Raw genomic sequence first — 55,581 nt, forward strand, 5'->3', positions numbered from 1 at the left:
ATTACGGTAGCCTGCGACCCCGTTCATAACCTCTAACATATGTTCTGCATAAGGTTGCCAGTCGGTGGCCATGTGGAAAACGCCGCCGGTCTTCAGCTTGCGCAGCACCAGTTCGACAAACGGCGTTTGCACGATGCGGCGCTTGTTGTGGCGCGCCTTGTGCCACGGATCGGGGAAGAACAGCTGCACCATATCCAGCGAGCCGTCCGGGATCATGTTTTCCAGCACCTCAACCGCATCGTGGCACATCACGCGCAGGTTGCTCAGCTTCGCCTCGTGGGCGTCGGCCAGGCAGGCGCCCACGCCCGGCGAGTGCACCTCAATCCCTAAAAAGTTCTGCTGCGGGTTGTTGCCCGCCATGGTCACCAGCGAGGCGCCCATGCCAAAACCGATCTCCAGTACCGTCGGCGCTTCACGCCCGAACAGCGCGGCGAGATCGACAGCTTCAGCCTGATACTCCACGCCCATCACCGGCCAATAGTTCTCCAGCGCGTGCTGCTGGCCTTTGGTCAGCCGCCCCTGGCGGCGGACAAAACTGCGGATACGGCGCATCGCGCGGCCGTTCTCATCAAATTCCGGGGAGATGACGTCATTAATCATAGTGCTTTCTGTCTGTTTGGCTGCCAATTAGGGAAACGCGCATTATGCAAAGATACATTGGTTTAGCAAGTGTTCATCTTCTGTACCCGCCGTGCGACGTCGGAAAGTTCCGGTTTACAGCACCATGACTCTATGCTGCAATCTCGCTTCATTTTCTGCCGGATAACGACTCTGCTCATGATGCAAGCACAACAATTCGCACAGGTGGTGCTTGACTGGTACCAGCGCTACGGCCGCAAAACCCTGCCGTGGCAGCTGGAGAAAACCGCCTATCAAGTATGGCTCTCCGAGGTGATGTTGCAACAGACCCAGGTTGCCACCGTCATCCCTTACTTTCAGCGCTTTATGGCCCGTTTTCCCAACGTGCGCGCGCTGGCGGAGGCCCCGCTGGACGAAGTGCTGCATCTGTGGACCGGCCTGGGCTATTACGCCCGCGCCCGTAACCTGCACAAGGCGGCGCAGACCATTGTCGCACAGCACGGCGGCGAGTTCCCGACAACCTTCGCAGAAATCGCCGATTTACCGGGCGTCGGCCGCTCAACCGCCGGCGCGGTGCTGTCGTTGGCGCTGGGCCAACACTACCCGATCCTCGACGGCAACGTGAAGCGCGTGCTGGCCCGCTGCTACGCGGTGGAGGGCTGGCCGGGCAAGAAAGAGGTCGAAAACCGGCTGTGGAAAATCAGCGAAGAGGTCACCCCGGCGCAGGGCGTCGGCCAGTTCAACCAGGCGATGATGGATCTGGGCGCCATGGTCTGCACCCGCTCCAAGCCCAAGTGTGAACTCTGCCCGCTCAACGTCGGCTGCCTGTCTTACGCTAATCACAGCTGGGCCAATTATCCCGGCAAGAAACCCAAGCAGACCCTGCCGGAAAAAACCGCCTACTTCTTATTGCTGCAGCACGGCGACCGCGTGTGGCTGGAACAGCGCCCGGCGGTAGGCCTGTGGGGCGGCCTGTTCTGCTTCCCGCAGTTCAGCGCGCGTGTGGATTTGGAACTCTGGCTGCAGCAGCGCGGTCTGAAAGGCAAGCGCCTGGAGCAGTTGACCGCGTTTCGCCACACGTTCAGTCATTTCCACCTCGATATCGTGCCGATGTGGCTGTCGCTCGACGCGGCGGGTGGTGGCATGGATGAGGGCGCAGGTCTCTGGTATAACTTAGCGCAGCCGCCGTCGGTCGGGCTGGCAGCGCCGGTGGATCGCCTGTTGCAACAGCTGGCGAAACAGCCCCCGATCCAACAAAACTTATATGGCGATAGCGCCATCGATGAGGAATTAGCATGAGCCGCACCATTTTTTGTACTTTCCTGCAGCGCGACGCCGAAGGGCAGGATTTCCAGCTCTATCCCGGTGAAGTCGGCAAGCGCATCTACAACGAGATCTCCAAGGAAGCCTGGGGCGAGTGGATGAAGAAGCAAACCATGCTGATCAACGAGAAGAAGCTGAACATGATGAACGTGGATGACCGCAAACTGCTGGAAGAGGAGATGATCAAGTTCCTGTTCGAAGGGCACGACGTACACATCGAAGGCTATACGCCACCGAGCGAATAACGCTGTTGGGGCCAGGCGCTGGCCCACTTTAATACTCTTATAATTCTTCCTGACGGCTTTAAGATGAAGAAAATTTTAGCTTTGCTCGTAATAGCGCCTTTGCTGATCTCCTGTTCCGGCAAAAAAAGTGAAGAAATCAGCGAAGCCTGGATCAAAGATACCAACGGCTTCGACATTCTGATGGGCCAATTCGCCCACAACATCGAAAACATCTGGGGTCTGAACGAAGTTCTGATCGCCGGGCCGAAAGACTACGTCAAATACACCGACCAATACCAAACCCGCAGCCACATCAACTTCGACACCGGTTCCATTACCGTCGAAACCATCGCCACCACCGATCCGGCCGCGCACCTGCGCCAGGCGATCATCAGCACGCTGCTGATGGGTGACGATCCGGGTTCCATCGATCTCTATTCCGACGCCAACGATATCCAGATCAGTAAAGAGCCGTTCCTGTACGGCCAGGTGCTGGACAACAAAGGCGCGCCGATCCGCTGGGAATGGCGCGCGGCGCACTTCGCCGATTACCTGCTGCAGACCAAGCTGCAAAAACGCACCTCCGGCCTGCACGTGATCTACTCGGTCACCATCCAGCTGGTGCCGAACCACCTGGACAAGCGTGCGCATAAATACCTGCCGATGGTGCGCAAAGCGTCGGAAAAATACGGCGTGGACGAGTCGCTGATCCTGGCGATCATGCAGACCGAATCGAGCTTCAACCCGTATGCGGTGAGCGGTTCGGACGCGCTGGGCCTGATGCAGGTGGTGCAACACACCGCCGGTAAAGACGTGTTCCAGATGCGCGGCAAATGGGGCACCCCGAGCCGCAGCTACCTGTTCGATCCGGAGAACAATATCGACACCGGCACCGCCTATCTGGCGATCCTGCAGAACAACTACCTGGGCGGCATTCAGAACCCGACCTCGCGCCGCTATGCGGTGATCACCGCCTACAACGGCGGCGCAGGCAGCGTGCTGCGGGTGTTCTCCAGCGACAGAACGCGTGCGGTGGGCATCATCAACGGCATGCAGCCGGGCGACGTGTATCAGACGCTGACCACCAAGCACCCAGCCGCCGAGTCGCGCCGCTATCTGGTGAAAGTGAACACCGCGCAGAAGAGCTACCGCAGAAAGTAGCGCGTTCCGCGTGGATAAATGAGAAGGGCCGGTGCGAACCGGCCCTTTTTCTATGGCTTGATCATATAGCCGAAGATGCGCTTCCAGCCGTGATCTTTTTTCTCGATGTAGACCCCTTGCAGCTCCGGCGAGAAGCCCGGCAGGCGGTTGATGCCCTCTTCCAGCGCCAGGAAGTAGCGCTGCACCGCACCGCCCCACACTTCGCCCGGCACCACGCACAGCACGCCCGGCGGGTACGGCAAGGCCCCTTCCGCCGCGATGCGCCCTTCCGCCTGGCCGATCGGCACCAGCTCGACGTTATCGCGAATAAACTCCACGTTGGCGTCCTGCGGGTTCATCACCACCGGCGGGAAATGATCCTGGCGGAACATCTCCTTTTGCAGCTGTTTGACGTCGAAGCTGACGTACAGATCGTGCATCTCCTGGCACAGCCGGCGAATGCTGTAGCCGCGGTAGCGCTGCTCGTTCTTGCGGTACACCGTCGGCAGCACCACGCTCAGCGGCGCGTCCTCTTCAACATAGCGCTCGAACTGCGCCAGCATCTCCACCAGTTGCTCCATCTTGGCCGGGTTTTCCGCCGGGGTCAGCAGGAACAGGATCGAGTTGAGATCGCACTTCTCCGGCACGATGCCGTTCTCGCGCAGGAAGTTGGCCAGAATGGTGGCCGGCACGCCGAACTCGGTGTATTGGCCGGTCGCGGCGTCGATGCCCGGCGTGGTCAGCAGCAGCTTGCACGGGTCCACCAAATACTGCTCCTGGGCATAGCCTTCGAAGCCGTGCCACGTTTCCCCCGGCACGAAGGTGAAGAAGCGCGCGTCGTTGGCGATAAGATCAGTATCGTGATCCTGCCAGTCTTTGCCCGCCACCTGCTGCGGAATAAACGGCTTCAGCTGCGTACAGCGCTTGAGCAGCTGTTTACGGGTCTCGATGCCCAGCTTGACGCAGTCCATCCACATGCGGCGCCCAGCGGGGCCGGCGTGCATCTTGGCGTTGACGTCCAGCGCGGCGAACAGCGGATAGAACGGGCTGGTCGACGCATGCAGCATGAACGCGTTGTTCAGGTGCTTGTGGTTGCAGTGGCGCTTTTGCCCTTTGATATGGTCGTCTTTCTTGTGGATCTGCGAGGTCTGCGAGAACCCCGCCTGCTGTTTATGTACCGACTGGGTGACGAAAATGCCCGGATCGTGCTCGTCCAGCTCCAACAGCAGCGGCGAACACTCTTTCAGCATCGGAATAAAACCTTCGTAGCCCACCCAGGCGGAGTCGAACAGGATGTAGTCGCACAGATGGCCGATGGTGTCGATCACCTGGCGAGCGTTGTAAATCGTGCCGTCGTAGGTGCCGAGCTGAATAATCGCCAGCCGGAACGGCCGCGCCGCCGCAGCTTTCTCCGGTGCCACTTCGCGGATCTGCTCACGCAGGTAGCGTTCGTCGAAGCAGTGCGCATCGATGCCGCCGATAAAGCCGAACGGGTTGCGGGCGGTTTCCAGATAGACCGGCGTGGCGCCGGCCTGGATCAGCGCCCCGTGGTGGTTGGATTTGTGGTTGTTGCGATCGAACAGCACCAGATCGCCGCGGGTCAGCAGCGCGTTGGTCACCACCTTGTTGGCCGCCGAGGTGCCGTTGAGTACAAAGTAGGTTTTATCGGCGTTGAACACCCGCGCCGCGTGCTTTTGCGCATCCTTGGCCGACCCTTCGTGGATCAGCAGATCGCCCAGCTTGACGTCAGCGTTGCACATATCGGAACGGAACAGGGTCTCACCGTAGAAATCGAAGAACTGCCGGCCGGCCGGGTGTTTGCGGAAGAACTCGCCGCCCTGATGCCCCGGGCAGGCGAAGGTCGAATTTTCCATCTCGACGTAGGTCTTCAGCGTTTTGAAGAACGGCGGCAGCAGCGCCTGCTCATAGGCGTCGGCGGCGGCCTCCAGCTGCGCCATGTAGAACGGCTTGCTGGCACCGGCCAGCAGCGCGAAAACCCCACTGACGAACGGCAGATAGTCCGGCGAGAGATGCTCGTCCCCTTCCACCGCCACGAAGGTCGGAATGTCGAACCCCGTCGCCTGCAAGCGCGCCAGAATACCGGCGTTCACGTCGGCGACCGACACCACCACCGCCGCCACATCGGTGTAGTCCGTCTGCTCTACGCGCACGATTTGGCGCAGCGTCTCAATGGTGGCGACCAGGCTGGCGCTGGTCGCGATTTTCAATTCTTTCATCATGCTGACTCTCAAACGGTGAAGGATGAGGGTGTGCCACCGGCACGGTAATGAGATAACGCGGTTATCCCGGTAAAAGCGATACCCGGGCACGGCAGCATAAGCGGCGTGCGTGACCGGCTCATGATCGGCGATCATCAGGCGGCTATCGGGGGAACTGGTCTTGGCAGCGTCCGACAGGCATCAGTAAAATCAGGGCCGCAGCGCTGGCTTTACGCATGCCTAACAGCGAGCATCAGGCGGCCTTACCGCATGGCCGGCAGGCGTATTCGGGCGGATGACGTGCGAAGGAAACAACGGCGGAACGGTGGCGGCGTCAGATGTCTGGTGCGCAACAGCGCTTGAGCAACAAAACCAGTCATGCCAATAACCCTCTGGCTTATAAGAAGCGGGAACACCGTCAGGGAACGGAGAGTGCTAAAATTTGCGCAATGATTGCATGATTCGTTACGGGGTTCAAGCAAGAATCGCCTTGGTTGAACGCGCATCGATTTAACCATAACGCATTGTTATTTAATTAAAAAACCATAGAAACCCATCTATAAAATGGTATAAATACACGTTTTATATGCATATTTATTGAGTGGCGTTCCCCTCCCATTCCCCACTCCGCCGGGCTTGCTGCCTGAAAATAGAGCAACCGATCGGCTTTGTGACAGAAAGCGATTGACGCCACCCGGCCAATACGGTTTAATGCGCCCCGTTGCCCGGATAGCTCAGTCGGTAGAGCAGGGGATTGAAAATCCCCGTGTCCTTGGTTCGATTCCGAGTCCGGGCACCACTTTCACTTCTATGTACGTCTCCCAAACTCCACAAAACTCAAGTATAATCACCGCCATACATCACTTTCTGACATTTCGAACTCCACTGACCTCAACCCGGCTCTCTCTAAATCAAGTTGCATCTGGGGGCTTTTCAGGGGGCTCATTGTGTTCAATGAAAATTGAGGCCCCCATATGGCACTGACAGCCCGGCAGGTCGAGACCGCTAAGTCTAAAGAGAAGGACTATAAACTTTCCGACGAACGTGGCCTTTTTCTCCTGGTGACCACCACTGGGAAACGCTACTGGCGCATGAAATACCGTATCGCCGGTAAAGAGAAAAAGCTTTCTATCGGTGTTTACCCAGAGATATCCCTGGCTGATGCGCGTGTAAAACGCGATGGGGCCAGAAAGGTGATTGCTGATGGCGGCGACCCCAGCGAGAAAAAGCAGCTCGAAAAACTCGCCAAAAAGATATCCGTCGTAAATACCTTCAGAGCGCTCGCTATGGAGTGGCATAAGCATAAGAGCATCTCATGGTCGGAAAGCTACGCTGAGAGCGTTCTGGAAGCACTGGAGAAGGATATTTTCCCTCATGTGGGCAAACGCCCTGTCGCAGAGATCCTGCCTCTGGAGATGCTGGAGGTTTTACGCCTGATTGAAAAGCGTGGTTCGCTGGAGAAACTCCGTAAGGTCAGGCAGTACTGCAATCAGATCTTCCGTTATACCATCGCCACAGGACGTGCAACGATTAACCCGGCGGCGGAACTCACCGGTACGCTGAGCGCGCCAAAGACTGAGCACTTCCCTCACCTTCAGACTTCTGAATTACCGGCGTTCCTCGCCAGTCTGGCTGGTTACCATGGCAGTTGCATTACGCGTATGGCAACCAGTCTGCTGCTATTAACGGGAGTGCGTACGATTGAACTTCGTGCTGCAGAGTGGCAAGAGTTTGATCTGGAGAATGCGTTATGGACGATCCCCGAAAGCCGTATGAAGAAACGCCGTAAGCATCTGGTACCTTTGTCAGACCAGGTTCTGGCGATCCTGCAGGAGCTCCACACTTATACCGGTCAGTATCAACTGGTATTTCCAGGGCGCTGCAACATCAACAAACCGATGAGTGAAGCCAGTATTAACATGGTGATCAAACGAATCGGCTACGATGGTAAAGCTACCGGACACGGCTTTCGCCACACCATGAGTACCATTTTGCATGAACAGGGATTTAACACTGCGTGGATAGAAATGCAGTTAGCCCATGTGGATAAAAACAGTATTCGCGGTACATACAACCACGCCCAGTATCTGGAGAATCGCCGCGAAATGATGCAATGGTACGCTGACTACATTGATAGACTGGAAGGTAAAAATACCGCAGCATAAAAGCTCAGCCCATAAAGGGCTGAGCTTTAGCGTGTTATTTTTTTTAGTAATTAGCGCACACTCTTCCTTATGTAATCGCCACCGAATAATTTTTCCATTTTATCCTTAATACTTTTCAAACGTTTATCAATATAGGTACTATGAGCGGCTTTTAAACCAGACAATCTCATCAACGCCTGCGTAGTTAAGAATTGTTCTTTATTACTATCACAGACATATATTAGAAACTCCATATTGGATTCTTTTAAAAACGCGCTAACTTCCTCATTATATTTCACTATCAACTGTGCATATTCATCCTTCAGACCAAGTCGCTTAACTTGTTTTTTAAGTTTCGGTGTTTTTATATCAGCTAAATCATCAGGCCTGACCGTGGCGAATGAGTTGTAAAATTTCCTGAGATCTGTCACGTTATCTAAAAGACGTTTTAAATCCATTGATGGAGAGATGGTACTAACTTTTCCCAGTTTACTTTTAACCCAGCTCTCTTGGGTGAATGATTCTCCATTTTCATCTTCAACTGTTTTGAATTTTTGCACATCAATAAATACATCCCAGTTATTTGTTCTCTGAGCATCATAGAGAAAACTCAAAACCTCATTGGGGAAGGTATTATAAATTTCGCTTACTTTACCTTCAACCTCTTTGGCTGTTTTTTCAAGGTCCACAATATAACTCGCCGTTTCCAGTTTTTTTTCGAGTAATAATGACATTTTCTCAAACGCTTCTTTCCGGTCAAGTTCATCATTAACACGATTCTTTTCCCGGATGAAGTCATCATGGGCTGAAAAATAGTTTACCGCACAATCACAACCAATCAGTGCTTCAACGCCTTCCTGAGAAACACCCAGCCAACCATTATTGTGTTTCTGATAGCAAATACCTTTATTTGTACGTACCTGACAAATATGCCGTTCCTTAAAAGAATATTTACCAATGAGTTTATGAAAATTATCAGGGCTGATCTCATAATTTTGATCAAAAGCAGGACGTTTACAAATATCATCGTAGCTTAAAAAACGCTCAGAGCATGTGGTCATTAGTTCTCCTGTCCTGGATTAAACTCTGACACTGGGGTCGCATACAATACTGGTTAAATACACACCTAGATGGCGATAAAAACAACACTACGTCGGGTAACTCAATGAAGAGTACAGGAGATAGGCAGGGTAAGTGCTAAAAGTCGGGTGATAACCCGACAAATGCGGATACGGGCACCACGTTGGCTGCGGCAAGAATAGAAGCATAAACTGACGGCTGGTAATGAATCGTTTTGTTATCGGATTCGGTGACCGCCTGAGCGCTCACCTCCAATACGGCGGCAACTACACAAAATGACTGACAGGCTCACAACAGATGATTAGCCGCCGCCGAACGGCTCATAATCTTCATTTTCGTTCAGATGCTTATTCGGAAATGTTGTCGGAAACAACATTATGGGTATGAGTAAGCATTCCCCTGACGCTTTCCTCTTTAACATTCGCGAACCAAATAGCGTAAGACTCACTGACATTTTCATGCCCTGTTCTGCTCGTAGGCGAAAATGTGGAACAAAGAGCTACTGGCACTGCGGATTCCCTTCAACATTGGCATGATCATGATAACGAGTGACGACTTGGGCAGTTATGCTAAAAGAAGTGTCGAAGGAGAAACTCCTGACAGGTAAAATTTTTACACAGCGCATGGAGCGTAACAATCTGACACTCCGACCCCGTATCAAACGGCTGGCTCGCATAACGATTTGCTTCTCATGATCCATCAAGGTTTACGAAAAAATCATCAACTCCGTTATCTAAAAATATATGTTGTAATAATGGGAATCATTACTATAATCATCTACAACAATTAATTGACAATCAGGCCTTAATGGTCATATTGTTTCACTGTTCATTGATAATTATAACAATTTGCACCACAAACTTTATCATGCGATTACCGCACCTCGAGATAACATCACATCAGCTACAGCCGTTGAAGGATAAAAAAACCATCACACATATCTATAAAATTACACGCCCGAATAATTAAAAAAACCAAGCTAAATGACTCATGTTTTATTTAAAAAAACATCAATTTATAACGCAAGATATAACCACCAGTGCTCAATTAAGTAATTTTATGGAGGAAATCGGCACTGAAACAACACATGTTGGAGATCTATTAATCACAACCCATTCATGGGGTTCAACCAGCATGCAAGAAACATGCTCTGAATCAATAAGGTTATGGCAATACAATATATCAGAAATAGGAATATCCAATAATAGTTGAACTCGCCCATAATATTCATCGTTATCATTGAAAGAATTTAAAACATCCATTTCAATTGAAACGCTGTTAATTCCACTCATCTCAGCTGATTTTTTAAGGGAAATAATTTTGTCTGCGTACTCTCCTTGCAACTTTCTACCCAATAAAACGGAGTTACCCCCTATGCCATTAAGGTGATACTGAGTATGCTCATATATTTCCTGCACTTCCTGGAATATCTCATTAAGATCACAGTCATTTAAAGAGTTATATATTTCAAGTGATTCTCTCTCGTAGTGTCGAAAACGATCAAATATTCGCTCATGGGAGAGTACAGTTGGGCTAAACACTCGTCTTAAAAATAAAGTAAGTAAAACATAACCAATATGCTTCCTACCATTAAACCCACTAAAATGGCATCTTACCTCTCCCTTTAAGCGTCCCGTACCAATACAACGAGCTAATAATTTATTCGTCACATTATATTTTTTATTGGTATATAAACTCCCACACACAATAACCTCCACAATAACATTATAGACAGTCACTATTGAAAATACTTTCACAAATAGAGGTGCTTATCCTGAGCGAGAAGCTTAACGGCAATACACGCGACATAGCGCCAGTCCGTTGTCCCCTCTTAAAAAATCGATAATTTAATAAAAATAGATCATAAGATAACCTTAATGAGTACATCTCCAATATTAAGCAAGGATGATATTTGAAAAAACAACATCATGCCAACCCCATATAAAAAAGGATACAAGTCAATATCATTACCATTTTATTAATGATAAACTTAGTATTCAAATATTATTGAACTCATATCCTGAATTATATCTAGGGTACCATGGAAGCATTGGGCACATCATAAATGTGTGCTGCAAAGTGCGATTGCAAGCGATGGTCCAGCAAAGCCTGAAATATATCCGCACAGCACTCATCACTGGCAATGATTTTACCTTGAGCGTCAAATTGCAGATTTAATCTAAATCGTAGCGCATTAGCTCTCAAGCTATCCATGAATTCTGGCACCTTGTAATACCCCTTTTCTTTAATAGCAGATGCTCTTCTCAGTTGCATCGCATTATTACCAACGTATCGTTTCAACGGCTCTGCATCGGTAAGCAACTGACTGAATTCCGGTTCATCCATTAATACGTTAAAATTATCAATATGCGCTGTCTTGTAACTCAAAACTGATTCAAATACTTTTTTATTCTTAATGTAAACATTATCCTCAAGAATGAAAAAGTCAAAATCCTTTGCAATGTTAAATCGTGGGGACCTATCAATTTTCAACTTATTATTTTTGAAAACAACTGACTTCAACCCAGCCTGCTTTTTGGTCGCCCAGGATGAATCCGTTTTCTTCACACAGTGTAATACTGTATCACCGGAGACTAATTTTACAGAATAGAAATCACAATTAGATAACTCTTTGATCTCTTTTACCTTTTTCGCTGGTATTTGATTTGCAGATATTGTTGTAACATCTACAGCCGAAGTTTCTCCGGTTCCAATAAGCATAAGACTGCCTTCGTTGTTCTGCGCCAGCAACGAATAATCTATGATTTCTGTATAGTTACCTCTTTCTGTTTGAATAAATCCTAATAATTCTGTTTTAAGCTCAGGATCTACTGGGATCCATTTCCCTGTAAACGACGCCTGCCCTTTCAGGGATTTTTTCCTGAATACCCATACCGATAACTCGGCCGTTTGAAGATCAAAACCCTGTAAATTCTCAAGCATCATCATTCTCTCCACAAATGACTATAACAGATTGTATTGTTTCGTACTCATAATCTGAATTTGGATTAACATCTGTGTTAGCTAATACAACTCCAGAAAAGATATCATTGCTCCCAGGAAAACGATAAGATATTTCATACATCTTCCAGTTAAAAACAATAAGCATGGGGTTTAATATTATTTGACCTGACTTATATGAGAGCCAGAAGAGCCACAACAGGAATACAACAAACCCTAAAAATTTATTTGTCTCCATATAACTTATACTCATAAATGAAACAATATAAGGAAGCACATAATTCATTAAATCTGATGGGGTATATTTTGATTCAATTACTTTTATTTTTTGCCCATCCGGTTTAGCAAGATTCAAAGCAAACCATGAAAAAACAAAGCAGGCTAAACAAACAAGAAACAAACTCACTGACAGGAATGGTTTTTGGAGCGGAAGATGACATGTTCCTGAGGTCAAAAAATTAAAACAGATATTCCCCTTGAGTTTTTTATTGTCCAGATCCTGCATTAGCAGAATCATACTTAATGGCAAATATGATCCTAAGAAGATTGCAAGAGCAAAGAATAGTCTTGGTGTCACACTCCCCCCTTGTTTTTTCTTATGTTCTTAATCAAACGACCTCGCGCTTTTTCCACTGCTTTTTTGGTCCTGTCCGGAAACAGTACTACCTGCTGCTCAGCCACACTTAGATGCATATTCTTTTCCAGAAGAGTCCATTCTTCATCGCTCCAGGGACGGAAACCAGCTTCACTACAGCGGGACTTCTTCAGCCCCAGCCTTCTCGCCATTATTTTAACTGACATTGCATTTCTTTCTGGCAGATGAGCAGTTACCGACATTCCCATCCGGGGATAGTCCGCTTTAAGTATATCGAGTTCCTCCTCACGCCAGAAACGTCCACTTTTTACCCCCAGCGCCTCCGCCATAGAAAAGATCGCACTAATACTTCTCCCTGGAAGTAATTGTGTCAGAGACCTGGCCTCCATGCCCCGGGCATAGTGGTCACGGATAATATCCATTTCATTTTCACTCCACGGCGCATTTTTCTTTTTTCGACACCCGAGCTTATCAGCCATCAACCCTACTGCACCTGGAGTCCGCCCCAGCCCGTCAGCAATTTCAACAACTGACATGGAAGAATAATTATTTTCCAGAAAGGTTAAATCCCTGATTGTCCATCGAACACGATTATTACGATAACGAACTGAATTAACCATAATTTTTAGCACCATTTCTATTCTGATGCATTCTCTTGTATTACAGCATAGCGCGCTGTCAATTGTTTCAGATGCATCTCCAGTTGAGCCCGGGCAGCAGGTAAAGGTTCTCTCTCAGGATTTTGTAACAATACCCGCATTTGCTCTTCAGCCGGTACCGATTTGTTAAAAGACTGCATGGTGGAAAATACCACAGATTTCAGCTCGCTGACCGTCATGTATTTACCCTTCTGTTCATCCAGCCCGTTCAGCCTGTCACTCAGTTGCTTCAGCTTCATCATCCCCTGATGCCAACCATTCAGCTGTTCTGTTGGTAATGCAGCAGCATTAAGTTGTTGTTGCCACTTTTGTGCCAGAGGTTTAGCCTGTTTCGGCCACAGCTCTTGAGCCTGTTCTGTGAGTTTTCGGCTGTAAGCAAAATTCCAGTCAGGCGGCAACTTATCCAGTCGGGCAAGCTGCTGCTGTGTCTGTGCGATAAGGTCCTGAGGTAACGGAGTTTGCTGACGTAATATCCCCAGCTGTTCGGACGTGAGAGGTGCAGGGAACGGAGCCAGTGAAGCTGCAAGCTGAGTCTGCAGAGGATCTGGACGGTGAAGAAAATGCCAGCTCCACACTGAGACTATGCTTATCACCAGCATGGTAAACATCCCGGCGACGAAGGACTTCCACTTTTTAACCGGAGCAGGCATTGTAGACAGTACTTCTACATTCGGCTGCGGTTCCGGTTGCGCAACGAAAACCCACTTCACTGCACTCTCTGGCGTATCTTCATCCGGTCCACCAGCAAAGTCTCTCGTGGATGCTGTCGCAGCATTCATCATGGTGGCAGGCAATACGATACCCGACTGAATGTTCGGCCCGGTGCTGGTTGTGTTATCACTATTTTCCAGCCGGACAGCACTGTTGTGCATCAGGGTACGCAACGTATCGAGCTGACTGAGATGTTTTAGCTCCAGGCGCTGCAGCACCTCTCCCAGACCGGTAAGCAGCTGCTCCGCACGGTACAACTGGCTAAGGTCACTGTAATTCAGCGAGAGCGAACGCATCCGTTGCTGCAGGCGCTGACTAAGACTGCTGAGGATTTCCATGCGGGCATGGACTGGCTGAGGCCACAGTGCCCCCCACTGATGACTTATCAGTGCCTCGAGTATCGTCAGCCCTTCATTGAGCCCGAATAAACCGGCCAGCTGCGTACGGGCCAGCGTATACCAGGCTGCCGTTTGCAGTTCCACGCCGTTCTGCTCAAACAGTGAGAGACAGAGTTTTTCGACATACTGCCAGTTAACATCCGGACGCGCCGGATGGGTCAGCTTGTTCAGTTCGTCGCGCAGGGCAGCATAGTCCGGCAGCGCCCTGGGGTCACCACCGGTTTTGATTTTTCGTGGGTTAATGTCATTCATGACCAGTCGTCCATTTGGCGTATCAGGAGCTATTGGAGATTATCGTTTAGCAGCTTCGTTTTCTGCATCTTCAGGGAGACAGGTACTGCAATACCCGCAGCTATGGCAGAAGCGCTAAAATCAGACCAAAAAATGTACTTTCATCAAAACACTGCCCAGGGCGGGATAATGTACCAGGAGGAGTAAAGGTCCAGTTGTTCGCGGTACCTGACCGCATGAATAAACGCCCCAGTGAAGTCACATTCTCTACATTATGAAAAGTCGCCTCCACACACCCGGTCACGCCCTGGCCGTACAAAAATACCGGCATAAATTTTACGGCCCGGTCGTCGATACGCAGGACGATACCGGCAATCTCAAAAGCCCCGCTCTCCACCAGCAGATCCGTAACGGATACCGCGAACTCCTCCACATTCAGTCCGGTATCCACCAGCCACGCGTCCATCTGCTCCTGAAGCTGCGTTATTCGCAGGCGAAATTCGGCGATATCGGCCTGAGTCTTGCTGGCAAACGAGACCGGGGCAGACTGTCTGGTCTGCAGTTTTTTGAGGAACTGTGATTTTACTGACATGGTGTTCTCTGGCCTTACAGACGGGTAGTCGTATCGAGATACTGCTGTTGCTTAAGATGTCGCAGGAGAACCCGTCCCTCCGGCATAAACTCGGTGCCGTAACGCACCAGACCAATGCCCTTCAACTCAGCGTCAATGGCATAACGCAGCTCGCCGGGAACGTTCTGCTCCAGCAGAACGACCGCTATTTTTTTCAGACGGGGTTCATATTTCAGCAGCACCTCAGACAGGGTCCCCATCAGCTCATGGGCGGTACCCGGCATACCCTGCAGGATTTTAGTCATATCCGGCAGACCATAATCAGGCAGGTGCGCCAGTGTGCCGGCGCGGCAGTTGAGAATACGCTGCATGTTATCGAGCACGGAGAGGATGACCTGGTTCTGCTCACTGACCTGCGACAGCGGAAGACCGCCAGTAAAATGGCCGGTGAGCATTTCATACAGTGAGGGTGTGTTGTGTCCCTGGGGCATCAGTCATCCTTAAGAGGTTGCAGCGTCAGATGGTTATTGCCCGCTTCCAGAATGCGCGGCTTATCCGGATCCAGGTCGTCTCGTTGAATAACCAGCCTCCAGGTGTTGTTGACCATATCCGGATGACGGAACAACCCCACCACAGCCACAAACTGAGCGTCTTCTTCCATCGGCATGTTCAGGTTTGCATCACCGCCGGGCTTCACCACCACGTCACGACTGGCCAGCAGGTCGGCTTTCAGCACGGTGTCACCATCTTTCAGCAACTGCTGATAGACCGTTTTGTCAAAGGTCTTACGGTCCTTGAGCTGGTAGACACGGACCACAACGGATTCGGATAACGAGTTGCTTTCACGCGCATCCGTGTTCAGTGCTTCACGGGCCGTAAAGTCCAGATGCAGCACCTTTATTTTCTTGTGAAAAATGGCGGTGTAGGCCGATTTGGTGCCATCGGAGATGCCCTGCGTGACGCCACAACCGGTCAGGCTTAATGCCAGCAGGCAGCATGCAGATTTAATCAAACTTGTACGTAACACGTCTGTTTCCTTGTTGTGGTGTGGCGGGCTCCAGCCCCGTGTAATAACCCAGCTCTGTGGTAAAGGTCTGCGGAATATCCTCCGCCAGCTCTCCTTCTTCTTCCGCGCCCAGCACGCCATTCATGCCAAGCCAGAAAGGTCCTTCGCCGAGCGGCGGAACGGCCAGCAGGCGAGTACTGGTTGTCAGAGTGATTTTTGCCTTAAAACGCCAGCCCAGGTAGACGCGCAACATCACCAGAAAATCCTGGTACAGCAGGCCGTCCGGCTTCCAGCCCTGCGATTCCTTTTCATCGTCAGTGGCCAGCGCAATCAGCAACTGGCTGTTGGCGTCCATCGCCTCATCGCCAAGCGGCGTAATGCCGTCCAGCAGAAAATCTTCATCGCCGTAAAAGCCCAGCGGCTGGCTGATTTCCACCGGCCGCAGGCAGTATGGACTCACCTGCACCGTGGTATCCGGGGCCAGCAGGCTGACCAGTGCCTGCATGCCCTGCTGGGTTTTCCCGGGCTGTTGCAGCACACCGAGCAGCGCCAGAAATCGCGAGACGGGCGTGGCGATATTCTTAGCCGTTCCGGGAATGCCCAGCCCCACCAGGCCCAGCAGCGACTGAGATATGCTGTCCGTTCCGCCGGGCTCGAAGCTTGCCGGGTAAGAGTATTTACGCCAGATGCGATAAAACTGCGTCAGGATGCGGTGGCTGAAGATATCCAGAAAGCCCTGAAGCGCCTCGTGCCCTTCGCGACGCTGGGTGATGTCATCCAGGTAGGCCGTTGGTAAGGGGGAATCGACACCGTACATCCCCATAAAGGTCGTGCGGATGAGCGGCGGTTTGCTGTCATCCTCTTCGTTATATTCGACAGTCTTCAACTCGCTGGCCGGAAACCCCATCCCCGGATGCGGGGCAAAGCGTACCGGGTCATCGGCGGGATGGCTGGTTGAGCCCATCAGCGGCCTGCCCGGATTCTGCTTCTCCAGCAGCTGGCAGAAACGGTAAAAGTTAATCCGATTAAGGTCAACCTCCAGTCGTGGGGTCAGCCGGGAATGCGGCGATTGTGCTTCTCTTCCCATTCCAGGTGCTCTCCGGTCGGTTGCAGGATAATAATCAGGCGGTTAAACAGATAGATATCGGTGTACAAGGCGAAGAAGCGGCTCAGCATCTCACCAAACAGGCAGATGTCGCCGCGGCCGGCAAAGCCGTGGCTGTCGAGCATCACTTCAATCTGTACGCCGCGCACCAGGTAGCCCTGTTCAAAGCGTTCAATTTCACTGTGCTTCACGTCGAGGATGGCCTCAAGGCGACGGCGGTTCATCTCACTGTCTGTCCACTCGTACAGCGCCAGGGTACCGCGCAGCACGTCGGCATTATCCATCATCGACAGAAACCCGCTGCCAAGGTGGCTCAGCACGCGCCAGTGGAAACGATCCTGCGCCGGGGGATAACAGGGCAGCGTCGGCGCACACAGGTTACGCACGGCGATGCTGGCCGAGGTGGTTTTCATTACCGTATCAAGTACCGTGCTCTGCAGAGCACGGCGCGGCAGCTGCCCGTTGGTGCCGGTCAGCGTCAGCGACAGGCTTTCATCTTCTGGGACGGTGTGATTATCAAAGGCTTCACCGCCAAGGATAAGCCAGGTGTTATGCAGCCCGGACGGACCGCACCGCACGCGGGTGTGGTAGTAATATTCCGGCGCTGCGTGGCGCATCATTCCGCCCTTGTGGCGGAAGCTCGAAAACGGCACGTAGGTATGCCGGCTCGATGACATCACCGAGTCCACGGCGTAAATCTCGGTATGACCATCCTGTACGCGCATCGGCCGCAGCATGTATTCGGTTTGCAGGGACGTGAGCGTCAGCGGATCAGATTCCAGCGGGAACAGGTTAATCACCGGCACGCAGTTCAGGCGCAGATGCTTTTCGGTAAAGCTGAAGTCATGCTCCCAGCGCTGCGCCAGCACCACGCCGATTTCAAACCAGGGAAGCTCTGCCGGAAAGGCCACGGTTTCCAAGCCACGCAGGCCGGTGAACATGAACTTCTCGCGGAAAGTAAAGTACTCCAACAACAGCTGGTAGCCGCTGAAACTGCTGTTGCTCTTCGGCCAAAGGGTATCGTCTTCGCCAAATCCCAGCGCGGTGAAATACCCGTCGAGCGGCCTGCTGTCCATATCGCCGGGCATCCGCAGCCATATCCGGGCCACATTCAGGGTGAACGCTTCGTGCATGGCGCAGGCCAGCGGCGCATCGGCATTGAAGTAGAACGGGATATGGCTAAGATCGATACGGCTCCAGTCCGCCAATTCGCCGCAGTTAAAGCGCAGCGTGACAACCGAGCGGCCCTCCGCATCGGTTGCCAGACGCACACGTTCAAGTGACAGCGGCTGAAGGGTCATCTCCTGGGTGGTGGTGTACCGGCAGCGCGTACCCTTCTCACCGATCGGCCGCGAATTCACCTCGAAGCCTTTGGCGATGCGCATCGGTTCTTTCATTTCGCGCCAGTCGGGGGTGAACTCCACCACCGACATCGACGGAATGGTGCGCAGATAGTGCGGCCACAGCAGGCTGACCAGACCTTCGGTCAGCTCCGGCAGGTCGTCGTCGAGTTTCTCACGCAGGCGTCCCATCAGGAAGGCAAAGCCCTCGAACAGGCGCTCCACATACGGATCGCGTGCGCCCGCTTTATCGAGGTTGAGCATTGCCGCCTGCTCGGGGTGAGCGCGGGCAAACTCTTCGCCGGCTTCCAGCAGGTAGCGCATTTCGGCGTCGTAATAACGCAGGGTTAAATCGTCCATAGTGATTATGTTCTTTTCGTCCGAAGTATCAGCCGCACAGTACCGCGGCTCGGGCTGGATCCAGTGCAATCAAGCCGGCAAGCAATAGCTCCATCTCAGGCTGCAGGCGCGTTTTATCAGCTTCATTGCGCCCTGCCTTGCCCCGCAACAGTTTTAACCTGCGGGCTTTGACTTCAAATATCAGCTCTGGCGTCCACTGCTCGAGCGTGAGAGCCCGGGCACTGCCGTCGAGCTCTCCCAACAGATGCAACGCCATTTCATTTTTACCGTACTGCTCGCTGACTCTGGCCATCAACAACCGCATCAGCCACCGATCGCGGGCAGAGGTGTAACCCGGCTGAACCTGCAGCCAGCTGAGCGCAACCTCGATGCCTTCGCCGTCTGCTTTAGCCATCACTTCAGGCTCCAGCGCCAGCACATCACCATCGCCGCTCGCAGTGGCCGCCATCACAGGCTCATTTTCCCATCCCGGCGGATCATCCAGTACGGTTTCATTAACCCAGCTCAGCGTCACGTCGTCGGCGAATGGTGTGCCGTCGCTAAATGCCAGCGCTTCCAGCCCGGGAAGGCGGGCCAGCAGCCCTTTCAGGTCACGACAGACGATGTCGGCGCGCACGCTGTCCGAGTCCAGTTTTACCAGTGCCTGCCAGGTGTACCACTGCACATCCAGCCACAGGTGGTTGACTCCCTGGGCCAGCAGAGTATCCGTATGCTCCAACAGTTCTAACCAGCTTTTCTGCAGAAACAAGCGTTTGAGATGTGCTTTATTGTCAGGCTTAGGCGGAGCCAGGCGAGTGCGCCCGGCCGCATCCAGCGGCGGAAGCTCCGTCAGCGTATCCCAGCGGACGCTTTTCAACAGATGATGGCCTGCCAGCCAACCACCGGGCTGATCACGCAGATATTTCGCCAATACCTTGGCCTGATCGAGCAGATCGCGCCCTGACGTGACCGCATTCATCAGCGGCGCGGCAGGGGGTGCCGCGGTCACGCGCCCCTCTTCCCGGCTGGTCTGCGGCACCAGGCTGCCGGCACCGCCATTCTGCACCAGGCGGTGGTCCAGAGCCTGATACAGCCCGCCAAGTTCCGGACGCGCATCGTCATCAAACGTCAGGAAAGCCTGCTCCACCAGCAGTAGAGCGCCGGTGGTACGCTGCATGACGGGCATATCCACTTCCGGGTACAGCGCAAGGCTGTCCGTCACGCGGCGACTGCCCAGCCACTCCAGAGCCGATTTGCGGCTGCGGGCGCGCAGGGGATGCAGGCCGTTGCCAAACCGTTCGAGCATGGCGGCCAGCAGCTCAACGCCCTGCGCCAGCCCGGCTTCGCCGTCCTGATGCAGACGCGCCCAAACGTAGAAAGTAATGACACGTAAGTCCTTACACCTGTCGGTCAGCAACTTTTCCGCCAACTGGCAAATCAACCCGGTATCAATGCCGGAGAGCTTGTTGACCTCTTCGCGGATGCGCTGGAAATCGTCGTCGTAGCCCGGGTCTTCTCCGGTTGGCCGATGTTCATCCACCGGCATCAGCCAGCGCGCCCAGTCAGCACAACGCGCCCGAGCCTGGCTCACCAGGCTGTTTTCATCCACGCCACAGGTGTGAAGTAAATTCTGCAATGCGGTCATTATTCCATCTCATCCATGGTTAAGTGCTCGAGATTGGTTGTGCTTTTTCAGATTCTATCCATAGCGCTACAGCTGTCAGGCTGACAACAAGGATGACTAATTTCAATACTGGTCATCAGTCCCACAAAGCGATCGTTATTCGTTATAAATCTAACCCAACCAATTTGAGGCATCATCAATGCCTGCCTTATGCAGAAATGACATACCGCGAATATGTTAATGTTTTTATTTTCTGATCGCCCTTAGCATCAGTCCATAATATGGACCAGCATCAACCATCCCCGACTTAATAGAGACTTTCTTTCCTTTATCCACCAACTCTCTTGACACTCCTCTTTCCAGTCTTTTTCTCATATTTGACTCAGGACCGCTGTCTCCATTGACGACTCTGATAGTTCCATATTCCAAATTAATATCCATCGTTTCAAATTTCATTCCTTCAATAGCAGGAACGTACAACCTGAGCGCTCCCCTATCAGGATGTACATCCTGCACAGAAATTTTTCTTTGCTTATACAGTTCTTTGTTACTATTGTAGGTAAGAATGACATAGATTGGTTCTCTATCTCCCCCCAATAACTCACTGGATTGATAGTCAATATAACCTAAAGTTGGCGCAATCTTGGTAGCCGTATAATCCTTTTCAACAAAGCCTGATATAAAAGAGAACCTGTCACCGCAACCTGCCAACATCAACGCTACAAACCCAATTAGAATAACCTTATTCATTTTCATCTAGCTTCCTTTCTCTTATCAAATAATCTTATTATCAAAAAAAACATCCCAGCCAATATGCTCATTAACTGGCATCAATAAACTGATGTAGCGTATGAAGGATATTTTAATAATCCAAAATGTCTATTTTTCGTAACTTGCCCATTATTCCATCCCCTCCATGGCTAGGTTATCAGAGTGGGTCAGTGCCTGCGCTGCTGCCGAAGCATCCACGCTGAATATGTTTTCCGGCAGACTAAAGCCGCGCAGTTCCAGCAGCGCCAACGGACCTTTTCCGAGTTGTGAGCGCAGCACCCACTGCAGCGCTCGACCATCCGGTGCGGTAAAGCTCATCATCCACTGGCTGCGGTCAAGCTGTTGACGCTTGCTCAAGTCCAGCCAGCGTATAAAGCCCCAGGTCCCGCTGTAATCCCCGAACAGGCGCGCACCAGCGTTGACCGTGGTCCAAGTCAGCATCGTCCCCGGCTTGTAGGTATCTCCCGGCCAGCGGAAGGACTGCCAGTCGGCCATCTGATTGAAGTAGTGCAGCTTTTGTCCATCAATGGTTAGCTGCGTCTCCACCACCTGCGGCACAGGACGCGCCTGCAGCTCAAAGCTGATACCCTGGCTGCCATCGGTGAACAGAATGTCTGACAACTGGCTCAGTTGGTTAATGGCCCGCAGGAAGGCCGGGTTAAAGTTCAGCCCCTGGCTGTTGACCTTATCCGGCACCCACTGGCTGCCCTCTTTGTGCAGCACGCCGTTGAGCTCTGTCGACAAGAAGCGCTCTATACGTCCACTGTCCTTACGCACAAATTCAGCCAGCATAGGTAAAGAGGCATCACTTTTGCTGGCGGCAAACGGGAAACGACCGTCAAAAGCAGTTTGCCAGTTCGCGACAACCGAGCGACTCCATTTGTCGTTCAGGCTCGCCGCCGACGGCTGAAGCACCGTCTCCCAGGCCTGGGTCAGCGGCTGCACAAACATCGTGCTGCCAAAACCACTCCACTCTTCGCCGAGGCTTGCCGAAATCAGACGACCATATTGTTGGGTATCAGTGAGGTCCACGCTTTTGCCCTGGAATACGGTCTGCGCCAGGGTCTGCATCATCGCCTGCGGGTCTGAGGCGCTGGCCACCTGCTGCAGCCGCAGACGCACGCGGGTGATACGGGTCAGATACGTCTGCAGACTCAGAGAATTGTCAGCCGACATGACGTTGCTGCCCGTATTTTTACCCAAAAGCTGAAGCAGCGGACCGAAAGTTTCATCCAGTGGTCCCTGGGGACCTGTCGCTGACTGGTCAATTGCGGGTTTGTCTTTTCCACCAACCAGCTCTTTGGCCGATTTGATGATGGAGTCCGAAAGACCTTCGCTTTGCTGGCCTGTCTGTCCCTGCCAGGCGAGGGTATTCATCAGGGCAATCAGCGGGGACTGGCGAACATCACTCATCAGCGTGAGCTGGTCGGTGACATCGGCAATATTGTTCGCCGGGTTAAGCCGAAGGCTGTTGAGGAAACTCAGCCAGCTGCCGGAAAAGTCGGTGAAATAGCGTTGCGTCAGGCGCGCTTTCAGGGCATCCGGTGACAAGTCAGCCGACACGGCCTTATGACTATCACTCAGTACCCAGTCGATTTCATCGCGGCGCGAGTTAGCTGCTTTCTCAATCGCCTGCTGAATGCCCCCTTCCCAGGCCTGGCGGGTGAACATGCCCGGCACCACTTCGTCGGTAGTGAACAGACGACGCGCATCGGTACCGCTGGTCATATCCTCCAGGGACACATCGGCGAAGTTACGACGCACTGCCTTGAGCATATTTTCGTACAGTGTACTTTCAGCGTTACGACGCCCGATTTGCTGTAACAGCACCTGGCGACTCTGGCTCACCAACTGCGCATCCGGTGTGATTTTCCACTGTGGCTGTTTTGGCAGCTCAGTGATGTAGAAGGCCCAGAGATCCGGCGACAGGCTTTGCCACAGACCGGTAGAAATACCCATTCGCGTCGGCTGAACGGTTTTCAGGGTCTGCGCATAAAACGCGCCATCGACTTTATCCGGACGGGCCATCATCAGCCAGGCTTTAAGCTGGTCATAGCCCGGTTTTGCCAGCAGTGCGCGCTGGTCACTATTGGGGGCAGAGTTTGCCAATGCGCTGAGTTTCTGCGTCAGGGCGGCATTTGCCGGGTCACGAATCAGGCGGTTGTTCGCCACGCCGTACCAGGGCAGCAACGCATTGAGCAACTGCTGATTATGGTCAAGCCCAAAGCGCTGATACCAGGGGGTGCCCTTCTGGATATGATTTTGCAAACGACCGGCGTCGTTTCGCAGATAGTGCAGCGCCGTCAGCTGATAATCGGAGACAGAAGGATGCTCCACTAAATCATGCGCTTTACTTGCCACAGAGGAAATCTGGCTGTAGTTCAGGATAAAGGAAAGCAGCATGCCCGCGCCCCAGATGCCAATCACCACCATTAGCCCCCAAGCCAGCATCTGCTCCCAGGCCATACCGACACGGCGGCCACGTACGCGAGTACAGTCGTCAACGATACCCTGCCAGGTGGCGGGCAGGGTCAACGCATGGCGTTGAGATTCGGGGATATATTTCTCAGGGTCGACTGTTCCCTCAGACTTATGAATAGATTGACTGTCCGGCAGACTGAACATCAGGCCACGCAGCGGAACGCGCTGCTGGGAGGCAGGCAGCCATGGCAGCAGTTGTTCAGTCCAGCGGGCGATACCGCCGTCTTTGAGATGCTGACCCAGACGCAGCAGAAAATCGTGGTTGTTATTCTCTAGCATCTGGTTCACGCCCTGCTCCCGCAGTTCGGGCAGCATCAGCTCAAGCTGGCGGGTAATGTCGTCGGCTTTGGCACGCAGCGGGAAACTAGCCCCGACCGGCTGTTCAGTGCGTTTTGCCTGCGGCCACTTGCTGTCGCACAGCTGCCACAGCCAGACCGGCGCGGAATAACGCAACAATTCACTGATTTTTTCCAGTCCACGTAAATCGCTGTCACTAATCTGAGGGGAGAGGTTAAGCGACTGCGGTACAACACGGATTATTCCGTCCAGAGGACGACCGCGACGCAGTTTACGCAGTGCAGTGTATTTTTCCTTGTCCGGTTCAGTGGTCAGGCTGCCGCCGTAAATCAGAACGGTGCAGTTGCCTTCGAGCCACTGACTTTCCTGCAGGCCTGGTACCAGCTGTTCAATCGCAGCGTCGTCACCGGTCATCAGCAACAGGCGGACCTTGTAGCGCCAGAAGAGGCTATAGCGCGATCGGAGGCGTGTCTTCAGTAGACGGTAAGCCGTTTCGTGCTCCGTAACCTTTGTCGGTCTGCGCTTGCGTGATGACGACGGGCTAACCTTATCCTTAATCAATAACCGGAAGGCCATAAACCCCAGTACCAGCATGCTGAGCGCAATTCCCCAGACGATAAAGCCAGAGACAATAAGCGGACGCAATGTTTCCCATTCCGTTGATCGTTCGGTCGCCCACAGCCACCATGCCACTGCGCCCAGTAGTACCAGTAAAGTGGTCACAGCAATACAGACAGTTGCCGTGGCTGCCACAGAGATGGCAGCTGGCTTATTGACGTTGTCCATCAGGTTTTACTATTCCAGTTGCGAGGGTGTTCATCGGGTCGCGTGCAATCCAGCCGCACGGTTGTTGGTGGTGCGCGGCATAGATTGCCGCCAGGGATAAAACAATCAGAGTTTCCATATCGCCAACTTCCCCCCAGTTGGCATCCTGCAGATGCTGGCTGACATCCCATCCGGTACCCGCCAGCACCTCGAGGCCGGGTCGGGAAAACAGCGTACAGGCCTCCGGTGGGTCTTGCATCTCGTTCTGTTCCAGTGCACGGGCGAACACGGTGAGCAATAGGTCGCCTTGTTCTTGCGAAAAAGTTTCACCTCGCGTCAGTTGTACCGGACCATTAAGTCCGGCCAGCCACAGTGCCGCAGATTCTCCGACGGGACGTTCTGTGCCTGACTGCGCCGCGATAACCTGACACCCGCCAATCAGTATCGTGTCATCAGGTTTGGCTCCGGCAAGCTCGCCCGCTATTTCCGTCAGGCTGGCCTCCCCTTGCCAGGGCTCAGGTCGGGCTGGCAGTACAGTGTCCGGGAAAGCAATCGCCATCTGTGCGCGAAATGCCTGCCAGGTGATGTCGGCCCCCAGCCAGTAGCAACGCCGCGGTGGAGTAAGTATTTTTTCACTACGCTGCTTTTGCCACTCAATAACCAGCAGTTCCGCCAGCCGCCTTTCACGAGCGGTGGGATCCATAACCGAAATTTGTGGCAATCTAAATACGCTGCTGCCGCCCTCTTTTTTTTCCCCCGGCGGGCGTTGTTCACGGTTAAGCACACGCAGCCAGTCAACTGAACGGGTCCCTGCTGGCCCCAGCAACAGTCCTTCTTTTAACCAGAACGGCTGCCGGTGCGCAGCCCACCACTGCTGCTGTTCATATGCCACCAGCTGATAATAGAAAGCGGCGTTATGCATGCTGACGCGATAGTACAGAAACCGCACAAGCCAGCCAGTGCCTGACAGCAGCAGTGCCACCAGAATACCGGCGGCCACCAGCGAACTTTTACCCTCGGCAGAGGGCAGCAGTCCGCCAGCACCGCCGCCGAACAATATCAGCAGAGACGTGGCCAACAACCACCTTGCGGTACCAGGCGGACGCGCCGTTTTGTACGCCGGATAATCAGGGACGGACCTCACTGGTCAATACCGCAGTCAGGAAACGAGCTGACCAGCGTACAGCCGCAGGCACAGTGGTGACCATGCAGCGCGACGGGCTGTCCATCAATCGTGGTTAATGTGCTACCTTCCGCGATGGTCGTCATACCGTGTTTGTTACAGCGAACCGGATCTCCCTTACAGGCAAATCCCTGACCAAAACACTGGTAGTGCCCCCCTAATACCTTGCCACCATATTCCCGCAGGCTGTCTCCTTTGCGGATGACTGTACTCATCGGTTCTCCTTACTCAGTTTTATCCAGTCACCGTCAGGACGTCCTCAAGCCAGCTGGCCGGGATCGCAGCCTGCGCCCGTGCCAGCTGTTGTTCAGCCACCAGCGCTTTTCGCTGTGCAACCACCACTCCCGGCTCCCGGGTAAATGCCCGTTGCTGTTCCCCACCCGGCAGTTCCGGCAGGGGTTCACGGGTGATCCTGTCCAGCACTTCAACCTGCAGCGATCGTACAGCGCCTGTCGCGGCCAGCCCTGCCAGCTTTCCGGTCAGACTCTTTTGCCTGAAACTCAGCACAACACCCGTGGTCAGGGTGGCAAACCCGATAAGGTCTCCGGCTATCACCAGCGGTGACAGGGACTTATTACATTTGTCGCTGAAATAAATCATCCGGTAGCGGAAGTAGCCGCCCCACATCTCGCGCGTACCCAGCGCCGCGTGCATAAACCAGGCTCGCGAGTCATGCACCTGGTCGTCGAATAATGCCCTGACCAGCCCGGCAGGCTGCTGCGCATTACTGGCCTCACCGGCGGCAGGGAAAAGGACTGCCACACGCGCGTCTCCGTCCGCTTTCATTCGCCGGTATTCCCCGGGTTCATCATCGGTATTGAGCACGAAGATCATCGGCTGCAGCACGGTATCCAGCACCGCCTGCGCCAGGTTCTCAGGAATACGGTAGCCGTCGTGGTAATCCTTACCGAACTCCTTTGCCGCTTCAAACAGCTGGGTCTGCGCCATATCCGGGTCGAAATCCTTGATGCCCGGATAGAGCACAAGCTCATCTATCTTGTCGGCGGGCTGTTTTGCTATCTGGTCCTGACGCTTTTCAAGCACTTTTTTCTGCTTTTCATCCCGTGCGTCTTCTGCCGCCTTACGCGAGGCGGGCAACGCTTCGGTATTCTTGGCGCCCTGGTAGAATGGCGTTTTCAGCATCGAACCTCTGGCATAGCGCTCAATACGCCAGGCGGTGATCCACGCAATCTGGTTTTCAACGACGGTTTCCAGACTGCCGCTGGCACGCGGTGGTTCGTATTCACAGGCCTCTTCAGGCGTGATTTTTTCTGGTGTGGACAGATTCAGGGTAAGTTCGCGCCAGGCGTTGAATCTTGATATCAACTCCGGTGCGACGACAAAATCTCTAACTTGCTCAGCATCAAGAGCGCGCCAACTGTCCTTTGCTAAACTCTCCGGTAAACTGGATTTATTGACTTTCAGTGGTGCGCCAGAAGAAAAAGCGTTTGAATACAGGTCATGCAACACTATTTGCGACAGCAAATACCCATCATGCTCAGCATTCGCTTTCCCCTGATCCCCCGGCGGATAACCGCCCCCCAAATCCGAGTGCATCCCCGGGTAAACCACCTCGGTGGCATAGGGCGGATACTTGCCGTCACCCCGGCGCACCGAGTCCAGCGGGAAGCAGAGACGCTGCTCATGCCCGGACACCAGATGCACGCATTTTTTTATCAGCCCGCCATAGGTTTCATCGTCCGGCAACTCCATCGTGTCATCCGCCCAGGACATATGCCCCTCAGCAATCGGCACCACGTGCGCTATCCCGACTGAGGCCACGGTATCCAGCAGCCCGAGAAACTCCACGCTGATGGGCAACTGTAACTCACCTATCTGCAGGCACTGCGGGGGTTTTTCGCCTTCCGCTGCCGGTGGAGGCAGTAACTCACTCAGCCAGCGCACAAAGGCGCGCGCCGCCGCCGCTCCGCGGGAAAAACCGTAAACGTACAACTTGATGCCCAACAGCTTGGGTTTACCCGGCTCCGGCTGAGTAATCAATGGCTTCAGCTTCGGGGCTAACTCATTCAGTAAACGGCTGAACTCTTCATAACGATTGTGACTGCCGCCAAACCACAGACGGTTCCAGCTGGTGCCCATTTTGCCGATGGACTGACGACTCTCCGCGGTAGTCAACCATTTTTCAGTGGAGGTAAACTTCAGTACATCAATAATGCGCAGCAACGCCCAGTTAATCCGCTCCTCACCTTTAGTGGCACCCACCAACCCCATAGTGGAATAGTCCGGATCGTTCACTTCCGGGAACGGGGTCCCCACGCCGGGCATATAGAACTTAAAATATTTCCCCTCACCGTCTTCCGCATCATCTAACAACGTGCTCTGGCCGTCTGTTGGCACCCCGCCCGCAGTACCGGTACCGATGGTGGCACGAAACAACCGCGCGATATTGGTCGGATGCTTCGGGTTAGACAGCAGCAGGTCATTGTTCAGGTTATTCCCCGTACCGTCGAAAAACAGGCTGATATGCAGCGTCTTGCAGCACGGCGGCTCCACGCGTCGTCCGGCCGCCAGACACAGTTCCTGGCGGTAGAGCCGCTCCGCGCTATTCTGCTGATGGCAGCTTTGCCCGACCTGCAGCGCCTGCGTAGGAAGACGCCCCTGGGCCGGGAACGGCGGTGGTACCCAGGCTAAATCGGTTTCCGTTACTTCGGACATACTTTGGGCTCCTTCATCCTGATGGGCTCTTTAATCGGGTAGTTGGCATTTCTCGGTGACCAGCAACTGGTCGTCACCTTCACGTCATCACAGGGCAAAAAGTGCACCGTGATACCGCAGACATCCTGGCCGTTATAGTCGGGAACCGGGACGGTTTTGCTGTGCTGACGATGACTGGCTTTGATTTTTTTTTCCCATTCCAGATACTTCTCCCATTTTTCGTACCCTGGGAAACCTTCTGTTGATGACTCCCCACTTTCCCAGTCAATACGTACTGTCATACCCGGAGTCCAGCGGGCGGGCACGCTGTAGCAGCAGCCGCCACCGCCGCCCTGGAATGGGCCAATAATGTCGATGCCCGACTGGTTATCAACACTGAAGTGGTTAATCGCCCATTTGGTGTGGTTGATGGCTTTAATGGTTCCGCCACCACCGCCTCCGGCCTGAGCGGCAGGCTGCGAGCAGCCGGTTAACAGCAGCAGCCCCGCCAGCAGCGGACTTAAGAATGGGTGTTTCATCTGACTTTCCTTGTATGAAAAGAACATCTACAAAAGGAGGTTGTGACGACGGGTAAAACGGTTTCTTTTCACCATCAGTTCTGTACTGATGTGGAAAACCACTTTTTTATGACCCAGGCCTCGCGTGCTTCATCCAGAATAATGCCCTGGTTGGTTGCCTCCACCATGTCCTGGTAACAATCAGAAAAAAGTGCCTGTTGTGATGAATACCTGCCCGCTGGCGGTGCACAGTGCGACAGGAGGGTCATGACATCACATACGCACATCAGATGCTCAAGCTGGCGATCGCTTAGGTCAATTTTGTTAGGTTTTTCATCGCGGGTCTGGGGCGTACCACTACCTTTTATACCTCTGGCATTACCATCCATATCCTGCCATGCCCAGAACAGCACAGGGCGCAATAAAGGCCTTTGCTGTTCCTCACTGAGTACGTGCGTAAAAAGCACAGGGAAAATCCGCGTATCGTAAAACCGTAAAATTCCGCTCCGTCCCTCCTGCAGAATATCCATATACTGAGTGAGCCAGCCAGCCAGGGCAGAAAAAGGCCAGTGTGAGCACAACAGCAGCAACGGAGCCTGAACGGCAACCTGCTGACTCATGTCCTTCAGCCACTGCAACTGCTGAAGATCATCAAGTCTAATGCGTGCAACCAGCGGAGCATCATCGACGATAAACGCTTCCGGAAGCCCGTGATAAAGTGACTGCCACTCCACCGACAGTGCATTCAGTGCCGGAATAACGCTGAAATCCAGCCCTGCCTGATCAACGATAATATCAAGATAATCAGTTCCGGAAGACCGGCAGGTAACAGCGACTTCTTCAATCCATTTCGCGGTCATTTATGCCTCCCTGGGTACAAAACCCTGCGCCAGTTCCTGAGCTTTTTTAAGACATTCTTTACATACTGATGCCGGCAGTTCTGGCATAGGAAAATCCTCGCTGGCTGGCCCCTGCAAATCGTGCAGGCCTTTTAGGCTGATTAATCCCGGACCATGAATCTGTACTTCCCCTTGTGGTGTGAGACGAATATAAGCACCTCCACAGCCCAGAGTGATGCCATTTTTAGCCGTCAATTGCAGGTGCCCCTGTGTTGACTGGACGATGACATCTTTAAGGGAAGTCAGCGACAGCACATCGCCGTGCGACTCAATTTCCAGCGGGCCTTTGGCGGAGACCAGCCGCATACCTTCCTGCTGGGCAAGCATTGAGACAGTCTGGCGCGCGTTCACCGAATAACGCTGCGCCGCGCTGATATTCACCTCACCCAGGCTCTGCAAGTACAGTCCTTCACCGCTGTGTACCACGGTAGTTTTCGGCGTGACGGTGGCGATACCTTGCGGTGCAGACATGAGCAAAGCCGGCCCTTTAAGCTCAATGGCTTCTGAAACAAACTTTCTCAGCGGCTCACTATCCGGAGCAACGTTATGGTGAGTCTGCGTAATAGCTCCCCACCCCGTCACCTGATTCACCGCCCCTTTCAGCAGGCTGATGGCCTGCTCCATCGCCAGCACATTCCCCTGCGCCTTTGCCTGGCCGTCCGCGCTGATGAAAATGCCCTTCTGCGCGCGTATCGCCCCCCACCCGTCGGTTCTCAGCTCAAAACCTTCGCCGCGCTTTTGCCGCTCGCTGTCCACCAGATGGCCGAGGTTCAGTTGGCTCTTGCCGCCGTACTCGGTGCTGACCTTGATGTGCTCTTTCCCCCTCTCATCGTCGAGGCGGATTTTGTTGTTCGCCGGGGTGCGCAACACGTTGCGTTTATAGTTGCGGATGGTGACGTGATCGCCATGCGCTGAATCGTGCAGCACACCGGCGATGTACGGCCTGTCCGGGTTGCCGTCCTCAAAGCCAATCGCCACTTCGGTGCCCGCCAGCAACGGCAGGTGCAGGCCGTAAGTGTCGCCGGCATAGGGGCGGGACTGCCGCACCCACAGGCTTTCAAAGCCGGTTTCCCAGTTATCCCGGTCAAACAGCATATTGACGCGATAGCGCCCGTCTTTATCGATATGGCCGTAGGTGTCATTTTCGGTGGTGCTGGTAACGCGCGCAGGCAACGTGCCCGCCATCACCGGGCGTGAGCCTGGCTCCGGACGAAAACTAAAATCAGTGCTGTCCGGTATCCCCTCAAAATGCACCCCAAAATCTTCATCACGCCTTGCGTGAGTGTGCATGCAGGTAATAACAACGCCCTGACTGAACACGTCTGCCACTTCGTACCCGCCGGTGACTTTCAGTACCTGACCCGGAGAGAGAGTCGGGCAACTGGTAATGGCATGCGTCTGCGTCTGGCCATTCAGATAACGCTCATGACGAATGCGGGCAAAAAAGGCTCCGGACTCCGGGGCCGGATTGCGGTCATAGGTACTGCCCGGTGTCAGATAGTTATCCGCATAGTGATAGGCATCACCGTAGGTGGTGGCATCCCCGCGGGTCGCATCGATCTGGGTGTTCATGTCCTCAGTGGCCTGGCGATAGTTGTAATCACGGGTGCTGACCTGCTTCTGCACCACGTTATGATGGCTCTCCATGCCCCAGACCGAGTCCACGCCTTTAGAATGCTGTCCTGATGGCGGAACCGATGGCAGCGTCAGGCCTTTTTCATACCCCTGCTGACCGTCATAAAACTCCACGACGTCGATGTTCAGGCGCGTATCAGTGGTAAAGCGGAACCAGATGCCCACCTCACCCAACAGACGGGTAATAAAGTGCAGGTCATCCTCGCCGTACTGCATCACCTGCTCACGACGCGGGTACTCTTTTGAGAGTGAGAACAGAAAATCCTGACCGCGCATGTTGTGACGCTCGCGCAGAATTTTTTCCACGATTTGTGGGACCGACATATCCTGATAAATGGCGTTCTGATGCGAACGGTCAAGCAGCGCCAGGCGTGGCTGGAGTGTCAGGGCATAGTGGGTTTCATCCTTTGAGGTGTTGAGGCGTTCAAAGCCGCTCACCACTCCCTGAAGGGTGCGCACGGCCTGTTGCATTTTGATGCCGTAACCCTGGTCTACCGGGGCCTGCAACGTCAGGGAAGCTGCTTTCATCAGCATCATTTCTTTGCTGATGGCATGATCAGCGCTTGTGAATTCAATACGGTAGCTGAAGGGAAGGCTCAGGGCCTCGTCGCCCTCAAAGACCAGTACGTCCAGCTCCGGCTCACATCCCTTCACCGACAACTGGTGATGGTTGTGGCTGAATCTTATCGGGAGATGACTGCTCATGCGTGCACTCCTTGTATACGGTCAAACTCCAGCCCGATCCCCTCTTCCTCACTCCAGCTAAGGCAAAGTGACTGTGGTTTCTGTTTCGCCGCCATGTGGGTCAGCAACTGCTGACTCAGCACCGGCAGAATTTGCTGATTAAGCAGGCTGTCGACGTTGCGTGCGCCGGTGTCCGGCAGCAGGCACGCCGCGGTCAATGCATCAAACAGGTTTTCATCGATATGGGTAGTGAGGCCATAGTGGCGGAGCAGACGCTGGCTGACCTGACCGAGCTTCATTTCAACAATGGTGTGCATGGCCGGCTCACTCAGGGGACGATAAATCACGGTCTGGAATCGGGCCAGCAACGCAGGCTGGAAGTGGTCGCGTAAAATTGGGCGCAGCAGTTCGTGCAGGTCGCTTTCGCTGGCGTCCGGCTGTTCATCCAGCAGCTGCATGAGGTGGTCGCTGCCAAGGTTCGAGGTCATCAGAATAACGGTATTACGGAAGTCGATTTCACGCCCTTCACCGTCGCGCATAAAGCCGCGGTCGAACACCTGATAGAACAGGTTCATCACGTCCCGGTGCGCTTTTTCCACTTCATCCAGCAGTACTACGCTGTACGGACGTTTGCGCACGGCTTCCGTCAGAATGCCGCCCTGGCCGTAACCCACGTAACCCGGTGGTGAGCCTTTCAGCTGCGACACCGTGTGCGGCTCCTGGTATTCGGACAGGTTGATGGTGATGAGGGATTTCTCGCCACCGTAAAGCACGTCCGCCAGCGCAAGCGCGGTTTCGGTTTTGCCCACGCCGCTCGGGCCCACCAGCAGGAACACGCCCTGCGGGCCACTTTCTGACGTCAGTCCGGTCTTCGCCGCGCGCAGGCGCTGGGCAATGGCATTCAGGGACATGTCCTGACCCACCACACGCTTACCGATTTCAGCGTCCAGGGTCAACAGTTCCGTCTGCTCGTCTTTCATCAGCGAGGAGAGCGGCACGCCGGTCCAGTCGGCAATCACGTTTGCCACGGTGCGAGTGTCCACGTCCAGTGACAACAGCGGCGTATTACCCTGCAGCGCTGACAGCTGGTTTTGCAGATTGGTGATGTCGGCCTGGCGGCTGATGTCCTGGCGCACTTCCAGCAATTGCTCTGTCAGGCTCAGTTCGCGACCGTACTGACTTTCCAGCTCGTCGAGTTCGACAATCAGGTCGTTTTGCTGCTGTTCAATTGCCGCCAGACGTTCACCGTGATGGTTGTTGCCAAGCGCGATATCTGCCAGCTGCGCCTGTTTTTCAATGTCCAGCGCGGTGAGCCGCGCGCGGTACTGGGTCAGCGCTTCCGGTACGGTATCGAGGCTCATGCGCACGCGGGCGCTCGCGGTATCCAGCAGGTCAACCGCCTTGTCCGGCAACTGGCGCCCGGTCAGGTAACGACGCGAAAGCGTGACGGCGGTGCGCACCGCATCATCGGTGATATGTACACCGTGGTGCTCAGCGTAGCGGGATTTCAGGCCTCTAAGCATCAGGCAGGCGGTATCGTCATCCGGCTCGTCTACTTTCACCATCTGGAAGCGGCGCTCCAGCGCGGCATCGCGCTCGAAGTACTGTTTGTATTCGGACCAGGTGGTCGCAGCAATGGTACGCAGTTCACCTCGGGCGAGAGCCGGTTTCAGCAGGTTGGCGGCATCCGCGCCCCCCGCCTGATTGCCCGCGCCGATAATAGTGTGCGCTTCGTCGATAAACAGCAAAATCGGCACAGGCGACTGCTGCACGGCATCGATGACGTTTTTCAGACGCTGTTCGAATTCCCCCTTCACGCCCGCACCAGCCTGGAGCAGGCCGAGGTCGAGGGTACGCAGCACGACAGTTTTCAGGCTTTCCGGGACGTTGCCTTCTGCAATGCGCAGCGCCAGCCCTTCCACCAGCGCGGTTTTGCCCACGCCCGGTTCGCCGACCAGGATCGGGTTGTTCTTGCGGCGACGGGAAAGAATGTCCACCATCTGGCGGATTTCCGTGTCGCGACCAAACACCGGATCAATCTTGCCCTCTTTCGCTTTGGCGGTGACATCAAGGGTGAATTTATCCAGTGCGTTCTGCAGAGCCGGGCTCAGTTCGCCTTCTTTTACGCCTTCTGCGCCGACAGGGCGCCCGACAAACACCACTTCCCCGCCGTGGCTCTGTGCCAGTTCAGCTTCCTGCTGCACTTCTGGTCGTTCGTCGGACTGTGCATCGAGTAACGGGCGCAGGCGCTCAAGCTGGCTCTGCCCTAGGGTCAGCAGTGGCCACAGACCCTCGCAGCGCACCAGGTTCTGTTTTTCAACCAACGCCATCAGTAGATGCACACTGCGGATGTGCTCTTCGCCGCTAAGGGAGGCAATCAACCAGGCCTCCTGCATCAGCGTCTGAATGCTGTCTGAAAGCTGCGGGCGGCTGCGAATAGAGCGAGGAAGTGTATCCAGCCAGCCCAACAGAGCCTGCCAAATGCTGTCCATATCCCACTCATAACGGCGCGCCAGCACCGTCAGGTCGCCCTCGCCCTGCTCCAGCAGTTTCATCAGCCAGTGCTCAGGCAAAATTTCCGCATGCGCGCGGGTCTGACAGAGCGAGGCTGCCCCTTCCATCGCACGGGCACAATAAGGGTTCAGACGTCGCAGCAGGATGGCTGGATTTTCCATGACTTTCTCTCTTTGTCGGTTCCTGGACACGCTACCGCCCATCGCTGTTTTCGGTGAAGGGGACCAAAGCGCATGCGGTCGGGCTGGCAGATTGTGGGTTTCTTTGCTGAGCGCCCGCACGGCAGGCGCTCAGCAAAAAACAAAAAAGCGGACAGAGAAGCTCTGCCCGCTGGCGACTTAGGCAGTGGCGCGTTCGTTCCAGGAATCGGAATGAATGATGTTGCCGTCTTTGTAGGTCCAGGTGATTTTTTCGTAACGCAGCTCGATCTGTTCGAGGTGGTTATGCTTCTCGAAAGAAGGATCCTTGATGTCGTGCATCACCGGATTCACTTTCACCACTTTTACGTTTTCCAGTGTGGTGTTGAAGTACTCCACCTCCTGGCCCGCGTCGTTGATTTTGTACCACTTGAATTCCGCAGACTTGAGGGTCTGACCGGTGGTCACCGCCTTGTACAGGTACGGGCTGGACGAGTCGATTTCCTTGGTGAACAGAAACGGGGTGTGGATACGAGTGCCGGTCAGCTTGCCGGTGTTGTTATCGGTCGGGATGTACAGGTTATGCTCCTGAGCGACAACTTCGATGCTGCCTTCACGATCCTGAACGTCCACAGACCCTTTGATGTCCGCGCCGCCGTCGTCCTTCAGCCAAAGATAAACAGGAATTGCCATGGTGTTACTCTCCATTGTGTTGTAATGCGCCATCATCCTGAGAGGGCGCCGGGTGTTTGCCGGGTATCTGGCAGGCATTGGCCTGCGGTACCAGACTGATTTCGACACGGCGGTTGAGCGCACGGCCCTCCGGGGTGTCGTTGGTTGCGACAGGGCGGCTTTCGCCATAGCCCTGCACCGCAAAACAGCTTTCCGGCACGTCGCCGGTGTCGCGCATCCAGTTGCGCACCGCAGCGGCACGCTCGAGCGACAGCGTCTGGTTTAGTTTTGGATTGCCGGTGTTGTCGGTATGCCCGGCGACCACAATCAGCCAGCCCGGCTTCGCTTTGATACCCACCAGTGAGTTGACAAGCATTTTGGTGGAACCCGCTTTCAGCACGGATTTGCCGGAATCGAACAGCGACATGCTGTCGAGGCGGACAATTTTCGGTACCGGTTTAGGTTTCGGCTGTGGTTCAGGCGGCAGTGGTGGGGGCACATACGAACGGATCGCATCCAGCACCGGCATCCTCAAATGCTCCCCCTGATACAACCCCAGGCCCATCCGGACCGATACGCCATTGCGCGCGTGCTCATCCAGCTGCGCCGCATCGTCACGCAGGACGGCAACGGCATCGGCTTTTGCTCCGAAATCATGCATCGGGATACGGTCATAACGGGCAATATCAAAACTCACACGCTGCAACAGCTGGCGATTGTTCCAGCCACTGCTGAGCAGCGCAGCAATGGCCGCCAGCGTGAAAATCCCGAGCGCACAACGCAGCGTCCTGCCCCGCGGTGTCAGCCCCTGGCCTTCCGGCAGCAGCGGCAGAACAAAGTCAGGGAACAGTGACATCACCGTGCTGTCAGTGCCAACGGGCTGCCATCCGGCGACGTGTTGCATCGCGGTGTGGCGGGATAATGAGGCTGTCCAGAGGGATGAGGCCAGGCTGCCGGACAGAATGGGCCCAATTCCCCACAGCACGGCAGTCGGGGCAATGGCCGGGATATCCGGATTTTCATCCATGAAGACCGCTTTGACGTGATGGTGGAACCAGCTCATCAGGCTGTTCATTAGCACCTGTTGCTGCATCGCCATCGCCCCGCCGATGGTGACCCAGCTGGCAATCGAGCAGGGCGCCGACGATCCGCGCCTGACGCTGCCCCCTTCGCCAGGTATTGCCGCCTGCCAGAGCAGGTCGTTCATCATGGCGCTGCCTGCCTGACCGTTCAGAACCAGTGGCACGGAATGACCACTCTCCTTACGCACCTGGCTGATTTGCCAGCGCAGGGCCAGCAGGCGACTGGTCAGTGCTTCACGGTCTGCGTGCTTCTGAGGACAAACGCTGACCATTACCGACAGCTGCCGCCCCCAGTCCGGACGAAGCCATAACAGCTGACGCGCCACCTGCTCCAGGTCCTGATAGTCTTCCACCCGGATCCAGCACCCCTGGGTGACGGTCAGTACCTGAGAGTGCTCCGGCCAGGCCTGTGGCAGATCGCCGCAGACCAGGACCACCGGCTGGCGGTAAGTCGCATCAGGCAGATCGTCGGGGCACAACGCCGATTCATGCTCTGCACGGCGGCTGGCCACAATCCAGCACGCCAGAATGGCCCCCAGGGTTGCCAGCAGGATAAACACAGAGACCAGCCGGGAGAACGGCAGAAACCCCAGGCACACCACGGCGCTCAGCAGAGCGGCCCACAATGCCAGTCCGCGCTGTTGTGCAGGACTCATTTCACGGCTCCCGGTAGCAGGGTCAGCAGCGTTTGATCCAACCAGAGAGCCAGTCCCCACCAGAGCGCGGCGACTACCATCACGCTCAGGCCGATACGCACGGGCCATGACGCCAGCCAGCCTCCCATTCCACGCCCGGTGCGGCTTTCCGCCAGGACCGGGGGAGTCTGCGGATAGCTGAACGGCGTGACATGTTCATTGAGCGCGTTGACAAGTTTCTGGCGCTCCGGATCGTTCAGCGAGCGGAAACTGCCGAGGAACCCCAGCATCATGACCCGCTGAAAGCAGGTCACAACAGCATGGTCAGGTGCCGGTTCACGGAGCACATCACGCATCCGATCGCACAACGTATCTCCGGCATCCATGGTGCCGAGGAAGTGTCCCTGCAAAGGGATGTCATACCACTGCACACAGGCATCATCCTCCACACCGCGACCTTTGACGGCTTCATCAAGCAGCGCACACTGTGCAGTGAGAATATGCTGACAGCTGGCTTCATCGAGTTCGCTCGCTTTCAGCTCAAGCTGCACACGCTCAACATCAGCAATGCAGCTCTCCCACAGCGTGCGCCCTTCTCCATCCTGAAACATCGGACCGTGACGCAGGCTGATTACCTGCAGCCAGGTATCCTGCAGAAGGGCATCAATATCAATCGACGCAGCAGTGCTGCGTTTGGACTCACTCATGTTCTCAGTACCGCAAAGAGTTCAAGTTCAGGCTCGCCGAGCATGCCCGGAACGTAAAACATACAGGTCCCACCCTGGAGCATTTCGGTAGCCAGAGGATGAGAGACATCGAGGCTGAAATACTGGTTTTCCAGACGCAGTGGAATGGCGGCCGGCACATGACGCAGCGGCGTCAGCGGCACACCCACCCGTGAAGAATTGACGATACTCCTGACATGATCGGGACTGCCGATCTTGCACTGGCGGGGGAACTGTTCCTGCAGCTGTGCCACAGGCATCGGTGATCGTACGGAGAGGTAGTAATCCGCCCCTTCGCGCAGACGCGGGTCATGCAGACGGGCCTGCCAGAAGTGAAGCCTGGCATCATGCTCAAGCTCAATCGCTACCACCCGCGACGGCAGGCTGGCTTCCAGCAGGTCGCCCAGCAGGTCAAAGAGTGGCGGGAAGACGTTATTCAGTTGCTCATGCTGCCAGACAGGGATAGCACTCACCTGGTGTTCCAGCGAGAAAGTCAGCAGGCTGCCCGCTAGACGTGCCAGTTCCGAGTACAGACGCTCCGGTGGACTCTGCGGGTGACGCTGAAACTGTCCGAGCACAGGTTCTGCGCTGTTCAGGGCATTGAGTAGCCAGAACAGAGACACATCAGCCACGGCAAAATCGGCCATGCGCTCGTTACTTTCACGACGCATGTCCATCAGGCGACTCAGACGGGCACGCAGTTGCGTCATCAGCTGTTCCATCTGGGTCACCAGCCAGCGGCTGCCCTGCAGAGCCAGCAGTGGCGGAAGAAAGGTTTCATCGAGTGCCCAGCTCCCCTGTGAATCCTGCTGCAGACGGGTGACCGGACAGGTCAGATAATCACTGTTGTTCTGATGGGCGAAACGCAGAGTCAGCTCGGGCTGCATTACTGCAATCTGGCGAGTATCGTCCCCAAAGGTGTTGCGGACATCACGCCAGCGCTGACGATAACGCACAGGACGCTCGGCCACCTCATCGGGTTTAAGGCAGTTGCCGCCATTCGCCCGCAGCAGCGGAAGCGCCAGAACCACCACCACGTCCTGTGATTCACCTTCAAGCGCCAGCACCGGCGGCAGGTCATCGGCATTATCCGTGTCGATAAGCGTGCCGTCGGGGAAACGGATATGAAGGTGACGGGCCTGCAGGCGGCCCAGTTTCAGTGCATCCGGTTCGAAAGTGGCATCAATCATCCCCCAGGGATGGGAGAGGCCCAGTCGGGCGATGCATTCCGCAGACCAGGCCGCATAGGCGGCCTGTTGCTGGAAGTGCTGGGGAGAGACCATGATGCCCCTGCCCCATAACGGTTGTTCCGTTTTCATCGGCTTCCTGCCTTACTTTACGCTTTCGCCTTCGGCATCTGGGAAACCAGCGACAGATTGACATCCATGCCTTCCACCTGGAAGTGCGGTACGGCGTACAGCTTCACGCGGAAGAAGCCCGGATTGTCCTCAATGTCTTCCACCACCACTTTCGCGTCGCGCAGCGGGTGAGAGGCCTGCAGCTCGTCGCCCGGGTCGGTCATTTCGGTCACCAGACCGCGAACCCAGGTATTGAGCTCCAGCTCCAGCAAACGACGGTCCTTGGTGGTCCCGATGTTTTCACGCTGAATCAGCTTCAGGTAGTGCGCGATGCGCGACAGCAGGAAGATGTACGGCAGACGCGAGTTGATACGGCTGTTGGCCGTTGCATCTGCGGTGTCATACAGCGCAGGTTTCTGGGTCGAGTTCGCCGAGAAGAAGCAGGAGTAATCGCGGTTCTTGTAGTAGGACAGCGGGATGAAACCGAGGTTGGCGAATTCAAATTCGCGGGTCTCGGGGATCATCACCTCGGACGGGATCTTCACCTGATTACCAGTGCCCAGGTCATACAGATGGATTGGCAGATCCTGGACGGCACCACCGGCCTGCGGGCCACGGATTTGTACACACCAGCCGTTGTTGATGAAGCTGCGAACCATGTTGGATGCGAACGCAAACGAAGCGTTGGTCCACAGATATTTATCGTGGTCCGGGCCTTTCACTTCTTCCACGTAGTTGAAGCTACGCACCGGCACAGTGTCCGGGCCATACGGCAGGCGACCCAGCACGCGCGGCATCACCAGGCCGATATAGCGGGCATCGTCCGTCTCGCGGAAGGATTTCCACTTGATATACTCCGCACGGTCGAAGTAGTTACCAATGTCCTTGATGGCCGCAACTTCCTCCATTGAGTCCTTGAGGAAAAATTTCGGGCCGGCAGAGCCGATAAACGGCATATGCGCTGCGGCAGACACTTTTGAAATGTTGCGCAGCAGGGCGACATCCTGCGCAGACGCATCAAATTCGTAGGCAGAAATCAGCGCGGCAATCGGTTCTCCACCCGGTGTATCGTATTCATCGATATATGTATGTTTATACAGTCCACTCTGGATGATTTCCGGACTGTCTTCGAAGTCCTGACGCAGGTCTTCTTTTGACATATCCAACAGCTCAACCTTCACGTTCTGACGGAAATCCGTTTTGTCGACCAGGGATTTCACGCCGCGCCACAGGCTCTCCACCGCCTGGAATTCTTCGCTGTGCATTACCGCATCGAGCTGACGGCTAATCTGGTAGTCCAGCTCCGCGATATGATGATCAATCAGGTTTTTGTCGAGTTTTTCAACTTTTGAGCCCGCTTTCGTCAGGCACTCCAGGAACACCTGCATGCCGGCCGTTAAACGTTCATCCGCAGTCGCATCCGACATCGCCTGCGCGTCCTGCCAGATATCCAGCGCACTCAGCTCAGAGACCGGGTTCAGGTTGATTTTTTCAAACAGGGACGCATAAACACCACCCGCAGCAGGACGCTCCAGCACCACGCTTTCGCCACCAGCCGCATTCTCATTTTTTACCGACATCAGCATCTTCCTTTTTAATCCGTTAAATCATCGTGACCGTTATGACTGTTTAGGTGCGAGAGCAGACAGCTCTGAGCGGAGTTCTGCGCTTAATGCCGGGTCGAGCAGAATTTTTTCCAGCTCCTTTCGGAATGCCTGGTTATCCAGAAGGTTGGCCTTGAGATCACGGAGTAAATTGCGCATGGAAAGCATGGCCTTCAGCTGAGGGATTTGCCGGGAAACCTGCTCCGGGGTGAAATCCTTCATGCTCTGGAATGTCAGACTGATATTGTCTTCGCTGCCGTCATCAGCAAGCGTGTTTTTAACGGTCAGATTGACGTTTGGGGAATATTCGGATAACACTGAATCGAAATTATTCTTATTCAAATCAACCTTATGGCGCTCTGATAGCGGCGCAGACTCCTGGCCATTACTGAAGTCGCCCGCCACCAGCAATTTCAGGGGGAGCTCCGTTTTCTTGCTCGCTCCACCAGTATGCAAATCGAGTTTGAGATTAATACGCGCTTTAGGGATTTCGGACTGAAAGGAAGAGTTAGACATGGCTGTCCCTGTTCTACGGAGTAATAGAAACGGTCAATGCCACTGAGAAATAAATAAAGAATACTGAATATTGCCAGAACAACCGCCCCCGCTCACGCTATCCAACGCAAGTCAACAATCGGGGACAAAAGCGGGCACAATCCATTCACCAGCTAGCATGACGCGTGTTTTAAGCGTTTATCTGAAATCAAGGAATTCGGATAAATACCTATAGATGGAGTGTAGAAATATTAGGATTGCGATTGGAACACCTTAAATGTAACAAAATAATACAAATTAATGAGTTTAACAAAATAAGATCATCAGATTGATTTATCAGAACTTTCTCAGAATAACACCGCAATACGCATGGAATAAGGGCGCGCAGGAAATGATCAATTTGATAAGGGGACAATAAGTGCACAAAAAATCACCAATTGCGCGAAATATCTGATTTTTTATTTTTATCAAAAATGAGAGGCCGGGCATCACTGATGCCAATGAAAAATTGACCACTCGCCTGAGCCTTCACTCTCTTTATTACTCACTTAAATGATACTTATTACTTTCATCAAAAAAGGAAATGTCACAATTGAGCTTTATGTATGCCTCATACCCGTGCCAGTGATATGTGTACCTCAGGAACAACGCCGTTCAGGTTACGGAAAGAAGGGGTCGAACAGTGATGAAGTTTGCTACCAGGTTGAAAATGTTTGTCCTATTGCTCAGGTTGTAATGCGATCCAATTCGACTCCTGTATGACGGCAGGGAGAGCGTAGGTCTGGAAAACCTCTGTACATGCTGACAGGTTGCCCGTCACCAGAAACTCAACCGGCGCAACCAGTTTGCCCTCATCCGAAAATCCACCGGTCAGCGCCGACTTCCTTACCAGCAGTGCGGCTGTATCACCGTATTCTTCGGCCAGGGCTTCCTGGCCCCAGTCACCATCACTGACCACCGCATTGATCCATCCCTGTGATTTTAGTTTCTCAATGGCGAACGTCAGCCGATGCAGATCCGACTGCATAGGAACCGGCGCGCTGCAGGATCCCCACAGATATTCCAGTCTATGATGCAAGCTTGCGCTAAGACCTTTCTGGCGCCCCAGCGCCAGTAATCCCTCAATATCGGATGCTATCGCACGCGGGAACCTTTTTTGCTTATACGCCACAGCCAGCCAGCGCAGCAAAAATGCATGCGTGCTGAGCAGCGACAGCGCCTGACCTTCCTGCTGGGCGGTACGTAAGGCGACCAGAGCGCACCATGCAAAATGTGCCAGTACCGTGACGGTTTGTTCCGGGGGTAAAGTATCGTGAGTTTTTTTCATTCATGAATTATATCGGCGCCGCAGACATCGGGGAAGACCAGGTTAACTGCCCCCATTAATTAGAGGAGCCATTACTTTCCCGGACAAGTCCCCTCTGTTCTCGCTGTTACTAGTGGCTCTGCCATTGCCTTAACATGCGCGGTAAACTGGTTAAAGGAGGTTTCCCTGAGCAACGCGGTTGATAATCATCTGTGTTGTACTCGTTACGCCAGTGCAGACGGTACCACCCACCTTTTACCATGCGTCAACGATGATGACCTTAGGCTCCTGTAGTGCACTGTCGGTCAGTTGCGGGTTTCGCCTTGTACTCAGAGTATCGTGATTCATCAGCAGCACCATTTTTGCATTCTGGCACGCCAGCCACCTCCCATATCCAGCGTAACAGCGTCGGCGGTGAATTCTGGCATGCCCGCTGAAGCTGACGTGAATACTCGCCCGTTCGCTACCAGGTCTCTGCTTGACCGTGTAAAATCAACGCGTGGTAATCAGCCAGGGTTTCACGGTACGGCAGCACCAGCGTAAAGCTGAACGCCGCCAGTCGCGGATAATGGTCAACAGCCTGTTGCAGAAATGCGCGTGTGTTAGCGACATCGGCAGTATTACCACCAGATAGAACTGGTGAAAATTTGTTCATGAAATATGTTCCCAATAATGGATGAAAAATTGCTGATTTATTTAACGCAGTAGGAAGAAATGAAAACAAGCATGTACCTTGCACAAAAACCGGTCTGATGCTACCCCACCCGCTCCAATTTTGATTAAAAATCAATCAAGCATCTGAAGAGGAATGTTCACCGGCTACCGGTTAATGGAAGTTCAACCGGAGTTTTTCCGCACTCGTTTTGCTTACCGCTTTGCTTTATCCTGATGCGTATGTTCCTGATACAGTAAATTGAGTGATTACAATGAGTAACCTGAACAACTACCCGGTAGAAGCTTTTCCTTCGGTTTTACGTGATGTGATTAATGCGTTACATGAAGACACCCTTATTCCCATAGAAATGATTGGCAGCACAGTTCTGGCAGCATTATCTCTGTCCCTGCAACCTCTTATGGACGTGGCCTCTCCCTTCGGAAATAAAAAGCCAGAGCCCTGCTCTCTTTATTTTCTGACGCTCGCAAAATCCGGTGAGGGGAAAAGTCCCCTCCGTGAATTGCTCATGACCCCCTTCGATGAATTTGCTTCTGAGATGCACGAGGAATATGAAGATTTACTTGATGTCTACAAAAAAGACCATGCTATCTGGTCATCAAAAGAAAAAGCATTAAATCGTAATTATCAGAAAGCAGTAAAGAATGGTGGGGAGGATGAGGTTGAAGAACTTCTTCTGCGCGAGCATCAGGCTGCTGAACCGAAAAAACCCAGAGCGTTTGAAATGTTTTATGAAGATGCAACGCCAGAAGGTATCATTCAGGGACTCAGTGAATACCCCTACGCAGGTGTATTTGCAGATGAAGCTATTACCTTCTTTACCGGCCAGTTAAAAAACAACCTCGGATTACTCAATAAAATATGGAAAAACGAACCTCTTTCGCTCTCACGTAAAAAAGAAGGCACTGTCCGTCTTAACGCATATCTGACATTTCTTCTTATGGTTCAGCCTGAAGTATTTGAAGAGTATCTGGAAAGACATGGAAAAAAAGCTGTATCTAGCGGATTCCTTGCCCGTTTTTTATTTACAGAAACAGTAAGCACTATAGGCCAAAGAAGAATAAGCCTGAACCAGGATAATTCAAGACAAGCACTGGGCAACCTATTCACTCATTTAAATAAATTTTTGAAAGAGCAAAAGGAACATTTTTACGACACCAGCAAATCTAAAAAGACACTAACATTAACTGAGGATGCTAAAAAATTATTTGAAGGGAAAGTAAGCCAGTATCAATTGAATATATCCCAAAACCAGTGCTGGGAGCACATCCCGGAATTCGTGTCTAAAGCAGGCAGTCAGGCAATACGCATGGCCGCAATTTTTGATTGTTATTCTGAAAGTGATATATCAGAACAATATTTAAAGAACGCATTTACGGTTACTGAGTGGCACCTTAATCAGGCAGCCAGGTATTTTTATAAACTAAGTGCGCAGTATCAACTTCAGCAGGACGTATACCTGTTGTACGACTGGATAAAAAATCGCTTTGCTAATCCGACAGGTGTCATGAAAGTCACTAATTTTCAAACAGGGCAAGTGACTAATGTAAGACTTAATCCCTGGCAGCCGTTCTTAAAGAATGAACTGGAGACACATGGTCCCTCCAGACTCAGAAGAATTGAACGTTTAACACCTGCACTCAACCAACTCATTCAGCTCGGTCTGATTGTCACAATATGCTACCCACCACAACGTGCCATTTATATTGCCATGGCCGGTACGAATATGAATGGTTATATTTGTGCAAACAACCCATTCTTCGCAAACTTCATTGCGGTTGAATACAAAAATAATGCCACCACACCGCTAAGTGGTTATGATTCCACTAGGCTGCAATGGTAGTGATTGTTGCTACAATGTTCAAAAAACATTGGTGTCGTATGTGGAGTCCATTCGTCCGGTGAGATTCTGCTGATGACCGGAAGCCAGCCAAGGAAGGAGAGTTTTTTCATTACAGCCTGCCAAAGTTGCTAAAATTCACTCCTTTAGCAACTTTAGCTGCACCATTAGGAAGATAAGGTACACCACATGCACAGAATTTACACAATGGTAAACCGCAACACATTACGTCAACGTTGGCTTAAGTGACTGTTATACCATGCCAAATTGTTATGGAATTGTTATCATGACTCACAAAAAACCACTGGTGAGTTAAGTGCTTTTTATCTGCAGTATTGGACCAGTGATTATTTAACTCACTATCATCGCTGAGTTAACACCCTCCGTCGTTTATTCTCGAAATTCAGTTTAGTTTATTCAAAAAAGCTGTAACCGAGAACCTGCAAGGTGAATATAAAACATTCGCACAGGCTCTCATTATAAATACACAAGAATAATTAGCGTATACCTTTCTATAAAACCTTAACAACCCTGATAACAAACAGAGTTACTTAAATATTTAAAATTCACACGAGAGTTTATGGGGAAGTTAATTATACAATGCGCACATCAGGATGCATTATGCACGGGACTCGGCAATACGTTTCTGAACCCAGCCCTCAACCTCACTTTTAAGCCAGCGCGAACTACGCCCCAGTTTAATCGGCTTTGGGAACAAACCATCCTGTATTAACTTGTAAAACCATTTATCACTGCACCCGGTATATTCCGTAATGAATGCCATGTCGACCATCTTATCACTGAGCAGGCTTTGGGTTGTATCTGTCATGACGATATCTCTCTGTCTTAAGGGAATGAAAGACAGGAACACCAGTAGCGATAGATTTATCGTTAATCTGGTACTCCGTCATAACATTCCCTTCGCCAGTAGAAAAATACCTATTACGTCATCAGTACTGACTGCAGCCAAAGTTACGTTGACCATCTGAATTGTCTTTGCTGTAGTCCTTGGCAAGATAGTTAAGCCTGTCAGTGGCATTGGATAACTGAGCCATATAGTCATTGTGTTTTTTACTCAGGTGGTAGTAGCAATTAGCCGGAAACTCCACCAGAGGATAATACTGCTGATGGTTAGCCACGGTATTCAACCCCAGCGCCCTTACCCAGGCCTCCATAATCATCATGGCCAGATTATGGGTATATTCCCCATTCGTGTGGGTATAACTTCCTGGATAAGCATACGCTTCGCGATTAAAGAGTAAGGCCACGTGATAATGTTTCTTACCAAGCTCGTTAAACTCCCTTGCCCAGATATGTCGAACACGGCATGGATGAACTCGTTTACCTGCATGTTGTTTTTTCAGTAAGTCAGCTTCAATCTGTGCTTTTAGGGAAACAACGAAACGGGTGACTATACCTGAGTCGTTCTTATAGGAGCCTGTTTCAATCTCAGGTAAACGAAGATCTACCCTCAGGACCATTACGCGGGGATATTCATTCAGGGCTTTAGTGATAGTTTCCTGAATACGTTTAACGTAATTCTTATTCAGTGTACCGTAGCTGTTAATATTCATGGGTAATGACCTTATGTGAGTGAGTTTGTTCAATAGGATATACACAGACAGTAATAAATTACTTTCTGACAGGTAGATTAATATCAGGGATATGAGAGAATTCGAATGGGTGTTATTGATGTGACATCAGGCATCGTCTTATAGATTGAGTATGTCCATTGAGCTAGTGAACCATCTGATATTACACATACCTAATACGCTTATTAATATACTCATGCAAACACTAACAAGTGTATCCATATTAATATATTACCAACCCGACAAGTATTGACGTATATTTATAGAAAAATACAATAGAAGAAGAAAACACTTTAACTCCGTGTTTTTACATCAGATAATTGTTTGTTTTTACTCTCAAGTTAGCACTCGTTTCACATATAATAGTCAGCTAAAAACTGGTCTGTTACACCTGCTCTGTATTCCCCCAAACGGTCCTCTTAACAGGAACAACTCACGTCCCTCAAAAATTACATTCAAAAAAATTTTAGACCTATATTACCAATGTGAGAACGGCAGCAGAAATGCTGCCGTTTTGTTATTTCACTCACGGAGGTTAATGTGTCCGATAAAACTGAACAGGGGCTTGATGCCCTGAAGCAACAGCTGTCTCTCCTGCCCGAAACACTCTCCCGCACCATACTGAACCGCATCCGCCAGCACATTCATTACGAACCGGTGATTGGTATCATGGGTAAAACTGGTGCAGGAAAATCCTCGCTCTGTAATGCCCTCTTTCAACAGCCACTCAGCCCGGTCAGCGATATACAGGGCTGTACCCGCGAACCGCTTCGCTTCACGCTCGATATCGGCGGGCGCCGCATGACACTGGTCGATCTGCCCGGTGCCGGTGAATCTCTGGACTATGACCGTGAATACCGGCAGCTGTATAAAGAGCAGTTACCGACGCTGGATCTTATCCTCTGGGTGATGAAAGCGGATGACCGGGCCTGCGCCACGGATGAAGCCTTCCACCGGTTTCTGCTCAAATGTGGCGTCTCACCAGGCAGCATTGTCTTCGTCATCAACCAGGCCGACAAGGCGGAACCGTCGCTGGAATGGGACAGGGAAGCGTGTCTGCCCTCCACCGGCCAGTTGCTGACGCTGACCGCCCGAAGCGCAGCCATCTCACGGCAGTTCTCCTGTCCTTATCCTGTGCATGCGGTGTCAGCCAAAACCGGCTACAACCTGGCCCGTCTGGTCGAAACCATGATATTTGCCCTGCCCCCGGAGGCCAGCAGCGGCGTTTTTCGTCAGGTCAGGGAAGAGCACCGGACTACGGAGGCAGAGAGTACCGCCAGAAAGGATTTTGGCGATCTGCTGGGTGAGCTGTTCGGTCGGATAGTGGACGCCATTCCGCTGCCAAAGCCGGTCCGTGAAGCACTGGGCACGATCCGCGACGGCATTGTGAATGCCGCTTCTGCGCTGTGGCACTTACTTTTTTGAGGTGGTGGAAATGATACTCAGGACACTGACATGGCCCCTGTTACGCATGCTGCTGCGCTATATCCGAAGACGGGTGGTTAACAGGATCCTGGATTATTGCCGGCGCGCAGGCTGGCCGGAGAAAGAGATCCACAGCGTCCGTTGGGCTTTCATCATTCTGTTTCGCCTCTTACTGCGATTACTGAGGGCGAGATTAATAAAACGCGATACTGCAGCCATCTTCCGCCCTGACAACGTATCCTGCTGACCGGCTTTATGACAGGGTATGACCACCTACCGCTCACCAGCTGAAAAATGTGAAATTATCCGCGTAAATTCAGTCAATTACTGTGGGAAAAATATTTCATCTTTTCTGTCGATCTCTCTCATCGCTGGTCATAACCTGTCCACCCCGTCTTGCATAATAACCGCATGAGTTATCTCGGTATTTTCCATTCACGGAGGGTATATGCGCGCCACGGATCCTGCGCATCGACACGACAGGCTGGCACTCAGGTTGTCAGTTATTATTAGCCGGCTTTTGGCCGGTGAATCCCTTTCACTGAAAGCGCTGTCCGACGAGTTTGGCGTATCTGAACGCACCCTTCGCCGAGATTTTCATCAGCGTCTGCTGCATCTGGATCTCACCGGCGATAACGGCTGCTGGCGGTTACGAACAAACCCGATGCGCGATCATACTCCTGGTGCGCTGGCGTTTGCCCGCAACACCGGAATAGCCCGCCTCATTCCCTCACAGAGCCGTCAGCTGATGCAGCTGTTGATGGATGAAAATGGCACATCTCCATGCCTGATAGGCCATGTACAGCAGCCCGCGGGGATCCTCCCGGACTGCTTTCAGCGGCTTGCCGAAGGGATTTACCACCACCGTCTGGTCAGCCTGTTGGTTAAGGGGATTCGTCACGACCACCTTGAGCCCTACCGGCTGATTTTCTCACATGCAGACTGGTATCTGGTGGGCAGTCAGTATGGTGCGATACGGGTATTCAGGGTTGAGGAGGTAACGTCGGTCTCCTTGTCTGAACGCTCTTTTCACCGGCGCAGTGAAACCAGCGCACTCATTGTAGACGCGGATTTCATCAATGCCCTTCCGCATTTCCACTTTATCAGCAACGTCATTCATACCTTCCGGGAGCATTCTCCCGAACCTCAGACCAGACCAAAAGGAGTTAAAACATGAAACACGGTACAGCCCTGCTGCTGGGCGCAGGAATGATGCTGGCATCGCTGTCGGCCGTAAATGCCGCTACGCCCGACGCACTTATACAGGCACACCACCAGCGCTGCGGTAAGCCCGTCTTCTATGCGCAGACCGTTAACCACAAAAAGGAGGTTGAGATTTGCATCATCACTCCGTCGGTATCGTATTCATTCGGGAAGACGGGCGCAGAGCATAAGGAAATGGACATTACCATTCCGACGCATGACGCCAGTTACGCCTACCAAAGCAATCAGGTCATCAGCATCCAGACGTTCACCGTCCGCAACGGCAACACCACGTACCAGATAGCTGCCGGAACGAACGATGAAGGTCAACCGTTCGCGTCCCTGGAGGTTTACAAAGGTACCCCGGAAAGCGGGAAGCAATTGGCAGAAATAAAGCTCGATCCGAATACGGTGGTGAACAACATCAGCCACGCACTTGCGGAAGAAGGTGTGGCGGAATCGGACAGCCTCTGAGCAGAGGCGTTTTAACGAATGGATATTCACACAATGATTAACAGGCAATTAAAAATGACGATGGCTTCACGGGGCATATTACTGGTCGTCATGCTGCTGGCAGCGCTGGCCCTGAGCGGCTGCGGTGACAAGAACGAACGAGAGTTTATCCGGGCTTGTAAGTCCGGTGGCGGAACCACCGCTATTTGCGGCTGTACCTGGGATAAGCTGAAGACGAAATACACCCACGGGGAACTGGAGAAAATGAACCAGCAGTACGGCTATGTACCCCCGCGTTTTATGGACAACATGCTGAGCGCCGCTCAGCAGTGCAGAAAATAAGGACTGAACAGAATGCCGCTAGTTATTAAATATTTCGCAATTGCCTTCGGCATCGCGCTTGTGGTCGTCCTGTTTAACGTGTTCGGTAACACGGGCGAAATCCGCAGTTTCGGGCAGGGGATGGGGTATCTGTTCTGGATGACGCTCGGTCCCGGTGCCGGTATGACCATCGGCGCGTTCCTGCGCCAGTGGCTGATGCCGGACAGCATCTATACCACTGGCGGAATGGGCGGCCTGTTAAAAGCCCGGCTGTTCTGGCTTGCGGGTCCTCAGTGTATCGGCTGGCTGGCCGGTCTGATGATGGTTGGCAAACAGCTGATGTAGTGTCTTACGCGAATAAATTCACCTCAATACCATACAAGAATGGCAATAAATTTAAATATCTTTCAGAAAGGAAAGACCCTCATGTTTAAACATCTACTGACCGCCGTGCTGCTCATCACCAGCGTCTCTGCCCTGGCCGATAATGCGCCTCTGTCCGTAAATTCACAGGGAACGTATCTGATTAATAATCCGAATCTTCCCGTCTGGCAGCTCACCCTGACCAGTCTGGAAAACGACATCACCATTCAGTCGCTCACACTCAACCGGGGCAACTGCCTGATTTCCATCGCAGGCCGAGGTAAGAACATGAATAAACGTCTGGGTTACGGGCAGACGTTCTCTTTCACCACACCGAGTAACAGTAACTTCACCCAATGTCGTCCACTGGAGCTGACGGTACAGACCAGCAAGGGACCGTACACCTTTAACTGGCAGTAAGGGGCTACTGCTTTTTCTGCACTCAATATTTGAATTCATTCTCTGATAAGGAAATTATCCCATGACCGACATCAATACCCTCAGCCAGCGGCTGAATACCCGTACGCTGCATTTTGTCCTGCTCAGCATGGCCACCTGCGGCGTCTGGCCCCTGCTCTGGCTCTACAAAAATCAGGATATCATCAGCGAAACCACGGGCTGCCCGCTTTACGGCAATCTGTTTATTACCTGGCTCACCGTTTGTTTCGGGCTCAGTCGTCAGCTGGGTGCCATGGCAACACCTGACCCGTACGGATATGACTCAACCGGCGAGCTCCTGCTTGCAGTCAGCGGACTGCTCTCAGTGGCCAGTGCCGTTATGTATGTGGTCTGGGCCTTTAAGGCCAGAACGGCGCTGCGTCACTATGCGCTGAACGCGTTCCGCTTTGACCTTAAGATGAACGCCTTTTATACCGTGCTGTTTAACGTCTTCTACATCACGTACTGCATCAATGACATGCAGCAGGCGCTGGCGAAGCATCAGATTATTCACGGCACTACCGTAACATCGAATGAACCTGTTTCGGCCGTGGCAGAACATACGAACCAGCCCTGACGACTGCCACAACACAGGTATTAGACACCACCAACGCCCTGCTCATCCGAGCGGGGCGTTTTCTTTTGTCTCACAGAAAGGAAATTACCATGCGCTTAGCAAGCCGCTTCGGGCGGACAAACCAGATACGCCGTGACCGTCCATTAACCCGCGATGAACTGGCGCACTATGTGCCCAGCGTCTTCAGCGAAGAAAAACATGAATCCCGCAGCGCGCGGTACACCTACATCCCGACCATCACCCTGCTGGATAACCTGCAGCGGGAAGGGTTCCAGCCGTTCTTTGCCTGCCAGACCCGCGTGCGCAACCTGAATAAACGCGGCCACACAAAGCACATGCTGCGCCTCAGGCGTGAAGGCCAGATTACCGGCAAACAGGTCCCCGAAATCATCCTGCTGAACAGCCATGACGGCTCCAGCTCATACCAGATGCTGCCGGGGCTGTTTCGCTTTGTCTGCCAGAACGGGCTTGTCTGTGGCGAAACCTTTGGTGAGGTGCGCGTGCCACATAAAGGCAATGTGGTGGAGAAAGTTATTGAAGGGGCTTATGAGGTGCTGGGGATATTTGACCGGGTTGAAGAAAATCGGGATGCGATGCAGTCGCTGTTACTCCCGCCACCGGCACAGCAGGCATTTGCCAGAGCCGCGCTGACGTACCGCTTTGGGGAAGAGTACCAGCCGGTAACGGAAGCACAGATACTGACGCCCCGTCGCTATGAAGACCGTCATGACGACCTGTGGTCAGTTTTCAATCGTTGCCAGGAGAACCTGCTGAAAGGGGGTCTGCCAGGACGTACCGCCAAAGGTAAACGCAGCCATACCCGCGCGGTTAGAGGCATAGATGGCGACGTTAAGCTCAATCGCGCCCTCTGGGTAATGGCGCAAGAACTGCAGCAGGCGCTGAGCTGATGCCACCGCTGCCTGAGAACGCCCACCAGGCCCCCCCTTTATCCGACCGCCCTGGAAAACAATCCCTGCAGCCGCTCCATCTCTGACGACGACCTCTGCGCCTGGTGCTCTCACCTTCTTTATCGCCCCGGTGAACGCAGCCTGTGCAGCTTAAGCATCACTGAGGGGAGCTGGCCGTCACGCTGTGATGAGAATGGCTATGCGCAGCCCTGTCCGTCACTTCGCTTCAACAATCCATCTGAATAACAAAGGAAATTACATGAACAACGCTCTTAAACTCACTGGCACGGTGACAAAATTACTCGCATCACCACAAGATACAGACAGCATCGTGTGCACGCCAGTGCCCGATGCGCATCGCATCGGCTTCTGGCCGCAGTACTTTGGTGCCATCCCACAGTGGATAACCCTGGAGCCACATATCTTCGCCTGGATGGATCGTCTTTGCGCTGATTACAGCGGTGGAATCTGGCGTTTTTATACGCTGAACAACGGCGGTGCTTTTATGGCCCCGGAAGCGAATGAGGATATCGATGAAAAATGGACACTGTTCAATCCGATGAATGGCAACAGTGCAGAGATGAGCGTAGAGGCCGCGGGCATAGCAGCCTGTCTGATGGCTTACAGCCACCACGCCATGCGCACCGAATGCGACGCCATGACGGAGCACTACTACCGTCTGCGTGACCAGGCGCTCAACCACGCGGAATGCAGCGCCATCATGTACATCGTCGACTAGCCAGCTATAACACATGAATTTCGACAGCCACAATGTCATAATGCTGGACAAGTTTACAGACCAACTCTTTACACAAAGAGTAGAACCAGTGCTGTGAAAGCAAACAACTATTAAATTGAGAGTAGTACTTAAAAATGAACCAGAGCACACAAGATCTATTTGAAATACATGAAATTGCGGATTGCTCTCAGGACAAAGAAAACGGAATGGTTAATGGGATACTTCTCATAGGGGACGCTTTAACCAAACTAAAGCAACTACCTGAAAAATCAGTTAAATGCTGTATCACATCCCCTCCGTATTGGGGGTTAAGGGATTATGGTATTGAGGGGCAAATTGGTGCTGAAGTAAGCCTTAATGACTTCCTTGATAAGTTAGTTGAGGTCTTCAGGGAAGTTCGTCGGGTTCTGACTGATGATGGTACATTTTGGTTAAATATTGGCGACAGCTTCACCAGTGGAGGGAGAACCTGGCGTCAAAGCGATAAAAAAAATGCGGCAAGGGGAATGGATTACCGCCCTCCGACCCCCCCAGGCTTAAAGCCCAAAGATCTGATCGGTGTCCCCTGGCGTCTAGCATTTAAACTTCAGGATGATGGCTGGTATCTGAGAACTGATATTGTCTGGCATAAGCCAAATGGACAGCCTGAGTCAGTTAAAGACCGCCCAACCAGAGTTCATGAATTCGTTTTCATGTTCTCCAAGCAAGAAAAATATTTTTATGATATTGACAGTGTCCAGGAGCCTAGTGCGGATGGTAAAACAAGGAGAAGACGTTCTGTCTGGAATATTAATACCAAAGGTTTTAAAGGTGCTCATTTTGCTGTATTTCCACCAGAACTCGTCAAAGTTTGCATGCTTGCCGGAAGTGCCAAAGGTGATACGGTACTAGATCCCTTTTTGGGATCAGGAACCGTAGGTGTAGTAGCTGAAGAGCTTGGAAGAAATTGGATTGGTATTGAGCTCAATGAAGAATATGCGCAGATAGCCAAGAGCCGTATTAAGACCGTTTGAATGTCCATGTGGCTCTGACATGGCAAAATTTCTTATCTAAGTGCTTGATTTGCAATTTTCTCTCAGAGCCGCCATCAAAATAGAGACTGAATTTTACTCTACCATTTTCATCGTAAATAGTGCAGTAGCCAGGCATAGGATTTTGCCTGCTATTTTCGCATAAAGTAAATACACCAATCCTCGACTCGAGGAGTAAACTTTTCGGAACTTCAACCAACTCATAATAATTATTTTCTTTAATTATTTTAAAACGCAAAGAAAATATTCTTTCGTAATTTTCCATATGGTCAAACATTCGTTGTCTCAATCCATGCAAAGAATCGATTGATGCAGTCCACTCTCCTTTACCTAGTTCCATGAATTTTGAAATATGGAGCGAATCCATCTTTAGCTGCTTATCTGCTTGTGTTTTTAGTGACCAAGGATGGCCATCAACTTGTATATCATTTCCAGGATTTCCTCTAACAGCTAAAGAAGATTCAAAACCACATTGATTTAAAACACGAACCATTGCATGTTCAAATTTATCTTTCGTGAATGCTTCGGAAGATAAAGCATGATGTACAAGCAATAAACCCGCAAAATGATGAGCAAAGTCATCATTAAAAGGAGGTGTGTTATCAACTGTAACTACCACTTCAGTCTGTAAAATTGTCGCAATATCAACAAGAAGTTGCAGATACCCGTCATCAAGAGGTTGGATCAACGAACCAATTTGCCGCTTCAAAATTTCACCAGTATCCATTTTTTATCTGTTCCCAACTTTATCCAAACAAGAATCTGCCCCCTAATAATTTACCACAATAAACCCACTAAAAATAAAGGAATATAATGAAAAAACATAACGATAGTTCGACTCAAACACCGTCGTCAGAGGAACAACGGGTTATCAGACAGGCATTATCTCTCCTTGAACGTCAACTACGCGAACCCGGGGCGTCATTTACTTCCAGCCATGCCGTCCGGGACTGGTTACGCCTGCAGTTTGCCACACAGGAGCGCGAAGAATTTACCGCGCTCTTCCTCGATAACCAACACCGGCTGATTGCGCATGAAACTCTCTTCACCGGCACCATCAATCATACGCAGGTCCATCCACGGGAGGTGGTGAAGGCTGCACTGAAACATAACGCTGCCGCCATGCTCGTGGCGCACTGTCACCCGTCAGGGCACGCAGAGCCCAGCGATGCGGACAGACGGATCACAGAACGTCTTAAGCAGACGCTGGATCTGGTGGACATTCGCCTGCTGGATCACCTGATAGTGGGCGGGATGGAGATTGTCTCACTCGCTGAACGCGGCTGGCTGTAGGGAGGTCGCCGGAATGAAAATCATTAGCAAACGTCAGGCTATGGCGATTTACCGCCAGCATCCACAGTCCCGGTTATTTCGCTTCTGCACCGGCAAATACTCATGGTCCGGCAGTATCTT

General features: G+C 52.7%; 51 protein-coding genes, 1 tRNA gene and 1 pseudogene. 19 read left to right on the top strand and 34 right to left on the bottom strand.

Translation table 11 applies throughout. From position 1 onward, the window contains the following. Positions 1-600: tRNA (guanosine(46)-N7)-methyltransferase TrmB (trmB, locus tag BHU62_RS21280; RefSeq protein WP_073534438.1), on the bottom strand; the 600-nt coding region annotated here is incomplete at its 3' end. A 177-nt stretch (positions 601-777) separates the two neighbouring features. On the opposite strand from trmB, the gene mutY reads away from it, so the two are divergent. The 3 genes from mutY (at position 778) to mltC (ending at position 3,287) form a co-directional block, all read left to right on the top strand. Continuing rightward, a complete protein-coding gene (mutY, locus tag BHU62_RS21285; protein WP_236720696.1) occupies positions 778-1,878 on the top strand; it encodes an A/G-specific adenine glycosylase in 1,101 nt (366 codons plus the stop codon). Continuing rightward, positions 1,875-2,147: an oxidative damage protection protein gene (locus tag BHU62_RS21290; RefSeq protein ID WP_073534440.1), complete on the top strand. Its 273-nt coding sequence runs from the start codon at positions 1,875-1,877 to the stop codon at positions 2,145-2,147. The genes mutY and BHU62_RS21290 overlap by 4 nt, the downstream gene beginning before the upstream one ends. Before the next feature lie 63 nt (positions 2,148-2,210). Then, entirely contained in the window at positions 2,211-3,287 is a 1,077-nt protein-coding gene (mltC, locus tag BHU62_RS21295; protein ID WP_073534441.1) for a membrane-bound lytic murein transglycosylase MltC, read from the top strand. 50 nt (positions 3,288-3,337) lie between these two features. Here mltC and speF read toward each other — a convergent pair whose 3' ends face one another. Next, positions 3,338-5,503, bottom strand: a complete 2,166-nt coding sequence (speF, locus tag BHU62_RS21300) for an ornithine decarboxylase SpeF (RefSeq protein WP_073534480.1) — start codon at positions 5,501-5,503, stop codon at positions 3,338-3,340. A 705-nt stretch (positions 5,504-6,208) separates the two neighbouring features. Between speF and BHU62_RS21305 the strand changes: the two genes are divergently transcribed. Then, positions 6,209-6,284: transfer RNA gene (locus BHU62_RS21305), tRNA-Phe, on the top strand. Between the two features lie 175 nt (positions 6,285-6,459). Next, complete coding sequence (locus tag BHU62_RS21310) at positions 6,460-7,650, top strand: tyrosine-type recombinase/integrase (RefSeq protein WP_073534442.1); 1,191 nt, start codon at positions 6,460-6,462, stop codon at positions 7,648-7,650. 50 nt (positions 7,651-7,700) lie between these two features. On the opposite strand, the gene BHU62_RS21315 is transcribed toward BHU62_RS21310, so the two are convergent. After that, positions 7,701-8,690, bottom strand: coding sequence for a hypothetical protein (locus BHU62_RS21315; protein ID WP_073534443.1), 990 nt, complete (start codon positions 8,688-8,690; stop codon positions 7,701-7,703). Between the two features lie 512 nt (positions 8,691-9,202). Between BHU62_RS21315 and BHU62_RS21320 the strand changes: the two are divergent. Then, positions 9,203-9,404, top strand: a pseudogene (locus tag BHU62_RS21320) (IS1 family transposase); the annotation flags it as partial. A 348-nt stretch (positions 9,405-9,752) separates the two neighbouring features. On the opposite strand, the gene BHU62_RS25085 reads toward BHU62_RS21320, so the two are convergent. The 28 genes from BHU62_RS25085 to BHU62_RS25455 all read right to left on the bottom strand — a co-directional run bounded on the left by BHU62_RS25085 (position 9,753) and on the right by BHU62_RS25455 (position 43,260). After that, positions 9,753-10,466 (bottom strand): hypothetical protein, encoded by a 714-nt coding sequence (locus BHU62_RS25085; protein WP_236720697.1) that lies wholly within the window; start codon positions 10,464-10,466, stop codon positions 9,753-9,755. Positions 10,467-10,740: 274 nt separating this feature from the next. After that, entirely contained in the window at positions 10,741-11,655 is a 915-nt protein-coding gene (locus BHU62_RS21330; RefSeq protein WP_171971340.1) for a Kiwa anti-phage protein KwaB-like domain-containing protein, read from the bottom strand. Continuing rightward, positions 11,645-12,247, bottom strand: a complete 603-nt coding sequence (locus tag BHU62_RS25090) for a hypothetical protein (RefSeq protein WP_139282311.1) — start codon at positions 12,245-12,247, stop codon at positions 11,645-11,647. The genes BHU62_RS21330 and BHU62_RS25090 overlap by 11 nt, the downstream gene beginning before the upstream one ends. Continuing rightward, positions 12,244-12,900 carry a hypothetical protein gene (locus BHU62_RS21340; protein ID WP_139282312.1) on the bottom strand — a complete coding sequence of 219 codons (657 nt, stop codon included), beginning with the start codon at positions 12,898-12,900 and terminating at the stop codon, positions 12,244-12,246. The genes BHU62_RS25090 and BHU62_RS21340 overlap by 4 nt, the downstream gene beginning before the upstream one ends. Before the next feature lie 2 nt (positions 12,901-12,902). Next, the gene (locus BHU62_RS21345) at positions 12,903-14,285 is read right to left on the bottom strand and encodes a VasL domain-containing protein (protein ID WP_073534446.1); all 1,383 of its coding nucleotides are present in this window, start codon (positions 14,283-14,285) and stop codon (positions 12,903-12,905) included. A gap of 100 nt (positions 14,286-14,385) precedes the next feature. Then, positions 14,386-14,856, bottom strand: coding sequence for a hypothetical protein (locus BHU62_RS21350; RefSeq protein WP_073534447.1), 471 nt, complete (start codon positions 14,854-14,856; stop codon positions 14,386-14,388). Between the two features lie 14 nt (positions 14,857-14,870). Continuing rightward, entirely contained in the window at positions 14,871-15,326 is a 456-nt protein-coding gene (tssE, locus tag BHU62_RS21355) for a type VI secretion system baseplate subunit TssE (protein ID WP_073534448.1), read from the bottom strand. Continuing rightward, positions 15,326-15,862: a type VI secretion system lipoprotein TssJ gene (tssJ, locus tag BHU62_RS21360; RefSeq protein WP_073534449.1), complete on the bottom strand. Its 537-nt coding sequence runs from the start codon at positions 15,860-15,862 to the stop codon at positions 15,326-15,328. The genes tssE and tssJ overlap by 1 nt, the downstream gene beginning before the upstream one ends. Continuing rightward, on the bottom strand, positions 15,840-16,928 hold the full coding sequence (gene tssG / locus BHU62_RS21365; RefSeq protein WP_073534450.1) for a type VI secretion system baseplate subunit TssG: 1,089 nt from the start codon (positions 16,926-16,928) through the stop codon (positions 15,840-15,842). Before tssG ends, tssJ begins: the two co-directional genes overlap by 23 nt. Next, positions 16,892-18,646, bottom strand: a complete 1,755-nt coding sequence (gene tssF / locus BHU62_RS21370) for a type VI secretion system baseplate subunit TssF (protein WP_073534451.1) — start codon at positions 18,644-18,646, stop codon at positions 16,892-16,894. Before tssF ends, tssG begins: the two co-directional genes overlap by 37 nt. Before the next feature lie 28 nt (positions 18,647-18,674). Further along, positions 18,675-20,270: a type VI secretion system protein TssA gene (gene tssA / locus BHU62_RS21375; RefSeq protein ID WP_073534452.1), complete on the bottom strand. Its 1,596-nt coding sequence runs from the start codon at positions 20,268-20,270 to the stop codon at positions 18,675-18,677. A 225-nt stretch (positions 20,271-20,495) separates the two neighbouring features. Further along, the gene (locus BHU62_RS21380; RefSeq protein WP_073534453.1) at positions 20,496-21,005 is read right to left on the bottom strand and encodes a hypothetical protein; all 510 of its coding nucleotides are present in this window, start codon (positions 21,003-21,005) and stop codon (positions 20,496-20,498) included. A 144-nt stretch (positions 21,006-21,149) separates the two neighbouring features. Further along, entirely contained in the window at positions 21,150-24,584 is a 3,435-nt protein-coding gene (locus BHU62_RS21385) for an ImcF-related family protein (protein ID WP_073534454.1), read from the bottom strand. Then, positions 24,568-25,707 (bottom strand): hypothetical protein, encoded by a 1,140-nt coding sequence (locus BHU62_RS21390; protein ID WP_073534455.1) that lies wholly within the window; start codon positions 25,705-25,707, stop codon positions 24,568-24,570. Before BHU62_RS21390 ends, BHU62_RS21385 begins: the two co-directional genes overlap by 17 nt. Further along, complete coding sequence (locus BHU62_RS21395; protein WP_073534456.1) at positions 25,704-25,961, bottom strand: PAAR domain-containing protein; 258 nt, start codon at positions 25,959-25,961, stop codon at positions 25,704-25,706. Before BHU62_RS21395 ends, BHU62_RS21390 begins: the two co-directional genes overlap by 4 nt. A 19-nt stretch (positions 25,962-25,980) precedes the next feature. Continuing rightward, positions 25,981-28,422 carry a T6SS phospholipase effector Tle1-like catalytic domain-containing protein gene (locus BHU62_RS21400; RefSeq protein WP_073534457.1) on the bottom strand — a complete coding sequence of 814 codons (2,442 nt, stop codon included), beginning with the start codon at positions 28,420-28,422 and terminating at the stop codon, positions 25,981-25,983. Further along, positions 28,410-28,940, bottom strand: a complete 531-nt coding sequence (gene tli1, locus BHU62_RS21405; protein WP_073534458.1) for a T6SS immunity phospholipase A1-binding lipoprotein Tli1-KP — start codon at positions 28,938-28,940, stop codon at positions 28,410-28,412. The genes BHU62_RS21400 and tli1 overlap by 13 nt, the downstream gene beginning before the upstream one ends. A 74-nt stretch (positions 28,941-29,014) precedes the next feature. Continuing rightward, positions 29,015-29,779, bottom strand: coding sequence for a DUF4123 domain-containing protein (locus BHU62_RS21410; RefSeq protein ID WP_073534459.1), 765 nt, complete (start codon positions 29,777-29,779; stop codon positions 29,015-29,017). Continuing rightward, a complete protein-coding gene (locus BHU62_RS21415) occupies positions 29,780-32,158 on the bottom strand; it encodes a type VI secretion system Vgr family protein (protein ID WP_073534460.1) in 2,379 nt (792 codons plus the stop codon). It lies immediately after the preceding gene. Then, positions 32,155-34,812 carry a type VI secretion system ATPase TssH gene (gene tssH, locus BHU62_RS21420; protein WP_073534461.1) on the bottom strand — a complete coding sequence of 886 codons (2,658 nt, stop codon included), beginning with the start codon at positions 34,810-34,812 and terminating at the stop codon, positions 32,155-32,157. The genes BHU62_RS21415 and tssH overlap by 4 nt, the downstream gene beginning before the upstream one ends. Positions 34,813-34,989: 177 nt before the next feature. Then, positions 34,990-35,481 carry a type VI secretion system effector Hcp gene (hcp, locus tag BHU62_RS21425; RefSeq protein WP_073534462.1) on the bottom strand — a complete coding sequence of 164 codons (492 nt, stop codon included), beginning with the start codon at positions 35,479-35,481 and terminating at the stop codon, positions 34,990-34,992. Positions 35,482-35,485: 4 nt separating this feature from the next. Continuing rightward, a complete protein-coding gene (locus BHU62_RS21430) occupies positions 35,486-37,198 on the bottom strand; it encodes an OmpA family protein (protein WP_073534463.1) in 1,713 nt (570 codons plus the stop codon). After that, entirely contained in the window at positions 37,195-37,884 is a 690-nt protein-coding gene (gene tssL / locus BHU62_RS21435) for a type VI secretion system protein TssL, short form (RefSeq protein ID WP_073534464.1), read from the bottom strand. The genes BHU62_RS21430 and tssL overlap by 4 nt, the downstream gene beginning before the upstream one ends. Beyond that, on the bottom strand, positions 37,881-39,221 hold the full coding sequence (gene tssK, locus BHU62_RS21440) for a type VI secretion system baseplate subunit TssK (RefSeq protein ID WP_073534465.1): 1,341 nt from the start codon (positions 39,219-39,221) through the stop codon (positions 37,881-37,883). The genes tssL and tssK overlap by 4 nt, the downstream gene beginning before the upstream one ends. A gap of 17 nt (positions 39,222-39,238) precedes the next feature. Continuing rightward, positions 39,239-40,786 (bottom strand): type VI secretion system contractile sheath large subunit, encoded by a 1,548-nt coding sequence (tssC, locus tag BHU62_RS21445; protein ID WP_073534466.1) that lies wholly within the window; start codon positions 40,784-40,786, stop codon positions 39,239-39,241. A gap of 33 nt (positions 40,787-40,819) precedes the next feature. Next, the gene (tssB, locus tag BHU62_RS21450) at positions 40,820-41,320 is read right to left on the bottom strand and encodes a type VI secretion system contractile sheath small subunit (protein WP_073534467.1); all 501 of its coding nucleotides are present in this window, start codon (positions 41,318-41,320) and stop codon (positions 40,820-40,822) included. Positions 41,321-42,017: 697 nt separating this feature from the next. Next, positions 42,018-42,626 carry a DUF2913 family protein gene (locus BHU62_RS21455; RefSeq protein WP_073534468.1) on the bottom strand — a complete coding sequence of 203 codons (609 nt, stop codon included), beginning with the start codon at positions 42,624-42,626 and terminating at the stop codon, positions 42,018-42,020. 442 nt (positions 42,627-43,068) lie between these two features. Then, positions 43,069-43,260 (bottom strand): hypothetical protein, encoded by a 192-nt coding sequence (locus BHU62_RS25455; RefSeq protein WP_236720699.1) that lies wholly within the window; start codon positions 43,258-43,260, stop codon positions 43,069-43,071. Between the two features lie 271 nt (positions 43,261-43,531). Between BHU62_RS25455 and BHU62_RS21465 the strand changes: the two genes are divergently transcribed. After that, entirely contained in the window at positions 43,532-45,121 is a 1,590-nt protein-coding gene (locus BHU62_RS21465) for a YfjI family protein (RefSeq protein ID WP_073534469.1), read from the top strand. Positions 45,122-45,737: 616 nt separating this feature from the next. Here the strand turns inward: BHU62_RS21465 and BHU62_RS21470 are convergent. Together BHU62_RS21470 and BHU62_RS21475 are read right to left on the bottom strand one after the other, a co-directional pair. Continuing rightward, positions 45,738-45,947 carry a helix-turn-helix transcriptional regulator gene (locus BHU62_RS21470; protein ID WP_073534483.1) on the bottom strand — a complete coding sequence of 70 codons (210 nt, stop codon included), beginning with the start codon at positions 45,945-45,947 and terminating at the stop codon, positions 45,738-45,740. Between the two features lie 121 nt (positions 45,948-46,068). Next, on the bottom strand, positions 46,069-46,692 hold the full coding sequence (locus tag BHU62_RS21475; protein WP_073534470.1) for an inovirus Gp2 family protein: 624 nt from the start codon (positions 46,690-46,692) through the stop codon (positions 46,069-46,071). 558 nt (positions 46,693-47,250) lie between these two features. Between BHU62_RS21475 and BHU62_RS21480 the strand changes: the two genes are divergently transcribed. The 10 genes from BHU62_RS21480 to BHU62_RS21530 all read left to right on the top strand — a co-directional run bounded on the left by BHU62_RS21480 (position 47,251) and on the right by BHU62_RS21530 (position 54,150). After that, positions 47,251-48,135 carry a GTPase family protein gene (locus BHU62_RS21480; protein ID WP_073534471.1) on the top strand — a complete coding sequence of 295 codons (885 nt, stop codon included), beginning with the start codon at positions 47,251-47,253 and terminating at the stop codon, positions 48,133-48,135. A gap of 448 nt (positions 48,136-48,583) precedes the next feature. Continuing rightward, entirely contained in the window at positions 48,584-49,312 is a 729-nt protein-coding gene (locus BHU62_RS21485) for a helix-turn-helix transcriptional regulator (protein WP_073534472.1), read from the top strand. Beyond that, complete coding sequence (locus BHU62_RS25460) at positions 49,309-49,812, top strand: hypothetical protein (RefSeq protein WP_236720700.1); 504 nt, start codon at positions 49,309-49,311, stop codon at positions 49,810-49,812. Before BHU62_RS21485 ends, BHU62_RS25460 begins: the two co-directional genes overlap by 4 nt. 18 nt (positions 49,813-49,830) lie before the next feature. After that, on the top strand, positions 49,831-50,133 hold the full coding sequence (locus BHU62_RS21495; protein WP_078062097.1) for a hypothetical protein: 303 nt from the start codon (positions 49,831-49,833) through the stop codon (positions 50,131-50,133). Between the two features lie 12 nt (positions 50,134-50,145). Next, the gene (locus tag BHU62_RS21500) at positions 50,146-50,457 is read left to right on the top strand and encodes a hypothetical protein (RefSeq protein WP_073534473.1); all 312 of its coding nucleotides are present in this window, start codon (positions 50,146-50,148) and stop codon (positions 50,455-50,457) included. Between the two features lie 81 nt (positions 50,458-50,538). After that, the gene (locus tag BHU62_RS21505) at positions 50,539-50,895 is read left to right on the top strand and encodes a hypothetical protein (protein WP_236720701.1); all 357 of its coding nucleotides are present in this window, start codon (positions 50,539-50,541) and stop codon (positions 50,893-50,895) included. Positions 50,896-50,956: 61 nt separating this feature from the next. Next, on the top strand, positions 50,957-51,490 hold the full coding sequence (locus BHU62_RS21510) for a DUF4234 domain-containing protein (protein WP_073534475.1): 534 nt from the start codon (positions 50,957-50,959) through the stop codon (positions 51,488-51,490). Between the two features lie 89 nt (positions 51,491-51,579). Further along, entirely contained in the window at positions 51,580-52,398 is an 819-nt protein-coding gene (locus BHU62_RS21515; protein ID WP_073534476.1) for a DUF932 domain-containing protein, read from the top strand. 259 nt (positions 52,399-52,657) lie between these two features. Next, on the top strand, positions 52,658-53,137 hold the full coding sequence (locus tag BHU62_RS21525) for an antirestriction protein (protein WP_073534477.1): 480 nt from the start codon (positions 52,658-52,660) through the stop codon (positions 53,135-53,137). Between the two features lie 206 nt (positions 53,138-53,343). Then, positions 53,344-54,150 carry a DNA-methyltransferase gene (locus BHU62_RS21530; protein WP_073534487.1) on the top strand — a complete coding sequence of 269 codons (807 nt, stop codon included), beginning with the start codon at positions 53,344-53,346 and terminating at the stop codon, positions 54,148-54,150. Here the strand turns inward: BHU62_RS21530 and BHU62_RS25095 are convergent. After that, complete coding sequence (locus tag BHU62_RS25095; RefSeq protein WP_073534478.1) at positions 54,137-54,895, bottom strand: hypothetical protein; 759 nt, start codon at positions 54,893-54,895, stop codon at positions 54,137-54,139. The two genes, BHU62_RS21530 and BHU62_RS25095, sit on opposite strands and share 14 nt — an antisense overlap. An 86-nt stretch (positions 54,896-54,981) precedes the next feature. Between BHU62_RS25095 and radC the strand changes: the two genes are divergently transcribed. Both radC and BHU62_RS21545 read left to right on the top strand, forming a co-directional pair. Further along, positions 54,982-55,461, top strand: a complete 480-nt coding sequence (radC, locus tag BHU62_RS21540; protein ID WP_073534479.1) for a RadC family protein — start codon at positions 54,982-54,984, stop codon at positions 55,459-55,461. Between the two features lie 13 nt (positions 55,462-55,474). Next, a partial coding sequence (locus BHU62_RS21545) for a DUF987 family protein (RefSeq protein ID WP_139282313.1) occupies positions 55,475-55,581 on the top strand: 107 nt, incomplete at its 3' end.

This window comes from Serratia marcescens (genome assembly GCF_001902635.1).
Lineage (GTDB): Bacteria > Pseudomonadota > Gammaproteobacteria > Enterobacterales > Enterobacteriaceae > Serratia > Serratia marcescens_F.

Excerpts from the sequence above, each read along its gene's own strand:
- mutY (WP_236720696.1), top strand. The coding sequence starts at position 778 with ATGATGCAAGCACAACAATTCGCACAGGTGGTGCTTGACTGGTACCAG.
- BHU62_RS21290 (WP_073534440.1), top strand. The coding sequence starts at position 1,875 with ATGAGCCGCACCATTTTTTGTACTTTCCTGCAGCGCGACGCCGAAGGG.
- mltC (WP_073534441.1), top strand. The coding sequence starts at position 2,211 with ATGAAGAAAATTTTAGCTTTGCTCGTAATAGCGCCTTTGCTGATCTCC.
- speF (WP_073534480.1), bottom strand. The coding sequence starts at position 5,503 with ATGAAAGAATTGAAAATCGCGACCAGCGCCAGCCTGGTCGCCACCATT.
- BHU62_RS21310 (WP_073534442.1), top strand. The coding sequence starts at position 6,460 with ATGGCACTGACAGCCCGGCAGGTCGAGACCGCTAAGTCTAAAGAGAAG.
- BHU62_RS21315 (WP_073534443.1), bottom strand. The coding sequence starts at position 8,690 with ATGACCACATGCTCTGAGCGTTTTTTAAGCTACGATGATATTTGTAAA.
- BHU62_RS21330 (WP_171971340.1), bottom strand. The coding sequence starts at position 11,655 with ATGATGCTTGAGAATTTACAGGGTTTTGATCTTCAAACGGCCGAGTTA.
- BHU62_RS21340 (WP_139282312.1), bottom strand. The coding sequence starts at position 12,900 with ATGGTGCTAAAAATTATGGTTAATTCAGTTCGTTATCGTAATAATCGT.
- BHU62_RS21345 (WP_073534446.1), bottom strand. The coding sequence starts at position 14,285 with ATGAATGACATTAACCCACGAAAAATCAAAACCGGTGGTGACCCCAGG.
- BHU62_RS21350 (WP_073534447.1), bottom strand. The coding sequence starts at position 14,856 with ATGTCAGTAAAATCACAGTTCCTCAAAAAACTGCAGACCAGACAGTCT.
- tssE (WP_073534448.1), bottom strand. The coding sequence starts at position 15,326 with ATGCCCCAGGGACACAACACACCCTCACTGTATGAAATGCTCACCGGC.
- tssG (WP_073534450.1), bottom strand. The coding sequence starts at position 16,928 with ATGGGAAGAGAAGCACAATCGCCGCATTCCCGGCTGACCCCACGACTG.
- tssF (WP_073534451.1), bottom strand. The coding sequence starts at position 18,646 with ATGGACGATTTAACCCTGCGTTATTACGACGCCGAAATGCGCTACCTG.
- tssA (WP_073534452.1), bottom strand. The coding sequence starts at position 20,270 with ATGACCGCATTGCAGAATTTACTTCACACCTGTGGCGTGGATGAAAAC.
- BHU62_RS21380 (WP_073534453.1), bottom strand. The coding sequence starts at position 21,005 with ATGAAAATGAATAAGGTTATTCTAATTGGGTTTGTAGCGTTGATGTTG.
- BHU62_RS21385 (WP_073534454.1), bottom strand. The coding sequence starts at position 24,584 with ATGGACAACGTCAATAAGCCAGCTGCCATCTCTGTGGCAGCCACGGCA.
- BHU62_RS21395 (WP_073534456.1), bottom strand. The coding sequence starts at position 25,961 with ATGAGTACAGTCATCCGCAAAGGAGACAGCCTGCGGGAATATGGTGGC.
- BHU62_RS21400 (WP_073534457.1), bottom strand. The coding sequence starts at position 28,422 with ATGTCCGAAGTAACGGAAACCGATTTAGCCTGGGTACCACCGCCGTTC.
- tli1 (WP_073534458.1), bottom strand. The coding sequence starts at position 28,940 with ATGAAACACCCATTCTTAAGTCCGCTGCTGGCGGGGCTGCTGCTGTTA.
- BHU62_RS21410 (WP_073534459.1), bottom strand. The coding sequence starts at position 29,779 with ATGACCGCGAAATGGATTGAAGAAGTCGCTGTTACCTGCCGGTCTTCC.
- BHU62_RS21415 (WP_073534460.1), bottom strand. The coding sequence starts at position 32,158 with ATGAGCAGTCATCTCCCGATAAGATTCAGCCACAACCATCACCAGTTG.
- tssH (WP_073534461.1), bottom strand. The coding sequence starts at position 34,812 with ATGGAAAATCCAGCCATCCTGCTGCGACGTCTGAACCCTTATTGTGCC.
- hcp (WP_073534462.1), bottom strand. The coding sequence starts at position 35,481 with ATGGCAATTCCTGTTTATCTTTGGCTGAAGGACGACGGCGGCGCGGAC.
- BHU62_RS21430 (WP_073534463.1), bottom strand. The coding sequence starts at position 37,198 with ATGAGTCCTGCACAACAGCGCGGACTGGCATTGTGGGCCGCTCTGCTG.
- tssL (WP_073534464.1), bottom strand. The coding sequence starts at position 37,884 with ATGAGTGAGTCCAAACGCAGCACTGCTGCGTCGATTGATATTGATGCC.
- tssK (WP_073534465.1), bottom strand. The coding sequence starts at position 39,221 with ATGAAAACGGAACAACCGTTATGGGGCAGGGGCATCATGGTCTCTCCC.
- tssC (WP_073534466.1), bottom strand. The coding sequence starts at position 40,786 with ATGCTGATGTCGGTAAAAAATGAGAATGCGGCTGGTGGCGAAAGCGTG.
- tssB (WP_073534467.1), bottom strand. The coding sequence starts at position 41,320 with ATGTCTAACTCTTCCTTTCAGTCCGAAATCCCTAAAGCGCGTATTAAT.
- BHU62_RS21455 (WP_073534468.1), bottom strand. The coding sequence starts at position 42,626 with ATGAAAAAAACTCACGATACTTTACCCCCGGAACAAACCGTCACGGTA.
- BHU62_RS25455 (WP_236720699.1), bottom strand. The coding sequence starts at position 43,260 with ATGAACAAATTTTCACCAGTTCTATCTGGTGGTAATACTGCCGATGTC.
- BHU62_RS21465 (WP_073534469.1), top strand. The coding sequence starts at position 43,532 with ATGAGTAACCTGAACAACTACCCGGTAGAAGCTTTTCCTTCGGTTTTA.
- BHU62_RS21470 (WP_073534483.1), bottom strand. The coding sequence starts at position 45,947 with ATGACAGATACAACCCAAAGCCTGCTCAGTGATAAGATGGTCGACATG.
- BHU62_RS21475 (WP_073534470.1), bottom strand. The coding sequence starts at position 46,692 with ATGAATATTAACAGCTACGGTACACTGAATAAGAATTACGTTAAACGT.
- BHU62_RS21485 (WP_073534472.1), top strand. The coding sequence starts at position 48,584 with ATGCGCGCCACGGATCCTGCGCATCGACACGACAGGCTGGCACTCAGG.
- BHU62_RS25460 (WP_236720700.1), top strand. The coding sequence starts at position 49,309 with ATGAAACACGGTACAGCCCTGCTGCTGGGCGCAGGAATGATGCTGGCA.
- BHU62_RS21495 (WP_078062097.1), top strand. The coding sequence starts at position 49,831 with ATGGATATTCACACAATGATTAACAGGCAATTAAAAATGACGATGGCT.
- BHU62_RS21500 (WP_073534473.1), top strand. The coding sequence starts at position 50,146 with ATGCCGCTAGTTATTAAATATTTCGCAATTGCCTTCGGCATCGCGCTT.
- BHU62_RS21505 (WP_236720701.1), top strand. The coding sequence starts at position 50,539 with ATGTTTAAACATCTACTGACCGCCGTGCTGCTCATCACCAGCGTCTCT.
- BHU62_RS21510 (WP_073534475.1), top strand. The coding sequence starts at position 50,957 with ATGACCGACATCAATACCCTCAGCCAGCGGCTGAATACCCGTACGCTG.
- BHU62_RS21515 (WP_073534476.1), top strand. The coding sequence starts at position 51,580 with ATGCGCTTAGCAAGCCGCTTCGGGCGGACAAACCAGATACGCCGTGAC.
- BHU62_RS21525 (WP_073534477.1), top strand. The coding sequence starts at position 52,658 with ATGAACAACGCTCTTAAACTCACTGGCACGGTGACAAAATTACTCGCA.
- BHU62_RS21530 (WP_073534487.1), top strand. The coding sequence starts at position 53,344 with ATGGTTAATGGGATACTTCTCATAGGGGACGCTTTAACCAAACTAAAG.
- BHU62_RS25095 (WP_073534478.1), bottom strand. The coding sequence starts at position 54,895 with ATGGATACTGGTGAAATTTTGAAGCGGCAAATTGGTTCGTTGATCCAA.
- radC (WP_073534479.1), top strand. The coding sequence starts at position 54,982 with ATGAAAAAACATAACGATAGTTCGACTCAAACACCGTCGTCAGAGGAA.